Origin of the sequence: Pseudacidobacterium ailaaui (assembly GCF_000688455.1) — a bacterium.
Lineage (GTDB): Bacteria > Acidobacteriota > Terriglobia > Terriglobales > Acidobacteriaceae > Pseudacidobacterium > Pseudacidobacterium ailaaui.
In genome coordinates, this window is sequence record NZ_JIAL01000001.1 from 2,907,227 (window position 1) to 2,963,619 (window position 56,393).

At 56.6% G+C, this 56,393-nt stretch carries 53 protein-coding genes and 2 tRNA genes (2 of these 55 running past the window's edge); 33 read left to right on the plus strand and 22 right to left on the minus strand.

Annotation, left to right across the window (positions count from 1 at the left end; genetic code table 11):
- On the plus strand, positions 1-270 hold the end of the coding sequence (locus tag N655_RS0113015) for a uracil-DNA glycosylase (RefSeq protein ID WP_026443335.1). It extends 567 nt beyond the left edge of the window; the window shows 270 of its 837 coding nt (coding positions 568-837); its start codon lies beyond the left edge, outside the window; its stop codon occupies positions 268-270.
- 252 nt (positions 271-522) lie between these two features.
- Here the strand turns inward: N655_RS0113015 and N655_RS0113025 are convergent, their stop codons facing one another.
- Positions 523-1,071 carry a DUF2911 domain-containing protein gene (locus N655_RS0113025; protein WP_026443336.1) on the minus strand — a complete coding sequence of 183 codons (549 nt, stop codon included), beginning with the start codon at positions 1,069-1,071 and terminating at the stop codon, positions 523-525.
- Positions 1,072-1,152: 81 nt separating this feature from the next.
- Between N655_RS0113025 and N655_RS0113030 the strand changes: the two genes are divergently transcribed.
- A tRNA-Arg gene (locus tag N655_RS0113030) sits at positions 1,153-1,229 on the plus strand.
- 252 nt (positions 1,230-1,481) lie between these two features.
- Entirely contained in the window at positions 1,482-3,176 is a 1,695-nt protein-coding gene (locus N655_RS0113035; RefSeq protein ID WP_026443337.1) for a diguanylate cyclase domain-containing protein, read from the plus strand.
- A gap of 10 nt (positions 3,177-3,186) precedes the next feature.
- Here N655_RS0113035 and N655_RS0113040 read toward each other — a convergent pair whose 3' ends face one another.
- Positions 3,187-4,401, minus strand: a complete 1,215-nt coding sequence (locus tag N655_RS0113040) for a M20/M25/M40 family metallo-hydrolase (RefSeq protein WP_026443338.1) — start codon at positions 4,399-4,401, stop codon at positions 3,187-3,189.
- Between the two features lie 19 nt (positions 4,402-4,420).
- The gene (gene truA, locus N655_RS0113045) at positions 4,421-5,254 is read right to left on the minus strand and encodes a tRNA pseudouridine(38-40) synthase TruA (RefSeq protein WP_349509491.1); all 834 of its coding nucleotides are present in this window, start codon (positions 5,252-5,254) and stop codon (positions 4,421-4,423) included.
- A gap of 337 nt (positions 5,255-5,591) precedes the next feature.
- On the opposite strand from truA, the gene N655_RS18945 reads away from it, so the two are divergent.
- On the plus strand, positions 5,592-7,766 hold the full coding sequence (locus N655_RS18945; protein ID WP_081823824.1) for a TolC family protein: 2,175 nt from the start codon (positions 5,592-5,594) through the stop codon (positions 7,764-7,766).
- Positions 7,767-7,867: 101 nt separating this feature from the next.
- On the opposite strand, the gene N655_RS0113055 is transcribed toward N655_RS18945, so the two are convergent.
- On the minus strand, positions 7,868-8,800 hold the full coding sequence (locus N655_RS0113055) for a TraB/TrbI/VirB10 family type IV secretion system protein (protein WP_026443340.1): 933 nt from the start codon (positions 8,798-8,800) through the stop codon (positions 7,868-7,870).
- 338 nt (positions 8,801-9,138) lie between these two features.
- Here N655_RS0113055 and eno point away from each other — a divergent pair, with 338 nt between their 5' ends.
- From eno to gpmI, 3 genes are all read left to right on the plus strand, one after another.
- Positions 9,139-10,431 carry a phosphopyruvate hydratase gene (gene eno, locus N655_RS0113060; protein WP_026443341.1) on the plus strand — a complete coding sequence of 431 codons (1,293 nt, stop codon included), beginning with the start codon at positions 9,139-9,141 and terminating at the stop codon, positions 10,429-10,431.
- A gap of 67 nt (positions 10,432-10,498) precedes the next feature.
- The gene (locus N655_RS0113065; RefSeq protein ID WP_026443342.1) at positions 10,499-11,113 is read left to right on the plus strand and encodes a DUF2059 domain-containing protein; all 615 of its coding nucleotides are present in this window, start codon (positions 10,499-10,501) and stop codon (positions 11,111-11,113) included.
- A gap of 81 nt (positions 11,114-11,194) precedes the next feature.
- Positions 11,195-12,802 (plus strand): 2,3-bisphosphoglycerate-independent phosphoglycerate mutase, encoded by a 1,608-nt coding sequence (gpmI, locus tag N655_RS0113070; RefSeq protein ID WP_026443343.1) that lies wholly within the window; start codon positions 11,195-11,197, stop codon positions 12,800-12,802.
- Between the two features lie 47 nt (positions 12,803-12,849).
- Here gpmI and N655_RS18950 read toward each other — a convergent pair whose 3' ends face one another.
- The 3 genes from N655_RS18950 to argJ form a co-directional block, all read right to left on the minus strand.
- A complete protein-coding gene (locus tag N655_RS18950) occupies positions 12,850-14,631 on the minus strand; it encodes a capsule assembly Wzi family protein (RefSeq protein WP_238324733.1) in 1,782 nt (593 codons plus the stop codon).
- A 131-nt stretch (positions 14,632-14,762) separates the two neighbouring features.
- Positions 14,763-15,533, minus strand: coding sequence for a hypothetical protein (locus N655_RS0113080; RefSeq protein ID WP_026443344.1), 771 nt, complete (start codon positions 15,531-15,533; stop codon positions 14,763-14,765).
- 189 nt (positions 15,534-15,722) lie between these two features.
- On the minus strand, positions 15,723-16,943 hold the full coding sequence (argJ, locus tag N655_RS0113085) for a bifunctional glutamate N-acetyltransferase/amino-acid acetyltransferase ArgJ (RefSeq protein WP_026443345.1): 1,221 nt from the start codon (positions 16,941-16,943) through the stop codon (positions 15,723-15,725).
- A gap of 83 nt (positions 16,944-17,026) precedes the next feature.
- Here argJ and N655_RS0113090 point away from each other — a divergent pair, with 83 nt between their 5' ends.
- Positions 17,027-17,785 (plus strand): ABC transporter ATP-binding protein, encoded by a 759-nt coding sequence (locus N655_RS0113090; RefSeq protein WP_044935928.1) that lies wholly within the window; start codon positions 17,027-17,029, stop codon positions 17,783-17,785.
- 266 nt (positions 17,786-18,051) lie between these two features.
- Here N655_RS0113090 and N655_RS0113095 read toward each other — a convergent pair whose 3' ends face one another.
- Positions 18,052-18,330 carry a hypothetical protein gene (locus tag N655_RS0113095; RefSeq protein WP_026443347.1) on the minus strand — a complete coding sequence of 93 codons (279 nt, stop codon included), beginning with the start codon at positions 18,328-18,330 and terminating at the stop codon, positions 18,052-18,054.
- Positions 18,331-18,633: 303 nt separating this feature from the next.
- On the opposite strand from N655_RS0113095, the gene N655_RS0113100 reads away from it, so the two are divergent.
- The 3 genes from N655_RS0113100 to N655_RS0113110 all read left to right on the plus strand — a co-directional run bounded on the left by N655_RS0113100 (position 18,634) and on the right by N655_RS0113110 (position 20,658).
- Complete coding sequence (locus N655_RS0113100) at positions 18,634-19,404, plus strand: thiazole synthase (protein WP_026443348.1); 771 nt, start codon at positions 18,634-18,636, stop codon at positions 19,402-19,404.
- 72 nt (positions 19,405-19,476) lie between these two features.
- The gene (ruvC, locus tag N655_RS0113105) at positions 19,477-19,989 is read left to right on the plus strand and encodes a crossover junction endodeoxyribonuclease RuvC (protein WP_026443349.1); all 513 of its coding nucleotides are present in this window, start codon (positions 19,477-19,479) and stop codon (positions 19,987-19,989) included.
- Entirely contained in the window at positions 19,990-20,658 is a 669-nt protein-coding gene (locus tag N655_RS0113110; RefSeq protein WP_026443350.1) for a hypothetical protein, read from the plus strand.
- A gap of 46 nt (positions 20,659-20,704) precedes the next feature.
- Here N655_RS0113110 and N655_RS18955 read toward each other — a convergent pair whose 3' ends face one another.
- Both N655_RS18955 and N655_RS0113120 read right to left on the minus strand, forming a co-directional pair.
- Complete coding sequence (locus N655_RS18955; protein ID WP_044934681.1) at positions 20,705-22,468, minus strand: tetratricopeptide repeat protein; 1,764 nt, start codon at positions 22,466-22,468, stop codon at positions 20,705-20,707.
- Between the two features lie 79 nt (positions 22,469-22,547).
- Positions 22,548-23,765, minus strand: a complete 1,218-nt coding sequence (locus N655_RS0113120; RefSeq protein ID WP_026443351.1) for a glycosylasparaginase — start codon at positions 23,763-23,765, stop codon at positions 22,548-22,550.
- A 117-nt stretch (positions 23,766-23,882) separates the two neighbouring features.
- Here N655_RS0113120 and N655_RS0113125 point away from each other — a divergent pair, with 117 nt between their 5' ends.
- From N655_RS0113125 to N655_RS0113140, 4 genes are all read left to right on the plus strand, one after another.
- Positions 23,883-25,292, plus strand: a complete 1,410-nt coding sequence (locus tag N655_RS0113125) for a serine hydrolase domain-containing protein (RefSeq protein ID WP_026443352.1) — start codon at positions 23,883-23,885, stop codon at positions 25,290-25,292.
- 134 nt (positions 25,293-25,426) lie between these two features.
- Positions 25,427-26,614 (plus strand): DnaJ C-terminal domain-containing protein, encoded by a 1,188-nt coding sequence (locus N655_RS0113130; RefSeq protein WP_026443353.1) that lies wholly within the window; start codon positions 25,427-25,429, stop codon positions 26,612-26,614.
- A 66-nt stretch (positions 26,615-26,680) separates the two neighbouring features.
- Positions 26,681-27,142 carry a hypothetical protein gene (locus tag N655_RS0113135; protein WP_026443354.1) on the plus strand — a complete coding sequence of 154 codons (462 nt, stop codon included), beginning with the start codon at positions 26,681-26,683 and terminating at the stop codon, positions 27,140-27,142.
- Between the two features lie 7 nt (positions 27,143-27,149).
- A complete protein-coding gene (locus N655_RS0113140; protein ID WP_026443355.1) occupies positions 27,150-27,572 on the plus strand; it encodes a heat shock protein transcriptional repressor HspR in 423 nt (140 codons plus the stop codon).
- A gap of 178 nt (positions 27,573-27,750) precedes the next feature.
- Here N655_RS0113140 and N655_RS0113145 read toward each other — a convergent pair whose 3' ends face one another.
- The 4 genes from N655_RS0113145 to N655_RS18960 all read right to left on the minus strand — a co-directional run bounded on the left by N655_RS0113145 (position 27,751) and on the right by N655_RS18960 (position 33,646).
- Positions 27,751-28,035, minus strand: a complete 285-nt coding sequence (locus N655_RS0113145) for a DUF427 domain-containing protein (protein WP_026443356.1) — start codon at positions 28,033-28,035, stop codon at positions 27,751-27,753.
- A gap of 81 nt (positions 28,036-28,116) precedes the next feature.
- Complete coding sequence (locus N655_RS0113150) at positions 28,117-31,242, minus strand: efflux RND transporter permease subunit (RefSeq protein ID WP_238324735.1); 3,126 nt, start codon at positions 31,240-31,242, stop codon at positions 28,117-28,119.
- Positions 31,242-32,405 (minus strand): efflux RND transporter periplasmic adaptor subunit, encoded by a 1,164-nt coding sequence (locus tag N655_RS0113155; protein WP_026443358.1) that lies wholly within the window; start codon positions 32,403-32,405, stop codon positions 31,242-31,244. The genes N655_RS0113150 and N655_RS0113155 overlap by 1 nt, the downstream gene beginning before the upstream one ends.
- A gap of 14 nt (positions 32,406-32,419) precedes the next feature.
- Positions 32,420-33,646, minus strand: a complete 1,227-nt coding sequence (locus N655_RS18960; protein WP_162173555.1) for a TolC family protein — start codon at positions 33,644-33,646, stop codon at positions 32,420-32,422.
- Positions 33,647-33,871: 225 nt separating this feature from the next.
- On the opposite strand from N655_RS18960, the gene N655_RS0113165 reads away from it, so the two are divergent.
- The 8 genes from N655_RS0113165 to N655_RS0113200 all read left to right on the plus strand — a co-directional run bounded on the left by N655_RS0113165 (position 33,872) and on the right by N655_RS0113200 (position 40,740).
- A complete protein-coding gene (locus N655_RS0113165; RefSeq protein ID WP_238324737.1) occupies positions 33,872-35,035 on the plus strand; it encodes a sensor histidine kinase in 1,164 nt (387 codons plus the stop codon).
- Entirely contained in the window at positions 35,025-36,416 is a 1,392-nt protein-coding gene (locus tag N655_RS0113170) for a sigma-54-dependent transcriptional regulator (protein ID WP_026443360.1), read from the plus strand. Before N655_RS0113165 ends, N655_RS0113170 begins: the two co-directional genes overlap by 11 nt.
- An 85-nt stretch (positions 36,417-36,501) precedes the next feature.
- Entirely contained in the window at positions 36,502-37,599 is a 1,098-nt protein-coding gene (locus N655_RS0113175) for a PfkB family carbohydrate kinase (protein WP_026443361.1), read from the plus strand.
- 118 nt (positions 37,600-37,717) lie between these two features.
- Positions 37,718-38,365, plus strand: coding sequence for a bifunctional 4-hydroxy-2-oxoglutarate aldolase/2-dehydro-3-deoxy-phosphogluconate aldolase (locus N655_RS0113180; protein ID WP_026443362.1), 648 nt, complete (start codon positions 37,718-37,720; stop codon positions 38,363-38,365).
- A 119-nt stretch (positions 38,366-38,484) separates the two neighbouring features.
- A complete protein-coding gene (locus N655_RS0113185) occupies positions 38,485-39,249 on the plus strand; it encodes an SDR family oxidoreductase (RefSeq protein WP_026443363.1) in 765 nt (254 codons plus the stop codon).
- A complete protein-coding gene (locus N655_RS0113190) occupies positions 39,246-39,497 on the plus strand; it encodes a hypothetical protein (protein ID WP_155987595.1) in 252 nt (83 codons plus the stop codon). The genes N655_RS0113185 and N655_RS0113190 overlap by 4 nt, the downstream gene beginning before the upstream one ends.
- Positions 39,494-40,351, plus strand: coding sequence for an IclR family transcriptional regulator (locus N655_RS18965; protein ID WP_049961428.1), 858 nt, complete (start codon positions 39,494-39,496; stop codon positions 40,349-40,351). The genes N655_RS0113190 and N655_RS18965 overlap by 4 nt, the downstream gene beginning before the upstream one ends.
- Entirely contained in the window at positions 40,351-40,740 is a 390-nt protein-coding gene (locus N655_RS0113200) for a hypothetical protein (protein WP_026443365.1), read from the plus strand. The genes N655_RS18965 and N655_RS0113200 overlap by 1 nt, the downstream gene beginning before the upstream one ends.
- 49 nt (positions 40,741-40,789) lie before the next feature.
- On the opposite strand, the gene N655_RS19975 is transcribed toward N655_RS0113200, so the two are convergent.
- From N655_RS19975 to N655_RS0113220, 4 genes are all read right to left on the minus strand, one after another.
- Positions 40,790-41,257, minus strand: a complete 468-nt coding sequence (locus N655_RS19975; RefSeq protein WP_155987596.1) for a cupin domain-containing protein — start codon at positions 41,255-41,257, stop codon at positions 40,790-40,792.
- A gap of 81 nt (positions 41,258-41,338) precedes the next feature.
- Positions 41,339-42,169, minus strand: coding sequence for a 5-dehydro-4-deoxy-D-glucuronate isomerase (kduI, locus tag N655_RS0113210; protein ID WP_044934686.1), 831 nt, complete (start codon positions 42,167-42,169; stop codon positions 41,339-41,341).
- 26 nt (positions 42,170-42,195) lie between these two features.
- Positions 42,196-44,121 (minus strand): glycoside hydrolase family 88 protein, encoded by a 1,926-nt coding sequence (locus N655_RS0113215; protein WP_026443368.1) that lies wholly within the window; start codon positions 44,119-44,121, stop codon positions 42,196-42,198.
- Between the two features lie 218 nt (positions 44,122-44,339).
- Positions 44,340-45,770, minus strand: a complete 1,431-nt coding sequence (locus N655_RS0113220; RefSeq protein ID WP_026443369.1) for a glutamine synthetase family protein — start codon at positions 45,768-45,770, stop codon at positions 44,340-44,342.
- 250 nt (positions 45,771-46,020) lie between these two features.
- Here N655_RS0113220 and N655_RS0113225 point away from each other — a divergent pair, with 250 nt between their 5' ends.
- The 6 genes from N655_RS0113225 to N655_RS0113250 all read left to right on the plus strand — a co-directional run bounded on the left by N655_RS0113225 (position 46,021) and on the right by N655_RS0113250 (position 49,253).
- Entirely contained in the window at positions 46,021-46,449 is a 429-nt protein-coding gene (locus N655_RS0113225; protein WP_026443370.1) for a heavy metal-responsive transcriptional regulator, read from the plus strand.
- Positions 46,449-46,808, plus strand: a complete 360-nt coding sequence (locus N655_RS19980) for a hypothetical protein (RefSeq protein WP_049961429.1) — start codon at positions 46,449-46,451, stop codon at positions 46,806-46,808. Before N655_RS0113225 ends, N655_RS19980 begins: the two co-directional genes overlap by 1 nt.
- A gap of 28 nt (positions 46,809-46,836) precedes the next feature.
- Positions 46,837-47,148: a DF family (seleno)protein gene (locus tag N655_RS0113235; protein WP_026443371.1), complete on the plus strand. Its 312-nt coding sequence runs from the start codon at positions 46,837-46,839 to the stop codon at positions 47,146-47,148.
- 2 nt (positions 47,149-47,150) lie between these two features.
- Positions 47,151-47,492, plus strand: coding sequence for a mercuric transporter MerT family protein (locus tag N655_RS18980; protein ID WP_044934688.1), 342 nt, complete (start codon positions 47,151-47,153; stop codon positions 47,490-47,492).
- A gap of 172 nt (positions 47,493-47,664) precedes the next feature.
- Positions 47,665-48,561, plus strand: a complete 897-nt coding sequence (locus N655_RS18985; protein ID WP_044934690.1) for an ABC transporter ATP-binding protein — start codon at positions 47,665-47,667, stop codon at positions 48,559-48,561.
- Positions 48,543-49,253 (plus strand): hypothetical protein, encoded by a 711-nt coding sequence (locus N655_RS0113250; RefSeq protein ID WP_026443372.1) that lies wholly within the window; start codon positions 48,543-48,545, stop codon positions 49,251-49,253. The genes N655_RS18985 and N655_RS0113250 overlap by 19 nt, the downstream gene beginning before the upstream one ends.
- On the opposite strand, the gene xylB is transcribed toward N655_RS0113250, so the two are convergent.
- Positions 49,250-50,734, minus strand: coding sequence for a xylulokinase (gene xylB, locus N655_RS0113255; RefSeq protein ID WP_026443373.1), 1,485 nt, complete (start codon positions 50,732-50,734; stop codon positions 49,250-49,252). The two genes, N655_RS0113250 and xylB, sit on opposite strands and share 4 nt — an antisense overlap.
- A gap of 111 nt (positions 50,735-50,845) precedes the next feature.
- Between xylB and N655_RS0113260 the strand changes: the two genes are divergently transcribed.
- Positions 50,846-52,081, plus strand: coding sequence for a vWA domain-containing protein (locus tag N655_RS0113260; protein ID WP_026443374.1), 1,236 nt, complete (start codon positions 50,846-50,848; stop codon positions 52,079-52,081).
- On the opposite strand, the gene N655_RS0113265 is transcribed toward N655_RS0113260, so the two are convergent.
- Together N655_RS0113265 and N655_RS0113270 are read right to left on the minus strand one after the other, a co-directional pair.
- The gene (locus tag N655_RS0113265) at positions 52,075-52,584 is read right to left on the minus strand and encodes a hypothetical protein (protein ID WP_026443375.1); all 510 of its coding nucleotides are present in this window, start codon (positions 52,582-52,584) and stop codon (positions 52,075-52,077) included. The genes N655_RS0113260 and N655_RS0113265 overlap by 7 nt on opposite strands.
- Positions 52,585-52,599: 15 nt before the next feature.
- A complete protein-coding gene (locus tag N655_RS0113270) occupies positions 52,600-53,985 on the minus strand; it encodes a sigma-54-dependent transcriptional regulator (RefSeq protein WP_238324739.1) in 1,386 nt (461 codons plus the stop codon).
- 446 nt (positions 53,986-54,431) lie between these two features.
- On the opposite strand from N655_RS0113270, the gene rph reads away from it, so the two are divergent.
- Together rph and N655_RS0113280 are read left to right on the plus strand one after the other, a co-directional pair.
- Positions 54,432-55,169 carry a ribonuclease PH gene (rph, locus tag N655_RS0113275; protein ID WP_026443377.1) on the plus strand — a complete coding sequence of 246 codons (738 nt, stop codon included), beginning with the start codon at positions 54,432-54,434 and terminating at the stop codon, positions 55,167-55,169.
- 160 nt (positions 55,170-55,329) lie between these two features.
- Positions 55,330-55,406 (plus strand) — tRNA-Asp (locus tag N655_RS0113280).
- A 287-nt stretch (positions 55,407-55,693) separates the two neighbouring features.
- Here N655_RS0113280 and N655_RS0113290 read toward each other — a convergent pair.
- Positions 55,694-56,020 carry a hypothetical protein gene (locus tag N655_RS0113290; protein WP_155987597.1) on the minus strand — a complete coding sequence of 109 codons (327 nt, stop codon included), beginning with the start codon at positions 56,018-56,020 and terminating at the stop codon, positions 55,694-55,696.
- A 192-nt stretch (positions 56,021-56,212) separates the two neighbouring features.
- On the opposite strand from N655_RS0113290, the gene N655_RS0113295 reads away from it, so the two are divergent.
- Positions 56,213-56,393, plus strand: partial view of a hypothetical protein gene (locus N655_RS0113295; RefSeq protein WP_155987598.1) — the 5' portion only. 353 nt of this gene lie beyond the right edge of the window; 181 of the gene's 534 nt are visible here — the first part of the coding sequence; its start codon is at positions 56,213-56,215; its stop codon lies beyond the right edge, outside the window.

Here is a 56,393-nt window from a genome sequence, read left to right on the forward strand (position 1 = left end):
CGTCCGGAGGTGATTGTTGCACTCGGCGCAACGGCGGCCACCTATCTTTTGAACAGCAAGTCTGCCTTAGGCGGACTGCGGGGAAGACTGCATGAAGTGCGCGGGGCCAAGGTGGTCGTGACCTATCATCCGGCGTATCTGCTGCGCGACCCGCGCCAGAAAAAGGAAGCCTGGAAAGATCTCCAACTGGCAATGGCGGAGCTTGGACTCTCGGTTCCAAAGCGTTCGAACGAGTCGAATTCGTCTCCTGGCGCTCTTCCTGAGGCGTGATTTGAATTTGCTTAAATTCTTGAAAAGAAGAGACTTATTTTCAAAATATTGAAAAGAAACAACTTGATTGCAAATGATTGAAAATAATATATTTCGGCTGCAAAAATCAGAAAGGTCCCCTCGGTAAACGAAGGGACCTCCATAACGGATCATGAAACGGTCGGTCGGTTTTGTGCCCTTATTTTCAGGATAGCAATTTTCGGGGAAATTCCCTGCACATCACTCCAGTAAAAATGTCTGGTCTCGGGGCCTTCACGGTACGGCGGTAACGCTGACGTAGACGTTGGTCGTTTCCCAGCGCAGGTGCAGTTCCGAGGTATTGCCTTTCGTGTTTTCAAAGCGGATCTGGAAGGTTTCGACCGGATTGCTGGGGACCACGCCTTCGCTCATCTTTACCCGGCCAAGGTCTTTGCTCTGGTCATACTGAGTGCCCCACTGGCCGGTTTGCCGGTTCACGATGAGTGTCCACCCATGCTCTTCGGGAATGGTGTAGAGGGTGTAAGTGCCGGCGGGGACGCCCAGGTCACCAATCCTGAGATTGACGTCCGTTTTGAGGGTGGTGGCGGCGTTGGCACCGGTACGCCATACCTTGTCATAGGGGACCAGCCCGCCAAAAATTTTGCGGCCACGCATCGAGGGCGCTGAATAGTCAATCGTGATGGTATGCCCGGCAAGAGAAACGCTGGCCTGTGCAGGAGGGCTGAGAGGTGGTTTGCTGCTCTGGGCCAAGGCCATGGCACAGGACATGAAGGCGGCCAGGGCGATCGAAGACAACAATTTTGCTGAGGGTTTCAGGCGCATAGGGGTAACTCTCCTTGACTGCTTTTCTATCAGAACGCGGAGCAGCGCAACTGTCAAAGGTGTGTAGTATGCTAAGAATGTGCGCCCGTAGCTCAGCTGGATAGAGCGAATGCCTCCGGAGCATTAGGTCGGGAGTTCGAATCTCTCCGGGCGCGCCATCCCTCCTGCCGGGGAAGCCAGGGTCTGACGTCCTTCGTGATCTTTGCCGAAAGATTGTCGATCGGTTCCGTGAGATTCGCAGGAAAGCGTATACTTTCAATCATCTGTAAAATATTAAGGAACAATCAGGCCCAGGTGCTGTTTCCATGCCGCGCAGTGGTGCGGTGAGCCTATTGTTGGGTTTGTGCTTTTTTGCGACTTTCTTCGCACCCTGTTCCCAAGTTCGCCGATGAGATATTAGAGAGTTCGCGATGCAAAACACCTGGCAAGACATTCTGGTCCTGGGCCTGCTGGTGCTGTTGTTCGGGATGATCCACCGCAGGCGGACCTCTGTACGTCTGGTGTATTGGATCGCGGGCTGGTTTTTTGTTCTGGCCCACTTTGCTGCACTGCAGCTGCGGCCGGCCTCATACTTCGGACAGAACCTGCAGTGGGCCGTAAGCGCATCGGGGCTGGCGCTGGCTGGGACCTGTTTTCTTCTGGCGGCCATGGCCACGCGCCTGTCGCTACGTTATCAATTCCTTCTGGGATCCATCGCCAGTATTCCCGCGCTGACGTTTATCTTTCTGGTGGCATTCGACTATGACCGTGTTGCCCCGCTGATTTTTCTGGTCAATCTGGGCGAATGCGGCGCAATCTGGGCGGGGGTACGGTTTGCCGCGCGTCGGAAGAAGATTCTGTGGGCGAACAATCTGATTGCACTGGCCTGTGGTACGTGGCTGCTGGAACTGATTGCGCACCATCAGGCAGGAATGGGGCTGAATGCCATTCTTACCCAGGTTTTTCTTCTCAACGCGGTGCTGTACTGGGAAGATTTCCGCCGGGCCTCAGTCGGGGTGGTTACGGCTTCAGTAGGGTTGGTGGCCTGGGCCATGGTCTTTCCCGCCAGCGCCATCCTTTTTCATTTCTATCCGCATCTGCTGGTCACCTCGCCGCTGTGGAATGTGCCCAAGTACTTTGTGGAATTTGGCATGATCCTGACGCTGATGGAGGAGCAGATTGTGGATGCGGAGACACAGCGGAAGCAATATCAGCTGCTGTTTGACAGCAATCCGCATCCGATGTTCCTTTATGATCCGCAAGGATTGAAGGTGCTGCGGGTGAACGATGCGGCGCTCGTGCAATATGGCTACAGTCGGGAAGAGTTTCTTGCCCTGCGCGTGATGGAGCTGGTGGATGTATCGGACCGGGTGGAGGCGCAAAAGGTGATTCTGCGGGAAGGAGAGGACGTAAGGACCACTGGCCCCTGGAAGCACCGCAGGAAAGACGGCAGTCGGTTCCATGCCGAGATTTCTTCACACTCCATTGAGTTTGAGGGGCGCAGAGTCCGGTTCTGCATGGTGATTGACGTCTCCGATAAGCAGAGGCTTTATGAGCAACTGGAGCATCGGGCCAATCACGATCCGCTGACAAATCTGCCCAACCGCTTTCATCTGGAGCAAAGGCTGCGGCATACGCTGGAGACAGCGGCGCGGCACAAGCAGAAGGCGGCGATCCTCTGCATTGATCTGGACCGCTTCAAGCAGATCAATGATACGTATGGCCACGCGGTGGGCGACATTTGCCTGCAGGAAATTGCGGGCCGCCTGAAAAAACGTCTTCGCGAATCCGATACAGTGGCTAGGACAGGTGGCGAGGAATTCACCATTGTTCTTGGCGATCTGCATGCGGATGCGGATGCGGAGAAGGTGGCCGCAGACCTGCTGGGCGCATTCCGCCGACAGTTTACCGTCTCCGGGGTGACGCTGGACCTTTCCGCGAGCCTTGGGATCGCGATTTATCCGGACCACGGAGTGGATGCTCATCAGCTCTGGAGGGCCGCCGATCTGGCCATGTACCGGGCCAAGAGGGCCGGAGGAGGCCGTTATATGAAGGCCGATGGAATGGAACAGTCCATCATTACGCTGTTCCGGCCCAAGGCCGAAACGCACCCGCCGGACGCATAAAGATCGGGCTTCAGAATGCGGAACAGGCCAGCAGCAGGATCCGCCGCAGACCTAGGTTGCGACCGCGTGCGTCGTACCATTCCGAGCGGGTATGGATGCCCCCTCCCTCGCCGCCAGCACCCATCGAGAGGGCCGGGACGCCCAGCGAAAGAGGGATATTGGCGTCGGTCGAGGCGATGCGCGTTTCTGTACGAATGCTGAGGTGACGGTCCACCGCGCGGAGCGTGTGCAGGAGAGGAGAATTTTCAGGGAGCGCTCCGGCAGGGCGGTCGCCGATGGTTTGAATGGAAAAGCGCAGGCAGAGTCCTTCGGACAGGCCCTGATTGCCATTCAGAACAGTGTCTTCGACAGCGCGGTGCAGGTCCACCTCCAGCCGTACCAACTGGTCGGCATCGGTGGAACGGGTGTCGAAGCGGGCCGTGACCCTTTCCGGGATCGCATTGACGGCAGTGCCTCCTTCGATGGTACCGACGTTCAGGGTGGTGCGCGGCATCTCGTGCAACTGCCGGTCTCCGAGCTGGGCAATGGCGCGGCTCAGCACGACAATCGGGTTGGGCCGGGCGGCATCTGTCCAGGAGTGGCCGCCAGGCCCGGCGATGGTGACAAGATAACGGCGGCTGCCTAAGGCGCGGGTCACAGCGACTTCATGCCCGGCCCCATCGAGGACGAGATGCGCTGCAACCTGGCTGATCGAAGGTATCTGCTGATAAAAGTACCGCATCCCGCGCAGGTCGCCCTCGCCCTCTTCGCCGACATTGGCGAGGAACAGAATGTCGCCCGGGAGGTGGACCTGCGCCCGGCGCAAGGCGGATGCGATGGCCAGAAGTGCTGCGGCCCCGGCGCCGTTGTCGCATGCGCCAGGGGCGAAGAGCCGGGTGCCTATCAGGCGGGGCTGGATGGGGGTCCCGTCTGGGAAGACCGTGTCGATGTGGGCGGAAACCACAACACAGGGATGGCTGCGGTCCTGTCCGGGCAGTTTCGCGATGACATTGCCGATGGCATCCAGGTGGACCTCTTCGAGGCCGATTTCATGCAAACGGGATGCGAGCCAAAGGGCGCGCGGACCTTCGCCGAAGGGGGGTGCGGCGATGGAGACAAGTTCCTGCTGCCAGCGCATGATCTGCTGTTCATGCAAATGGAGCCAGCGGAAGGCCTCATGCACCGATCGCTGAGAAGCAATTTGGCTGATTCGGGCAAACGCCGTGGCCGGAGCAGTTACAGGCATTAGTGTCAGCGTAGCACTTTTACGCTTCGTAATTGACCGAGACCAGCCACAGGCCCCGTGCAGGCGCTGTGGGTCCGGCAGCCCTGCGGGAGCGGACGGCAAGAATTTCCGGGATACGTTCGGGGTGGATCCGGCCGCGGCCGACTTCGAGGAAAGTCCCAACCAAATTACGCACCATGTGGTGCAGAAAGCCAGTGCCCTGGACACGATAGACCAGCAGCTCCGGTCCACGCTCTTCCCAGAGGGAGGAGAAAATGGTGCGGACGGTGGTGCGTGGGGGGGACCCTTGCAGGAGACGCTCCGAGAGGTCGGGGTCAGAAGCGGCGAAGGAAGCAAAATCGTGTTCGCCGATGATCAGGTCCGCGGCCCGGCGCATCGCCGACAGGTCGAGCGCCCCGTGGAGTGCGTATACATAACGCGCCTGCCAGGGAGGGCAGATTTCTCCTCGGTAGATGCGGTACTCGTAGGTTTTGCTAAGGGCGTGGTGCCGGGCATGAAAGTCTGGCGAGACCACTTCCGCGCTGAGCACGCGGACGGACGAGGGAAGAGCGCGGTTCAGCGCGCGCAGGAGATTGGGCGGAGGTATCGGAGCCGATAATATAAAAGTTGCAACCTGACCGAGCGCGTGGACGCCAGCGTCCGTCCGTCCGCTGCCCTGAGGGAGTACGCGCTCACCGGTGATGTGCTCAATGGCATCGGACAGAAGGCCCTGAACGGTCGGGCGGCCGGGCTGGACCTGCCAGCCGTGGAAGTCTGTGCCGTCGTAAGCAAGCACCAGCTTCCAGCCGGAAGCGGTCTGCGAGCGCGAGGGAAGGGGACCGGGTTGTGGATCTGTTTGCTTTTTCTTCATCATTTCGCGCGTCCAAAGGCGAGGATAAAACATCCAACACGTGCGATATACTCAGCTTTTCCTGGAAAGGTAGACTTTTTATACCTCCTGTGGGAACGAAGGCAGGGGTGGTCGCGTATCAGAGGACAAGTAACTCTTTATACAAACAGATATGTTCGGTGATCGGACATATGCTGGGACCAGGCGCTCCATGCGCCCCAGGGAGAGATTTTGCTGCATGATGCCGATGGAGAGGCGAATGGAATTTTCTTGCGAAAGCCGGGAACACCTGAAATCAGAACACGTTTTGTTCCAGAAGTTACGAGCAACAGCCGCGATCTCATGCTTGCTGATGGGGACGATGCCTTCGTGGGCGGTTTCTCCGCAGCAGACCACGGGCACATCGGCCCAGACGACGCCGCACCGGGCTGCGTTGCACAAACGTGCGAAGATCCATGCGCAGCCGGCCGCAGCAACCGGGCAGGCACAAGCGACAAACGAGACAGCGAGACAGTCTGTCCAGGGGCTGCCGTCAGAGCCGGCGCCGAACTATACACAGCCGCTTTATCTGCGTCCGACCGGGCGAGACTACACGAAACCCCGGGGTTACTGGCCGAATCCGATTGCACCATATGCGCCGCAGCATGAGGACGTGGGGCGGTTTTCCAATTCTCCACGTCTGGATGATCTGGTCAAGGACGGCAAGATTTATCTGAGCCTCAGCGATGCCATCATTCTTGGACTGGAAAACAACTTCGACATCGCCATACAGCGCTACAATCTCGACATTGCCGATACAGACATTCTGCGTGCCAAGACCGGATCATCGCTGCTGGGCGTAAGCAGCGGGCTGCTCACAGGGACGATTGGAGGGACGACTTCCACGGTACAGGCAAGTACAGGCGGCGGTCCGGGCGGCACAACAGCGGCTTCCGGAGGTGCTGGAGCCGGTGCTTCGGGCCTGGTGCTGACGACCAACGGCCAAGGCCCTCAGCCGGAGCAGATGGACCCCAGCATTACCGGTAACATCCAGTTTGAACGCTCGAAGCTGCCCCAAACATCGCCGTTTCAAACCGGATCTTTGACGCTGAACCAGAACACGAACACCTATAACTTTACCTATAATCAGGGTTTTGTTACTGGTACTGCTTTACAGGTGGGCTTCGATAATTCCCGCACAACAAGCAACAGCCGGTTCAATACCTACAGCCCGGTGTTGCAGACGAGCTTTCAAGCCAAACTGACGCAGCATCTTCTAAACGGATGCTGTGTTGGTATCAATGACCGCTTTGTGATTCAGGCGAAGAATGACCGGCGCATTGCAGATTCGGCCTTCCGGCAGCAGCTGCTTTACACCATCAACCAGATTGAGAACATCTACTGGGGGCTGGTAAGCGCCTATGAAGATGTGCAGGCCAAGCAGCGTGCCCTGGAGCAGTCGACACAACTGGCCTCGGACAACCGCAAGCAGCTCCAGATTGGCACCCTCGCCCCGCTGGATGTGGTGAACGCTGACAGTCAGGTGGCCAGCGACAAACAGGCGCTGATCTCTTCGCAAAGTACTCTGGAATACCAGCAACTTGTGATGAAGCAGGCGATCGCACGGAACCTGGATGATCCAAGGCTGGCCAACGCTCCTATCATTCCTACCGACCGCGTCAGTCTGCTGGAAACTCCGGAAGAACATACGCCGGTGGACGATCTGGTACGGCAGGCGGACGCAAACAGTCCGGCCATTGAGCAGGCCATGCTGACCCTGAAGAATGATGAAATTACCTTGAAGGGGGTCAAGAATGGTCTGCTGCCGACTGTGGATGTCTATGGGTTTTATGGCGCAGCCGCGGTGGGCGGAGCCGGAAACCCTTTGTGTAATCCGCTGTTCGGTTCCTGCTCTGTAACCCCGGTAGGCTACAGCAGTGCTTTTGAGAACCTCTTTAACAGCTCCAACCCGGACAAGGGAGTGGGTTTCAACGTCACGATTCCTCTTCGGAACCGTACGGCACAGGCCTTGCAGACACGGTCTCTGCTGGAATACCGTCAGGCGCAGATGCGTCTCGCGCAGCTCTATGTGCAGACACGCATGAACGTGATCAACGGGCAGTATGCGTTGACAAACGACCGCGCAGCGGTGCAGGCAGCACTGGCAGCACGTGAGTATGCACGCCAGAGCCTGGATGCGGAGCAGAAGAAATACAGGCTGGGCGCTTCGACTACGGCCAATGTCCTGCAGATGGAGCGCAATCTGGCCACCGCAGAAAATAACGTCATTTCCGCAACGGCAAAGTATGCGACAGACCGGGCCGCACTGGCGATGACGCTGGCCAGCACTCTGGACCGCTACGGCATCAACATTGTGGATGCCGCGGGTGGAAACATCTCCCAGCAAAAGCTGAACATTCCCGGACTGGAGCCGGCCAAGCAGTTACCAGAGGTGATGATTCCAGGGCAGCAGGAAAACCTGCAAAAGCAGGAGCAGCAGCCTGTCCCTGAGCCGCAGAGCCAGCAGAACATGCCCTTGCCGCAGCAGCCGCACTGAGGAACCGCTGCGGCTGTGAGGCCCCTGAGGGAGGCACCGAATCCATAACATAAAAGGAAAAGCCCGGCTACCTGAGCCGGGCTTGTTTCGTATCATGAAGGTCAATTCTTTGTGGGCAGCAGGTCCATTGGCTCGGTCAGGCTGAAGGTGACGATGGAACCCTTGGGGACTTCAGCCACCTGCGGGTGCTGCATCAGCAGATGGGCGGTAATGACGCCCGCACCGATGAGCGACCCGACGAGCGCTCCGGTGGGTCCGGCCACTTTGGCTCCTACAATGGCCCCAGTGCCTGCTCCGGCGCCATACTCAATGGCGTCTTTTTTGAGGTGGGTTGCAGGCTCAATTCCGCCTTCGCCGTCGGTGCGGGTATTGGGGGCCCGGGAGTCTACGACTTGTCCGTAAAAATGATATGCACTGCCATCCGGAAGGACAATGACATCCGGACGCAGCCTCAAGGTGGCCGCTGGACCGAAGTGATGGCCTTGGGAGACATGCACAACCCGGCCGCGCAGCTCTGACCCGGCGGGGATAATGACCTTTCCGTTCTTGTACACATCGCTGATCACTTGTGCGCGAAAGCTGCTTCCGGCCGAGGTCTCATTGGTTGAGAGCGCGTCAAGCATCCGGACGCGGATGTTTGTGCCTTCGGCCAGCTCGTTGTTGGGCGACGGTACATAGCCCACAATATCTTCATCCGGATTGTAAGGGCGCGATTCGAGTTTCGGCGCGAGAGATCCGGTTACAGTCGTATTTCCGGAGGCTGTGGAGGGGACGGAAGATACAATGTCGCTGTCCGGGTTGGCTACGGCCTGCGGCGAGGGCGTGGAAGGAGTTGCCATCACTGGCTTTGCCGGAGAAGGTTTTGGCGCAGCAGGTGCTTCGTCGTTGGCGACAATCACATCATCTGCGGGCGGATTGGAGACGCCCTGATACTGGTTGGCATTCTGCTGGGCCTGTTGCGCATGGACGCAGGGTGCGGCCAGCAAGGCTGTGGCAAACGCGAGAAGAGCAAGCGAATTCCCGGCCTTGTTCATCAATCACTCCCGATTTCAAACGGCGTCAGCCGTCAAAGTTCATCCGCCTGAGATTCAGACACAAAATGCAGCGGAACAGTTGTCCTATTCAAAGCCTAGACGAAAAGAGGCGGGGGCGTAGAGGAGAGTTGCCTGTAGGAACCATGCGAGGTAACAGCGGCACGGTCTTTGTTAGACTGCTAAAGGAACTCTCTTCAGAAATTGTTCTTCAGGGAAGGCAACTTCATCGCATGTCGGACTTCGTAGAGACCATAGGCGGCCTTGCCGGTGGGCCGGTACGTGTGGACCGACGTCCGAAACTGAAAGACCGGTTAAGACACAAGATATCGAGGAGTGAAATGACAGAGATAGCCGCGATTCATGCGCGCGAAATCCTTGACTCGCGCGGAAACCCGACCGTGGAAGCCGATGTGGTGCTGAACGATGGAGCGGTGGGCCGCGCCGCGGTACCAAGCGGTGCCTCTACCGGCGAACATGAGGCAGTAGAACTGCGCGATGGCGACAAGAGTCATTATCTGGGCAAGGGTGTCCTGCAGGCGGTGGAAAACGTCGAGAGCGTGATTGCACCAGAGCTGATCGGGATGGACGCAGCCAATCAGCGCCTGCTGGATGAAACGATGATTGCGCTGGACGGCACGACGAACAAAGGAAAGCTGGGCGCGAATGCGATCCTGGCTGTTTCCATGGCGGCGGCCCGTGCAGTGGCGAATGCGTTGGGGATTCCGCTCTATCGTTATCTGGGTGGAGTAAATGCGTCGATTCTGCCCACACCGATGATGAACATTCTGAATGGCGGCGCGCACGCGGACAACAATGTGGACTTCCAGGAATTCATGGTCATGCCGGTGGGCGCGGAACGATTTTCCGACGCACTGCGCTGTGGGGCCGAGATTTTCCACACGCTGAAGGGCGTGCTGAAAAAGAAGGGCTACAACACGGCCGTGGGCGATGAGGGCGGATTTGCCCCTTCGCTGAAATCCAACACGGAAGCCATCGAAGTGATTCTGGAGGCGATTGAACTGGCCGGCTACAAAGCAGGCGAGGACGTCGTCATCGCCCTGGACCCGGCATCCAGTGAGTTTTACGACAAGGAAAAGGGCAAGTACGTTTTCAAGAAATCTGACAAGAGCGAGAAGAGCAGCGAAGAGATGGCGCGCTTCTGGCAGAGCTGGACGCAGCAATACCCGATTGTCTCCATTGAAGACGGACTGGCGGAAGATGACTGGCAGGGATGGAAGTATCTTACGGACTTGATTGGCGACCGTGTCCAGCTGGTTGGAGATGATCTGTTTGTAACCAATACAGAACGTTTGCAGCGTGGAATTGACGAGGGCGTAGCCAATTCGATTCTGATTAAGGTCAACCAGATTGGCACGGTCAGCGAAACGCTGGATGCCATCACGCTGGGACGCCGTTATGGATATACATCGATCATTTCTCATCGGAGCGGCGAGACAGAAGACACATTTATTGCGGATCTTGCGGTGGCCACCGGAGTGGGGCAGATCAAGACCGGATCGGCCTCGCGCACAGATCGCATCGCCAAATATAACCAACTGCTGCGGATCGAAGAAGAGCTGGGGCAGGCGGCAGAATTTCTTGGACTGAAAGCGGTAAACTTTGGTGAGTAAGTAAATTCGGAAAACGCGCGGAAGACCCTCCGCGCGTTTTGCTTTCTCAAGCAAACAGGAGCAGACTATGCGAATCCTTTCGACAGCGGCGTGCGTCGCCTTTTTTTCGGCAGCAGCTCTTGCGCAGCAGACGGCGGCCCCGGCCACGTCCTCTGCAGCCAGTAGCCAGACACAACCCTCCCAGCCGGCCCCGCCGCCTGTACCGCCGCCGGCCCATCCGATTACGGCTGAACAGATCGAGGAGATGCAGAAACTGACGAAGGCCGATGAAATGAAAGACCGCATCGTCACAAACCTGATGCAGTACTACAGAAGCACTATTCCTCCCTTCATTCCGCAAGATGTCATCCAGGACCTGGACAAGAGCCTGCACAGTGCAGACCTGAATGCGAAAGCGGCAGAGATTTATCCGAAGTATCTTTCTACAGAAGATGCAGCCAAGATCATTGAATTTTATAAGACCCCCGCAGGACAACACCTGGCCGGGGCACAGCCCTATTTGACGGCAGAGCTGCAACGTTCCGCCGTACAGGTGGCACAGCAGACGGTGAAGGACGTGATCACGCGGCACCAGGCCGAGATCCAGGATGCGCAAAAGAAGTATATGCAGGAACAGCAGCAGAACAAACCATCGCTCAATGCTCCTGCCCAGAAGCCGCAGTCTTCAGCCGCGCCGAAGTAGCCTGCCGTGCGCCCCATTCTGCCCGGGAGTGGGGCGGCCATGCAGTTCCAACGATTTTGAACTTCAAGACAGGAGAGAAAGTTGTCACACAAGAGGCCATTGGTCCTTACGATTCTGGATGGATGGGGCTATCGCCCGCAGGTGGAAAATAATGCCATTGCTCTGGCACGCAAGCCAACCTATGACAAGCTGCTGGCCGAGTATCCGAATACGCTGCTGCACGCTTCGGACCACTTTGTTGGTCTGCCGGATGGACAAATGGGCAACAGCGAGGTGGGGCATCTGAATATCGGTGCAGGACGCATTGTGCAGATGGACATTACCCGCATTGACCTGCTGATCGCCAAGGACGAGTTTGCCTCGCATCCGGTCATTGCGGATGCCATGAAGCGGGCCCGTGAGAATGGGCGGCAATTGCATCTGTTTGGGCTGGTCTCTGATGGCGGCGTGCATTCACATCAGGAACATCTCTATGCACTGCTGCGGGCAGCCAAAAAGCACGGCGTGGAGCGGGTGTTTGTCCATGCCTTTATGGATGGCCGTGATACGCTGCCGACCAGCGGCGCGGGTTATCTTGAGGCCCTTCAGCAAAAGATGTCCGAGTATGGGGTCGGGAAGCTCGCATCTGTCTCCGGCCGATACTATGCCATGGACCGAGACCGCCGCTGGGAGCGCGAAAAGAAGGCCTTTGATGCCATGGTGAAAGGACAGGCCGAGGGCGGGGCTTATCACGATGCCGTTGCACGTGTCCGCGAATCTTACAACAACGGCGTGACCGATGAATTTATTGTGCCATTCGTTGTTACAGATGAGCAGGGACACCCGAATGGTGTCATCCGCGATGAAGATGTATGCATCATGTTCAACTTCCGTGCGGATCGCGCCCGCCAGATTACCCGCGTACTGGCCAGAAACAGTGGTCTGACGAAAGAAGAGGGACGCGATCTGGTGAGCGCGGCCGAACTGGATGAGACGATTCCGCGCAGTGAAGTGCCTCAGAAGCTCCACTACGTCTGTATGACGCAGTATGACAAGCTTTTTACGCTGCCGATGGTCATCCTGCCGGAGTCCATGGAAAACCTTCTGGCCAACATGCTGGCGCAGGCTAACCTGCGCAATCTACGTGTGGCTGAGACCGAGAAGTATGCGCATGTGACGTACTTTTTCAACGGCGGGATTGAGACACCGTTTCCGGGGGAAGACCGCGTGCTGGTGCCCTCACAGAAGGTAGCGACCTACGATCTTGCACCGGAGATGAGCGCTTCCGGCATTGCGGATGCCGTCATCAAGGCCGTGGAGGACACGGCATTTGATCTGGTTGTCGTGAACTTTGCCAATGCAGACATGGTTGGGCATTCAGGCAAGCTGGAACCGACGATCCGAGGGGTAGAGACAGTGGACGCATGCCTGGGACGTATTTATCAAGCCATCCGGCAGAGAGGCGGCGCACTGCTGATTACCGCCGACCATGGCAATGCTGAGATGATGGTGGACCCTGTAACCGGAGGCCCGCACACCGCGCACACTACGAATCCCGTGCCGTTTCTTCTGGTGAGTGAAGATGCGAATCAATATTCGCTGAAGCCCGGCGGCTCGTTGCGTGATATCTCGCCGACTGTGCTCGGGCTTCTGGGCCTGGAGCAGCCAAAGCAGATGACCGGCGGGGATTTGCGTCAGCGTCGAGGATAATGTGGAAACGGAAAGGCCCTTCCGTCAGGCAAGGGCCTGTTCTGTGCTCAGAAGATTTTGTTTTCCCTCGGATACCACGTCACCTGGAAGGTAGCTGTGGTGTCGCTCTGAGAGCCGGATTTGTAGAGCGGTGCATTCCACTGCTCATACTGCACCCAGCCGTTCAGCTCAATCTGCTTCATGATGCGTTTGACGACGCTGAATTGATAATCGTTCTGGGTAGTGCCTCCGGGCAGAAACCCGGCAGGATGCCCTGCGCTGTCCACGTTGAGCGCGGAAGCCTTGGCGTTCCGGTAGCTGAACTGTACCTGTTCCTTGGGAGAAAGGTGCCAGGTGAGCCATGCCTGGCCGCCTTTGGCCTGACGGCCAATCCAATCACCCATGATCATTCCTTTGTTGGTGTAGCCCTGCCGCTGGACCGTCTCGTAGTAGAGGAAGTTGCCCTGCGCGGTGGAATTACTGACCGGGTCGGTGGATACGGCCTCTACACGTAAATCGAGATGATCGATTCCTGGAAAGTGCGAAAGGTACAGGCCAGGGCGGATTGCGGAACGGCGCGGTGCACTGATGGGGCTTACGTCGTCATGCACAAGAGAATCGGTGTAGAGTGTGAGCCACTTGCGCAAATAGGGTAGACGATAGGAAAAATCGAAGGTGCCGAAGCGCGCTCCGGGATCGTTGCGGGAGAATTTCTCCTGTGGAGAAACGTTCTGTACACTGAAGAAACTCTTAAGGAAGCTGTGCAAGGTAATGGGTACGTGGTCTTTGCCGCCCCAGATGACGGTGCGTTCAAAACCAAATTCGAGGTTCTCTGTTGGTTTGAAGCTGACTTTCTCTCCATGTAGCCAGGGTGAATTCGGGTCCGTGTGCCCTTTCAGGCTTCCTACAAAAAATTGATAGCGAAACGGTCCGGTGAGCCTGGAGAGCAGCGGAATCCGTAGGGGTTCCGTGCGGTCAATCTGGAAGGAATAGATGTTCTCAGCATTGTTGCTGAAGGCAAAGGCACCCCCTTGTCCCGGGCCCCACCAGTGGTCATTCTTTCCGAAAGAGATGGAGTGATTGAGGATGTTGTAGGACAAGGCGGCTTCCTGCACCCGAAACGTGTTGACTGAGGCAATGGGACCGAGCGGAATCGTCGCCTGGTTGGGGTTGGTGGCTACGGGAATGCCATCAATATCTTCGGAAAGGTACTGAAAAAGTGCGGGTGAATATCCGGAAGCACTGGGAGCATGCTGGTATTCGCCGCGAAAATAGAGTGCAAACCGTCCCGCCTCGCTCTGCGCGCTGAAGCCGGAATAATTATTGAAGCCTTCTTCATAAGGGCGGCCATAGTCATTGATGATGGTCTGGCCCAAATGGTAGCTGTCGCGCAGCGGAGTGCCGCTGATTCCGCGCATCTGGGTGTAGACGCTTTCCACTTGGGCATGAACGGCATGCTCTCCGTAATCATTCTCAAATTCCGGAGAGACTTCGTGCAGCAGGGCGAGATAAATTTCCCGGGCTTCATCGTTGTTCGTGTCCCCTTCGATCTTGTCCGCCGTCTGCTGGAGCATATGCAGGATGCTGAGACGTGTCCAGGGACGCAGTCCCAGAAATGCAGTATCAAGATACCCAAGGGCCTGCAGGCGATCGAGCGCAGGATACATCCAGCTGTCCATCGGTACATAGGAAGACCCAAGCGTGCTGACGTGCACGATAGGAGATGCGGGAACGTAATTGGGCGGGACGGATGGCTGCTGAGAACTGCCTGTGCTCTGTTGCGCCGCGGTGGCGCTCTGCAGGGAAAATGCCGATTGCAGCGGAAGAGAAAGCGCAACAAAAAAACACATCGAAGAGATGAATCTCACTCGCACCTCAGAAAGAGCGAATTTACCCACACGAAGATTGTCGAAGCCGATGACCCAGCCATTCTGTCTCAAGGCTAGATGAAGCAGAAAAGGCTGACAAGTATGGGACTGCACTAACAATCATACAGGCAGGCAAATTGGGCCAAGGAGGGCCGTGTTTTTCGCGGAGCGCGCAGCGGTTTCCATTTTTTCCCCATCTCACGTTGGAGCTGTTGCTTCCATCCGTCATCCAGAATTCCTTTCGCCGCCAGGTAGTGCTCCATGTTCCGGAGCGGATCTGACTTCCTGATCCAGGAACTGCCCACAATCATGCTTGGACCTTGTCCCTGACGCGCCCTGAGGATGCACTCATACGCAACCCGATAGATGGCGACCACGTCTTTGTTGTCCACAGGAATGAGGGGGAAATCACATTTCAGTGAGGTAGCATCTTCTGCGATATCACTACAAACATAAAGCAAAGGAAGCTTGTTTGCGGCAGCAAAACGCAGGACAGTCTGTGCTTCCTTAAGGGTCCCCTTGCTTTTGGCGAGCAGGGCCACGGTCACAGCACCTGGCTTTCGTCGGGCCACGGTCACAGATGCTCCAGTGGCCAGAGCAATTTGCTCCGGCAAAGAAAGGTCCTTCTGCGGCTTTCTGCCGGGGATGGGATGCAATCCGTCATCCGGTGCAGCACCAGAGAGAAATCTGGCGAGACGCTCCTGCGTACAAAACAGTGCGTCAGCGGGACGAAGTTCCGCAGTGGCGCCGGCATAGACTGCTTCCAGCCCTCTGGTGCTTTGGCCCAGAATGCGGCACTCCAGCATTCGGGCATACAGATTACGCAGTGTGGCGTCGCTGATCAGCGAGAAGGTCTTTTGCATGCCGGGTCTGCTGGTGGTCATCTTTTTCTCAAAATTCTAGCAGCGCATTTTTTCCCAAGAGTTCAGGGCGTTGTCTGAGGTTTTCAACAGAATTGTGAAAAAGCCTGTGCAAGACTGGGAGCAAATATCAAAAAATCCAGAAATAACGAGGGGTCTAGCGCTCTGCACAGTTTTTGTTGCAGTGTACGACTGCTGCCACAAAAAACTTTTCTAGGTTGAGTAGTCGGCGTTAATATGCACATAGTCCGCAGTCAGGTCTGTGGTCCAGAAACGGCAGAAGCCCCGTCCCAGACCCAAATCTATCCGCACGGTGAAATTCCGCTGCTTCAGATACTGGTGCGCGGCCGCTTCGTCGAATTCCGGCGCACGACCACCGTTCCGGCAAATGGGAAGGTCTCCAAACCAGATGCTGATGCGTTCCGGATCTACTGCGACGCCGGAATAACCAGCGGCGGCCATCAAACGTCCCCAGTTCGGATCGCATCCGGCCCATGCCGTCTTGACCAGTGGAGAATGCGCAATGGCCTTCGCCACGGAGAGCGCGTCCCGGTCTGTAGGTGCGCCCTCGATCTGCAATTCCACAACATGCGTCACGCCTTCTCCGTCGTCGACAATCTGCTTGGCCAAAGAGGTACATACTTCTGTGAGGGCATTGCTGAAGGCCGCGCTGGAGGCATCCATGGGGACACCGCTGGCGCCGGAGGCCAGCAGAAGGACCGTGTCATTGGTCGATGTGTCTCCGTCGATGGAAATGCGATTGAAACTGACTTCCACGCTCTTCTGGAGAAGCGCGTCCAGGTCTTCCGGGCTGATCGCCGCATCTGTGAAGAGATACACAAGCATGGTTGCGTGAGGAACGAGCTGTGGATGAATCATCCCGGCACCCTTACAGACGCCGGCAATTTTCACAGTCTTTTCGTTGACAGATATCCGGGCCGTTGCCACCTTTGGTTTCGTGTCGGTGGTCAGAATGGCACGGGCAAAAAGGGAAAACTGCTCCGGCGTGGCGGCGAGAGTGGCTGCAAGCTGCGGCAGGGCATGGATCGGTTTTTCTGACGGCAGCGGGACCCCGATGATTCCGGTGGAGGAGGGAAAGACTTCGTCTTCCTGGCAGTCAAACGCCGCGGCTGCGGCGCGGCATACCTTTTCGCAGGCCTCGATGCCGGCGGGCCCGGTGGCACAATTTGCATTGCCGGCATTGACGATCACCGTCCGCACGCGGCCTTTGCTGCGCTTCATGTGTCTGCGGCCCACGAGAACAGGCGCGGCCACGACCCGGTTGCTGGTAAACATGGCAGCAGCGCTTGCCGTTAAGTCCGCTACGGCAAGGGCCAGATCCAGGTTGCCACTGGGTTTGATTCCGGCCTTGACGGCAGCGAAACGGAAGCCGGAAGGCAATGCGTCCTGAGTAAGAAGCGATGAGTCGTTCATTGTCGGCGGTTACTCTAAACAAGATAACAATTTTCACAGAGGGAATTGGTTTGCTGAAAGAACAGGAGAAAGAATTTCTGTGCATGGAACATGTCCACGTGGCCCGTGGTGAGGCCATTGTGCTGCATGATGTGAGTTTACGGATCAAAACAGGGGAACATGTTGCCATCCTGGGGCCAAACGGCTGCGGAAAATCCACGCTGATTAAGACCATCACCTGCGAGTGCTATCCGATTTTCACTCCGGAGATGCGATGCAGTTTGCTGGGGCGCGAGCGGTGGGACGTTTCCCAATTGCGTCGGCATTTGGGTGTTGTTTCGGCCGACATGCCGGGCGAGCGTACTCCTGTTTCCAAAGGGCGCGATGTCGTGGTGGCCGGCTTCTTCTCGGCGTCCACCATCTGGCCCAATCTGCACATTAGTGAAGAGATGTGGCAGCGCGCCCATGAAGCCATGGTCCTGATGGAAGCCACACACCTGGCCGACAAACTGGTGGGTGAGATGTCGGCCGGAGAGCAGCGCCGCATCATGATTGCCCGTGCGCTCGTCCATCAACCGGAGATGCTTCTGCTCGATGAGCCATCGAACGCACTGGACATTGCCGCCCAGCGCGAATTGCGGGAAACATTACGTATCGTGGCCCGACAGGGCACGGGCATCATGATGGTCACACACCACCTGGCCGATATTCTTCCCGAGATTGACCGCGTCATCATGATGCGCAGCGGGCGCATTGTTGCCGATGGCCCAAAGACAGAACTGATTACCGCTGATCGGCTGCGCAGTCTTTTTGGCGTGGAAGTAACATTGACGCAGCGAGATGGCTACTGGCATTCCTGGTGAGGCTTGGTGAGGCTTGATTTTTTCTGTGGCAAGGCATAAGGTCGCAGGTACACGGGAAAGGAGGTGGTCCAGCAAAATGAAGAATTGTGACGGCAGTTGTTCGATGACCGATCGTGAGGTGGCTGAGGCTTAGGGGCGCTTCTGCTCCAGTCCTGGCATTCCGCCAAGGCCCATCGAAGAGAAGGCGCCTCAGGTCAATCCCAACAGTCCACCGGTAAAAGGCCCGCAGCGAAGCGGGCCTTTTGCTCAGGAAGGCCCCGTCAAAGCTAGACTTGGCCGCCTGAACCCGTGGACTCAGCAGATGCATCGGAGCCGTGCTGTTTCACGGTTTTGTTGTAGAGGCCGAGAATCAACAAGGGTGCCACCCATTGGCCCACAAAAATGGCGAGGTTGTCTTTTCGTTGTGATTTCAATACGAGGGAACTTACGATGGAGCCGAAGGCAGCAGCCAGAAACAGGCTGGTGGGCCAACGTGCTGAATAACCTTCCAACATAGCAGTGAGCTGGTCTTCCTGGATCTCACCCCGATGAATGCGGTAGTCCATAAATTCATATCTCCTTGGTCGTGGGTATGTAGAAGAGGGAAGCCAGGCTGCTTGTCCGAGTGCTTTCCTCCCGGTGAGTAGGATGCCTACGAAAGGCAACTCCTGCGTGGGAGCAGACGTGGCGGCAGCGAGAAATCGGGATGTTTTTCGTACCGCCATAAAGTTTGTCGGATTCTATAAGCTCATGAAAAGCGCAAGCCTGTGCTTGTACGAGACCACATCGCAGGGTGGGCCAACAAAATTGTGATCCACTTCGAACATGATGAGGCAGTCTGGTAGCTGGTTCGGCTCTACAATGAACACATGGAACCACTGGTGATTGCAGGGCGTGCCTTTCAGTCGAGGCTGATTGTGGGCACAGGGAAATACAAGGATGGTCCGGAGACGCAGGCGGCCATCGAAGCCTCAGGTGCCGAGATGGTCACGGTTGCCGTCCGGCGCGTGAATCTGGACCGCTCAAAGGAATCGCTTCTGGACTACATTGATCCGCAGCGCTATTTTCTGCTGCCGAACACGGCAGGCTGCTACACGGCGGAAGAGGCGGTGCGCGCGGCCAGACTGGCACGCGAAGTTGGAATTTCTGATTGGGTGAAGATCGAGGTCATCGGGGACCAAGCGACCCTCTACCCGGATGTCCAGGCAACACTGGAGGCCACCCGCATTTTAGTAAAGGAAGGCTTTACGGTTTTGCCGTATACCTCTGATGACATTGTGTTTGCGAAGCGTTTGATTGATGCAGGCGCAGCCGCTGTGATGCCGCTGGCGGCCCCCATCGGGAGTGGACTTGGGATCCAGAACCGGGCCACCCTTCAGATTCTGCGAGAGATGATTACAGAGGTGCCACTGATTGTGGATGCCGGTGTGGGTACGGCATCCGATGCGGTGGTGGCCATGGAGTTGGGGGCCGATGGGGTGTTAATGAATACCGCGATTGCCTCTGCGGCGCATCCGGTCCTGATGGCGGAGGCCATGCAGCATGCCGTGCTCGCTGGACGGCAGGCCTACCTGGCCGGAAGAATGCCCCGCAAGCTGTATGCAACGGCCAGCTCGCCGCTGGAGGGAATTTCACGCTGAACCGCCAGTAGTCCGTTCGGAGTGGAAAGGCCTCTGTCTGGCTTTGTTCGCAATGGGCTACACTCATTCTGAATGCGGGTTTTTGGCATTGACTGCGGCACAGAGTGCACCGGCTATGGTGTGGTGGAGTGGGAGAGCGCGCATCGCGATCCCGTGTTGAAGGCGTTGGCAGCAGGCGGAATCCGGCTGCCCAAGAAGCTTTCCCTCGCCCAACGTCTGGCATTGCTATATGCAGAACTCAGCACTCTGCTGGCCGCGCACCAGCCGGACGTGGTTGCAGTCGAGGAGGTCTTTTACTCCGTAAATGCCAAGTCTGCGCTGAAACTGGGACAGGTGCGAGGAGTGGCCCTGCTGGCGGCAGCAAATGCGAATCTTTTTGTAGCAGAATATGCTCCTCTCACAATCAAATCTACCGTGGTGGGATATGGATTAGCGCAGAAGGAGCAGGTGCAATTCATGGTGACGCGGCTGCTGCATCTGGACAAAACACCAGAGCCGGCCGATGCCGCCGACGCGCTGGCCATTGCTATTTGCCACATCCACACTACGCAAACTCTGACTTTACAAAGCGGAGCCGTCCGTTAAATGAAGAGACGATTGCTGGCCATGCTGGCCTTTGGTTTCGCAGCCGGAGCATTTGCGCAGGACAGTCCAAGCAAAGCGCATATCCGGTTTATCTTCGAGAACCCCAAACTGCAACCTTCCACCTATGTGATTGACATCAACGAGGACGGAACCGGACACTTCCAGTCCCAGACGGGTACCGCTCCGACTGCAGATACCGAGGGGATTACGGCAGAGCCTCTCGATGTCGACATCCGGATTGTGGATCCCCTGCTAGGTTTTCTGTTCAAGACGGCCCGATCGCATAATTTTTTCGATGTGGCATGTGAAAGCACCCGGGCGAAGATGGCATTTACGGGCAAGAAGGCCCTGATGTACACGGGCCCGGATGGGGACGGGTCGTGCACCTTCAATTGGTCACGGGACCAGCAGATTATGAAGATCGCTGACAGCCTGATTGCTACTGCCTATACATTGCAGGTGGGCCAGAGGCTCACATTGGAACATGAACATAACCGGCTGGGGCTGGATACAGAACTGGAATCGCTACAGGAAGCCGTAAAACAGGGGCAGGCGCAGCAATTGCAGAACATTGCCCCGCAGCTGCAATCCATTGCCAATGATGAAAATGTCATGGAACGGGCGCGCAACCGGGCCCGCCAGCTGCTGAACGGCGAAAAGGCTGGATAGGCATCTCAACGGGAGCAGCCCCCGCCCGAGCACAGACCCAGAGCATTCAGCGGGGGGGCTGGGCCTTTTCTGCGCTTCCGGAAGGCGTGGAAGAAGGTGCGTCATTTCCATCATTGTCATCCTGCTGGGCGCGTTTTGGCAGCGCAAAGGGCTGCTTCAGCCCTTTTTCTGCGGCTGCTTTGGTATCAGGCTGGCCGTCGCGCACCGTCAGGGCCGTCTGGTATTCCACCAGGGCCTGGTCGCGTTCATCGCGGACATCGTGGATACGACCCAGATAAATATGGGACCACGCGAGAAGACGGGGGTCCTTTGAGAGGCGGATGGTTTCGTTGAAGCTCTTCTCGGCTGCGTCCATGTGGCCCTGCATGAGACTGGTAAGGGCGAGGATGTAGTTGGCGCGTCCTGGATCCGGGGTATGGTCTTTGAGGGCCTGCTCTGCCAACTGCTCAGCTCCGGCTGCATCTCCCTGATGTAACTTGATTTCCGCCAGATCCAGGCCGTGGGGCCTGCGCGAGGCGTGGCTGATGACGTCCGAAGAGCCTTCCTCTGCGAAATCAATATCGCGGGCACGGTGCACCTGCTGGTCCACATCCATTCCGTAGACCATGGGACCGATGGCTTCGCTGAGACTCTCAGGGGTGTGCTCGAAGGCGATGAGCTGGTCATAGAAATACTGCGTAAGCACAAAGCCCGCAGTCATGTCGCGATTGACGGCCTGCTGACGGATGGCGGCAATTTTCTGCAAAGAGGCATTGCGCTTCTGTGTCTCCCGCTCCAGGTCGGAGCGGCGGACATCTGCGGGAATCTTATATTCCTGCACTCCCGTGTCCATGGTGCGGGCCTCGACGGCGCGGATGAGGCATTCGATCACGAGAGAAACAATATCAGCGCGGTACTGAAAATCCAGGGGAGCGTCCCGGACTGTTTTCAGGATGGGCAGCAGGCGGTCCAAGGACGAGGCGCGCGAATAAAGCAGCGGCTCAATCATGTAATGGAGATAGGTATGGCGCACCTCCTGCATATGGATGGTGCCATTCACAGGGGAGGTCACCACGACGTAATCCGGGCCGTAAACACGAGCATTCGTCTGTGCCGGGGAAAGCAGCGGTTCCAGTACAACAAGAAAGCGGATGCCGCTGTACGTGCTGGCCGGCATCTTGAGGTAAGTGTTTGTGCTGACAATCATCTGGGTCAGAGGATTGTGCAAACGAGCAACTTCCTCGTCGTACTCTGCACGATTGGCAAGCCAGATGAGGTGGAGCTGGATGGCGTCGGCAAATGAATGCAGCAGAGGAAGGATTTCAACGATACCATTGGCATCGGGCGGGAGGTCTTCCTCGTCAACGCTGAGCGCGAGGGCCGGAGGAGGGGTGAGATAAAGTGCGAGTGAAACGTACTGTGCCAGGTCCCGGCTGGCATCGGCCAGGCGGTGCTGGTTGATAAAAAGACAGAGCTTGTCGCGTGCTTCCCGGGCTTTTTCTGACTGCTGTGCGGCCTGGTTGACCTGATCACGCACATGCATCCGGACCGGGTCAGATTCACTCAGGCCATTGTCATAGCCGCAGGCGTTGAGCGCCACGGCAACATCAAAGAGCGCCTCGCTGGTCTGAAGACTGACGGTAGGGCCCGCGGGATCGACCAGTGCCGGCGGCTTTTCCGGGGGTGGAGGCGGCATTTCCGGCTGCTGTTTCTGGTTTTTTGCCGGGGGGTGCGCAGACGGAAGATTTGCAGACTGCTGGGCCCCGACGATGGAGACACAGGTAAGACAGAAAAAGGCGAGGAAAAGACGCAGGTTCAGGCGAAGGGGCATTGACTGGGAACTCTTCTATAGAAGTCTAGTGAAACCGGGCTGAGAGGGTCAACGTCACCCCGGCGGATGGCATTCGGCCTCAGTTCGTGGTTGTGCCGTCGAGCAGCCACGCGCAGGTTTCGGTGCGCTTCACGCCATCGTGAACGACAAAAGTCTTTGGAGCACCGCTCGCCGTGGTGCTCCAGAGGGAGCATCCGGCATAAGCGCCATCTTTGCGCACAATGTAATAAATCATGTCCAGGTAGCGGAGCTTCTGCATATCACCGTTATAGTTGCGGACAATGCGGCGCAGGGCCTCCAGTCCGGCCTCTCTGGGTGTCATGCCCTGCCGCATCAGTTCGACAATCGTATGTGCACCGGCCACCTTGATATTCTCTTCACCGGACCCGGTGGCCCCGGCGGAGCCCACGTCCTGGTCCGTATAGCAACCGGCTCCGATGATGGGGGAGTCTCCCAGCCGTCCGGCGATTTTGAAGGCCTGGCCTGAGGTGGAAGTGGCCCCGGACATCTCTCCTTTTGTATTGACGACCGAGACATGGACGGTCCCGGTGGTCGGCCAGAGGATTTGTGCAGCGGCGAGGGCGCGTTTTTGCGGAGGAATGCCGAGGTCAGCGGCCATGGCCATCAGTTGCTGTGAGCGCAGACGCACCACTTCAGCCCATTCCGGACCGGGATGGCGGGGAATGGCGCTGTGGTTCAGCACTGGAGCTGGATTTGCATCTTTGCCCCCCGGAGCCGACATGGGAGGCCCCCAGAAGTTCTGGCTGGTACGGCTTTCCTTCCATAACAGCCACATTTTGCGGGCGTCGTCGGTGAGCAGATCTTCCCGTTTCAGGCCATGCATGACCGCAAAGTGTTCTGCTCCCTGACCGGTGAGCATTACGTGCCCGGACCTTTCCATGATGAGGCGGGCCACCAGGCAGGCGTGGCGGATGTTCTGTATTGCGCCGACTGAGCCGGCCATCCGCGAAGGGCCGTGCATGCAGCAGGCATCCAGCTCCACGACACCATCTTCATTGGGCAGGCCGCCATAGCCCACACTATGGTCGTTAGGATCATCTTCGCGGCCCATGCAGATGTGATTGCAGGCGTCCAGAGTATCGGCCCCGTCCTGTAGCATTTTCCAGGCCTCGTCTACGGTATGGTCGCCGGTTTCGCGAGTCACAATGACGGACTTGCCGGGCGGAGTCAGACGCTTTACGCTCTCGGCCATTTGTGCGTCAACCGGCGAGGGTATCGTTACCAATCCGGCCGCCGTAACGGCAGCACGGGACAGAAAATCGCGGCGGGTGGTCATTTGAGCTTCAGCATACCATCGGGTTGCACTGCGCGATACCAAATGTAGTCGGGGAAAGCGGGTGTTGTACTCGTCTGCTTCTGCTAGGCTGTTCTTTTATCAGAAAGAAGGGCCCAAATGCGACGTTTGCTCTGCATTTTTCTGCTCTGTGTCGGCGCCGCCGCTCAAAGTCTTCCCGTGCAGCCTGTCCATCATCTTTCAGATGCTTTACAGTCCAAGGTGGATGAAGCGGCTGCGCAGGTCCTGGAACAGACCGGAGTGCCTTCAGCTTCTATCGCTATAGTGCAAAAGGGAGAGATTGTCTACACCCATGCTTATGGCAAGGCAAGACTCGATCCGCCGCTTCCCGCCAGTCCAGGGATGCGCTACTCCATTGGTTCCATTTCCAAGCAGTTTACAGCCGCAGCGGTGCTGCTGCTGGAGCAGCAGGGCAGGCTTTCCGTGGATGATCCGGTATCGAAGTACATCCCGGGGCTGACGCGTGGTGACGAGGTGACTATCCGGATGTTGCTCTCCCACACATCCGGTTATCAGGACTACTGGCCGGAAGACTATCTCATGCCGCCCATGCGAAAACCAACCACCGCCCAGCACATTCTGGACACATGGGCCAAAAAGCCGCTGGACTTTGAGCCGGGGACGAAATGGCAGTACTCCAACACAAATTATGTGATTGCTGGTCTGATTGTCGAGAAGGTCAGCGGTGAGCCTCTGATGAAGTTTCTGCAGGAGCACATCTTCGCTCCGCTGAAGATGCAATCGGTGTACGATACAGACCTTGCGCGGCTGGGAGACACCGACGCAGAAGGGTATATCCGGTATGCTCTGGGGCCGCTGCGTCCCGCGCCAAAAGAGGGGGCAGGATGGATGTTTGCCGCCGGCGAGCTGGCGATGCCGGCCTATGACCTGGCACTTTGGGACATCAGTATGATGGACCGCTCGCTGCTGGCGCCCGGGTCTTACCAGCAGATGTTCACCTCAGTGAAATTAAAGGACGGCACAGATACTGGTTATGGACTCGGTGTCTTTACGACGCCGAGAATGGGGCATGCGGCCCTGGAGCACACCGGGGAAGTCTCCGGATTCGTTGCCGAGAACATCGTCTTTCCGGACGACAAGGCAGCAATTGTGGTACTGACCAACCAGGACGCCTCTTCGGCGGCCTCGGCGATCGCACGGCAACTGACCCCCCTGGTGCTGGGCATTGAAGCGAAATCGGCGCAGGGAGCCGAGGCCCAGACGCTGAGGATTTTCAAGGGGTTACAGCAAGGTCAGATTGACCGCACGCTTTTTACCGAAAATTGCAATGCATATTTCAGCCAACAGGCCCTTGAAGATTTTGCATCAAGTCTGAAGCCGCTGGGTGATCCGGTAAGTTTCCGGCAGGTGGCCGAAGAATTGCGCGGAGGGATGACCTTCCGGGAGTTCGCGGTGGAGTTTGCCCATACTCTGCAGCGTCTGCGGGTGACCACCTATACGATGCCGGATGGAAAACTGGAGCAATATCTAGTGATCCCTGTGCAGTGAGGCGTGCATCTAAAATCTGAGTGTGTTTTGCTGGAGTTTCTTCAGCATAATACGATAAAGGACAGTGAGGCATTCTCCAGATCGGATGGGGTTTCCACAGCGCGGAGAATGCTTCGATTTTTTGAATTGCGACAATGCCTGCAACACAAAATAAAGACTATTACGCCATTCTCGGCATTAAAAAGACGGCCACTCAGGACGAGGTGCGCAAGGCCTTCCGGAAACTCGCGCGGAAATATCATCCGGACGTAAACCCTGGCGACAAGAAGGCCGAGGAGAAGTTCAAGGAAATTTCAGAAGCACATGACATTCTGAGTGACGAGAAGAAGCGGAAAATTTACGACCAGTTCGGCTTTTACTCAGACCAGATTGATCCTGCTGCGGCGGAAGCTGCGGCACGCGGATACCAGGCCCATGGAGCGGGCGCGCAGCAGGAAGTGCCATTCGACTTTGGCGGCTTTGATTTCTCCGACTTTGCTGGTGGAACAGGTGGTGGAGGCACGCAGTCCAGCGGATGGGGAAGCTTCCGCGATATTTTTTCCGGCATTTTTAACCGCGAGGAACGGCAACGGGGTCCGGTACCTGGTACGGACCTGGAATATCAGGTCACAGTAGACTTCTGGACGGCCATCCGCGGCGGGTCAGCTCGGGTGCAGGTGCAGAGGCAAGAGGTTTGTCCGACGTGTAAGGGACGGTCGACCACGGGCGGGTCCTATACCTGCCCCGAATGCCACGGGACTGGACAGGTGACCCAGATGGGAGGGCGGATGAAGTTCAACATACCGTGCCCCAGCTGTGGCGGAAGTGGTAAGCGGCAGAGCTCCTGCGCGACCTGTCACGGCGAGGGAGTCGTGATGCGCTCCGAACCGATCGAGTTCCGTATCAAGCCCGGGACGCGAGACGGGCAGCGCATCCGCCTGGCCGGAAAGGGCAATGCCGGACGAAATGGCGGTGCTCCCGGAGATTTATACCTGATTGTTCGCACGGGGGCTCATCCTGTTTTTACGCGGCAGGGGGATGACATCCACATGACCGTACCGGTGACAGTGACCGAAGCGGCCCTGGGCGCGAAAGTCGAGGTCCCCACCATCGACGGGCGGGCGCAGTTGCGGATTCCGCCTGGGACCCAATCGGGCCAGAAGCTGAGGATGAGGGAGCGGGGGGTACCTTCTGCGACCCGGGAGGGTATGCGTGGCGACCAGATTGTTACGGTAGAGATTGTCGTTCCGCAGGTGCAGGATGAGAAATCGAAGGAGATCCTGCGCGAACTGGCCAGACTCAACCCGGCAGATCCCAGGGCGGGCATCTGGGCCAAGATTTAGCCACGACTGTTTCTGCATCTCTGCCGGGCTGATTTTGCGGCACGTGACGGGATTCGAGGGAGGAAGGTGGACGACACAAAACAGGTCCGAAGCGATGCTAATGAGCTACTGAATGCCGTTGTGAACTATGCGCGGCGGATGCTCATCAAATACGGCGAATTTGCGCCGATAGGCTTTTCCTTGTCCCCCGAGCGACGGATCCATAACGAAACCGTCGCACATCCGGACCTGCCGGCCGATCCGCCGATGCTCCTGGAGCTTCTGGAGCAGCAATTCCGGGAGCGGGCCAGCAGGGGTGAGATTATTGCGGCCGCGGCGGGAGCGAATGTTGTCCTGGAAAAACCAACCAACGAGGGGCACAAGGACGCAGTCATGATTGAGATTGAGCACCGGAATGGTTACTGCGTGAAAGCGTTTGTTCCATACAGAATGAGTGGAGGTTTTCTTCACAATCTGCTTCCCCGTATTGTGCGCTTCGGAGGGCTCCGGGTGCAGGATGCGGCAGGCCGCTGGTTTGTGGAGCGATAGAAGCCTTATGCCGACAAAACGTAAATCCAAAGGAGCATACATGATCTCGGCGGTGGCCGAGATGTACGGCATCCATCCGCAGACACTGCGGCTGTATGAGCGCGAAGGGCTGCTGAAGCCTTCGCGCACGGAAGGCAATACCCGTCTCTATACGGATGAGGACCTGGAACGGCTGGAGTTCATTCTGAATCTGGCGCGCGATCTGGGCGTGAACATTGCCGGCATCGCAATTATTCTGCAAATGCGCGAGCGCATGGAAGAAATGAATCGGCAGATGCAGAGCTTTGTGGATTATGTGAGGACGGAAATGCTCAGCCGGATGCAGCAGGGCTTTCCACAACAGGAAGCAGCGATTGTGCCACTGCGCAGACCCATCGCCGTGCCTCAGGTGAAAGGCAGTGTTAAGAAAAACGAACCATCCACGAGGTAAGAACGGGCATGATGCAGGTGAGCCAGATCCGCAAATTGTGATGGAGTGTTTTCACCTCGGTTTTCTCCACACTTAGTAGTGCGGGAGATAGAGGATCCGTTTCCACCCTTGGTTTTACGGGAGGCAGTTCCAGCAGGCCCGTATCCAAAGACGTTTGATGCGGATCCAGGCCCTGCCCTTATTTTTCAATTTCTACGCCGCGCCAGAAGGCGATATGGTTTTTGATCTTGCGGGCTGCGGGCTTAGGGTCGGGATAATACCACGCTGCATCCTGGTTCTCCTGTCCGTCCACGACGACGCTGTAGTAGCGGGCCAGGCCTTTCCACGGACAGGTGGACGTCGTCGAGCTGGGGCGTAAAAACTCCCGTTTTACGGTATTTTCCGGGAAGTAAATGTTGCCTTCCACCGTCTCGTATGTATCACTTTCTGCAATCACTTTTCCGTTCCAGACTGCTTTGGCCATCGGTGTCATTCTGTCCTTGTTAAGTTGCAATCCCCGTATACATTAGCAGATGCTGCCAGGAGAATAAAGGACGCAAGGGCTTCAACTCAGGAGATGGTGCTCCATTTCCACGTCGGCAACATCCTGCGGTTTGCCCTCAAAGAAAGCATAAAGACAGGGGACAATGACCAGAGTCAGAAGGGTCGAGGTCACCAGGCCACCGATGACAACAATGGCCAATGGACGCTGAATTTCTGACCCCGGTCCTGTGGCGAAGAGAAAGGGAACCAGTCCAAGGGCGGCAACCGTTGCGGTCATCATGACGGGGCGGAAACGCAGATGGGTGCCCTCAAGGATGGCCTCTTGCTGTGACATTCCTCCTTCCCGCAATTTACGAATATAGGAGACCAGAACAACACCGTTCAGTACAGCAATGCCCCAGAGCGCAATAAAGCCCACCGATGCCGGAACGGAAAGGTATTCCCGAGAGAGAAACAGCCCGAAGACGCCGCCGATGGAAGCAAAGGGCAGGACCGTGATGATGAGCGCGGCGAAGCGCAGGGAATGAAAGAGCAGGAAAAGCAGGAAATAGATGGCGCCGATGGTGATGGGCACAATGATCATGAGATGATGCATGGCGCGCTGCATGTTCTGGAACTGACCGCCCCACTGCAGAAAATAGCCGGGAGGCAAGGGTACTTGAGCGTTGACCTTCTGCTGGAGTTCGGCCACATATCCTCCCAGGTCGCGGCCCTGCACGTTGATGGCGACGACAATCCTGCGTTTGCCCATGTCTCGGTTGATTTGTGCAGGGCCTTCGAGCACGCGGATGTCGGCAAGATCTTCCAGCGGCACACGAGTACCGTTGGGTGCAGAGATCATGATTTGCCGGATGTCATTCACGCTTTTGCGGTACTGCTCCGGCAGGCGCACTACGGCCTGGAACCGCCGTTCACCTTCGTAGATTTCTGTTGCGCTCTTTCCTGCGACGGCCATCTCAATGGTGTCGTTGATGTCCGAGGCGTTGATTCCGTAACGCGCGATGGCAGATCGGTTGATGCCAATGACAAGGTATTGCTGGCCCCCGACGCGGTCGATGCGGGTGTCCTGCGTACCGCGGATGGAAGTGGCGACCCTGGCCACCTGCTGGGCCTTCTCAATCAGCGTGTCGAGATCATCGCCAAAGATTTTGACGGCAATATCAGCGCGCACGCCGGTGACCATCTCATCGACACGGTCTGAGATGGGCTGCGACATCACCAGATTGATGCCGGGAATGGCAGACAGTGCCTTGCGCATCCTGTCAGCAATGACTTCCTGTGTCAGCCAGCGGGGACGCTGGTCTACGGGAGTCAGGGATGCGATGACATCAGCTTCGTTTGGTCCAGCTGGATCGGCGGGAGATTCGCCGCGTCCGAGTCGGGAAACGACGCTTTCCACTCCGGGAATATCGCGCATGAGGCGCTGCATCTGGAGCTCCATTTTGATGGATTCATCCAGAGAGATGTTCGGGACCCGGTCAGCATTTGGGCCGAGCGTGCCTTCCTGCATCTCTGGAATAAAGGAGGTCCCAAGAAACGGGAATAGACACAGAGAGGCCGCAAACAAGAGGACCACTGCTGCGACGCTCTTCCTTTGATTCGCCATGGCCCAGCCGAGAATGCGGCGATAGGGGCGCCGCAAAAGAGAGACGAGCCGCGTGTCTTTTTCCGATCCGCCCTTGAGAAAGAAGGCAGAAAGCACGGGGGAGAGTGACAGCGAAAGGACCAGCGAAAGCAGCAGTGCAATCGCAATGGTGTAGGCGAGCGGCGCAAACATTTTGCCTTCTGTGCCTTCGAGCGTCATCAGTGGCAGAAAGACGAGCACAATGATGGTGACGCCAAAGATGACAGGGGTGGCCACCTCGGTCACGGCATCCAGGACGACATGCAGGCGGCTGTCCTGGCTTCCATGGCTCAACTTTGCGAAGACGTTCTCCACCACAACGACGGAGCCGTCTACCATCAGCCCGATTGCGATGGCAAGGCCGCCCAGCGACATCAGGTTTGCTGAGAGACCAATCTGATTCATCACCAGGAATGTGAGCAACGGCGTGAGAAGAAGGTTTGAGCAAACAATAAGGCTGGAGCGCAGGTCTCCCAGATACAAAAAGAGCACTACAACAACCAGGACGATGCCCTCTTCCAGGACCTCTGTGACCGTATGAATTGCGGCATCCACAAGCCGTGAGCGGTCATAGTATGGAACAATCTTCAGGCTGCCTGGGACCATGTTTTTGCTGTTGATTTCAGCGACCCGCTCTTTGATTTTGCTGACGATTTCCTTGGCATTGCCTCCGGCAATCATCATGACCACGCCGCCAACGGCCTCTGTGTATCCGCCTTTGACCATCGCGCCATAGCGGACCTCTTCACCCATGCGCACTTCGGCAACATCACGGACATAGACTGGCGTGCCTGCATTTTCCTTAAGTACGATGTTGCGGATGTCATCGAGGTTCCGAATCAGGCCGACGCTGCGAATCAGATATTGCTCGGCGTGCTGGGGCAAGATGCCCCCGCCGGCATTCTCATTGTTGCGCTTGAGTGCTGCGTAGACGTCTTCGATGGTCAGGCCGTAGTAGCGTAGCTTTTGCGGATCTACCAGGGTTTCATATTGCTTGACGAAGCCGCCGGTGGAATTGATCTCAGCCACTCCGGGAATGGAACGTAAAAGCGGGCGCACAATCCAGTCCTGAATGGTACGGCGCTCGACAAGCTCGTCATGAGTCAGAGCACGTTTGCCGTCATCGGGACGCTCCAGCGTGTACTGGTAGACCTCACCGAGCGCATTAGACACCGGTCCAAGTACCGGATTCACGCCTTCCGGCATACGATCGCGCACTTCGCCCAATCTCTCGTTTACAAGCTGGCGCTCAAAATAGACGCCCTTGCCATCTTCAAAGACAAGCGTGATGAGTGAAAGGCCCGGTTTGTTGAGTGAACGCATGTCGGTGAGGCCGGGCAGCCCAGTCATGGCGATCTCAATGGGGATGGTGATGAAACGCTCGACCTCTTCAGGGGACTTTCCCGGGGCTTCCGTGGCAATCTGTACCTGCACATTGGTCACGTCAGGAAATGCGTCCACAGAAAGATGCTGCGCCGCGTTGATGCCAAAACCAAGCAGAATGAGCGCAACGACTGCAACAACAAGACGCTGCTTCAGAACAGCAGAGATGAGCGCACGCATTATTCACCTCCCTGAATCAGGTCCTGCCTGCGCTTATTGTTCAGATGGAAGGCGCCATCGAGCACGATCGTTTCCTGTGGAGAAAGTCCGTGAAGCACGACCCACCTGTCTGCTATCTCCGGGCCAAGCTCAACTTCGCGCAGCTGAAATTCATTTTGTGCTGTCTGCACAAAAATATGGTCCTTGTTTTCTTCGCGGACAACGGCTGTGGCAGGAATCGTCAGCCTTTTCTCGGGCTGGCTTTCAAAGGTCATGGTGGCCAGCATTTCAGGCTTGAAAACGCCATCGGGATTGAGAAGGTTCATGCGTGCCTGCACGGTGCGCGTCGCCGGATCTACGACCGGGCTTACAAAAGAGAGTTTTCCATTGACGGTAAGGTTCGGCAGCGATGGGACTTCGGCAATCACTGTTTTGCCCACGTGAAGCGATGCAGCGTGTTCTTCCGGCACATCGGCAACGAGCCACAGACTGGAGAGATCAGCAATCTGAAAGGCGAGATCTGCCGGCTGCACGACCTGGCCGACGGTCACTTTTCTTTCAATCACTGTACCGGAGATGGAGGCGATAACAGGGTAGTCGGAATTCAGCTTGCGCGTTGTTTCCAGCTGACGAATGGCGCTGTCGGACATGCCCAGTCCGCGCAACTGTGCGCGCAGAGCGGCGACCTCGGCGCTGGTTTGCAGCACTTCCGCTTCGCGTCTCTGCAACTCTGCTGTTCCGATGACGTCAGACTGGACAAGCAGCTTTGCCCGCTGTGCGGATTGCTCTGCCAGTTTTTCCTGTGAATACGCTTTGATGAAGGCAAATTGCGTGTCTGAGAGCGCATTGCTGTGCAGGGTGGCAAGGAGCTGTCCGCGAGAGACATGCTGACCTTCGAGCACCAGAACCTTTGTAATGCGGCCTTCAACCGGTGAGCCGATGCGGGCCACACGAGAGGCATCCGTTTCAACACGGGCGGCGACCTTTTCCTGCGTCGTGACCTGCTGCCAGGCAGGAAGTCCGGTGTGAATGTCTTTTTGGAGTTCAGGAGTCAGCCGGACTTTCAAAGGGTCTTTGACAGCAGGGCCGGCCGTCTTGCTGGCTTCCGCAGCATGTTTACAGCCCGAGGTCCCCAGCAGCGTTCCCGTTAAAATCAATGCGGCTATACCAATTCTGTTCAGCATTCCAATGTCCTCTGTTATGGAGTGGCCCCGAGTTCCTGCAGATCAATCAATGCAGATTGACGAGCAAATTCAGCATCGAGCAGGTCTGTACGCACGCCCTGCAGGACGCGCTGCGCATCGAGCACCTCAAGAATTCCACGCTCTCCGAATTTGTAGGCATTCTGTGCGGCCTCGACAGCAGCTTCCGCTTCGCGCAGAGATCCGGCCTGAAGGCCTTGTACCTGCTGGTCAGAAATCTGGTATTGGTCATAGGCGCGCTCCAGCGCAGCGAGAATTTCCAGCTCGCGCTGGCGGGTGATTGCCTGCGCCCGCTTGACTTCTGCCTGTGCCTCGGCAATGGGGCCCTTGCGTCGGTCCCACAGCGGAAGAGGAAGGTTTACGCCGAAGCGGTAAAAAGAGATGTCTGGCTGATGTTCGTATTCTCCGTAAAAAGTTGGCTGCGGCACCCGTTTGGCGCGTTCATGGCTGACCAGAGTTTCAGCCCGCGCGGTTTCCGTTTTTGCCTGAGACAGGGCGGGATGGACGGCGAAGACCTGCTGCCGGAGTTCGTCCAGAGGAGCCAGCTGCACGCGGTTGTCGAGTGAACCTTGGGGATCAAATTCGCTGTTTGCGGAAGCGCCGATCGTGGCCTTAAGGACCGCCTGCGCATTGGCAAGTTCCACCTCAGCGCTGTTTACCGCGGCCCGGGCCCGGGCCAGTTCGGCTTCTGCACGGGTCAGTTCCAACTTTCCTTTTTCCCCAACCTGCACTTCGACGCTGACACGGCGGCGAAGCTCCTCGACCAGACCCAGATTGTCTCTGGCATAGGCTACTTGCTGTTTCCGGCGCAGCACATCATAAAATGCCCGTTTTACTTGAGCATCCACAGAAAGATGGATGGCTGCTGATTCGTATTCACTACTGAGAAATTCCAGCCGCGAGGCATGAATGCGGCTTCTGCGCTCGGCGGGGATTTCAAGCGTCTGCCCGGCGCTGTAATGCTGGAGAAGCCCAGGAACACCGGGAGTGGCGATGGGCAAAGCGCTCTGGTTTCCGGCAAGAAACTCAAACGTCGGGTTGGTATATGCCCGTGCGGTCTCAATGCCTGCCTTTGCGCGCTCGATCATGGCTTCAGCGGCGCGGAGCCGAGGGTTATTTTTTTTCGCAAGCGCAAGGGCCTGGTCCAGCGTGAGTGGTGTTGCAGCCTGCGCATACAAACACGGAACCGTAAAAAGGGCCACGAGCAGGAAATCAGTCAGCAATCGCACATCATGCGTAAAGCAAACACAGTGCCAATTCAAAAATCACGGATTTTTGAGGAGTCTCAAGGATTTTCGCCTGATTTGGTACAGGCTCCAGGCAGCGTTTGTCCCATTTGGTACACATGAACGTAGAACATTCACGAAACCTGGTGAGAGGGCCTTGACTCTGCATCAGGATGACAAGCCAGGAATCATTGTGGAACGCTGGTTGCAGCTCTGATGGCCATGACGACTGTCCGAGGCATGGACCAGGTTGTTTGCCGATATTCTTTTTCTATGGGATGGAGTCCGCGGTTGTGGCTGGAAAGGTCTGTGCCCGGAGTGGCATTGATTGTGCTGCTGCTTCTTTGTCTGGCCATGCTCACGATGATCGTGCCGGGGAATAATCTGTGGGCGCACAATATTCTGCATCACCTGAATTTTTTGCCGCTCATGATGGCAGGAATTCTGTTTGGTTTGCGTGGTGCTTTGTGGTCGGCGCTGCTGGCCGGCGCGGTCAATGCGCCTTTGATCGCGCACCACTGGCATCGCTGGCCGGTTGATGCAAAAGATCAGATCGTAGAACTTTCTATCTTCAGTGCAGCGGGATTGATTGCAGGCTATCTCTCGGACAGAGAGCGCGCACAACGGAGAAATCTAGAACAGACCAAACAAGAGCTTGAAAAGGTCTATCTAGAGTTGCAAGAAAATATCGCCCATATGAAGAAAGCGGAACGATTGTCTGCGGCAGGCCAGCTTGCGGCCAGCCTGGCGCATGAGATCCGTAATCCTTTGGCAAGCATTTCAGGCGCAGCAGGAATTCTGAGGCGTGGCTCTGCATCGCCTGAATATATTCGGGACAGCCTCGACATTATTGATAAGGAATCACAGCGGCTGAACAAACTACTTACCGGCTTTCTGAATTTTGCCAAGCCGCGTTCGCCACGTTTGCACAAAACCGATCCGAATGCCGTACTTGCTTCGGTCACCACACTGGCTGCTCACGTGGCGGAAGCCAGTCAGGTCGCCTTGGTCCATCAACCGCTTGAGGGTTGTCCGGAAATTGAATGCGACCCGGAACAGCTGAAACAGGTATTGCTCAATCTTGTCATCAACGCTGTGGAGGCATCGCCTGCTGGCGGAACAGTGATGCTGCGAACGGCGTACAGCGGAGGTGCCGTCATCATGGAAGTAGAAGACCGCGGGGTTGGTATTCCGGACGGGGTAGCCGACCAGATTTTTGACCCCTTCTTTACGACCAAACCAAAGGGAACAGGGCTGGGACTCGCAGTCTCCTCCATGATTCTTTCCCAGCATGGCGGAAAGATTTCATTCAGCAGAAACAAAGAAGGAGGCACAACGTTCCGCATCGAGCTGCCTCGGAATGGAGAAGCGCCGCGTGTCCGCTAATCTCATCCTGATTGTGGACGATGACAGCAGCGTGCGCCGGGTGATGCAGATGCAGCTTGCTGAGGCCGGCTACGAAGTGCTGCCGGCGGCCACAGGCAATGAGGCATACCGTCTCCTGATGGACCGGCGCCCAAAGCTGGTCATTACCGACTTACGTATGCCTGATCTGGACGGTATTGAACTCTTGCGTCGAATTGCTGCATCGGAGATCCAGACAACTGTCATTATGATTACGGCCTTTGGCAGTATTGAGACTGCAGTACAGGCCATGCGGCTGGGCGCATATGACTACATTACCAAGCCCATAGACTACGAAGCACTGATGCTGGCTGTGCATCGGGCGATGGAGCGCCAGAGCCTGATTGACGAAGTGCGCAATCTGCGGTCGGCGCTCGATCAGCGTTATGGGTTTGAAAATATCGTGGGACACTCCAAGAGCCTGCTGCGTGTTCTTGAAATGGCCTCGCGTGTGGCCCAGCATGATACTACGGTGCTGATTCAAGGAGAGACCGGGACAGGAAAAGAACTGCTCGCACGCGCCATCCACCACAATAGCCGCAGAGTCAATCGGCCTTTTGTAACCATCAACTGCGGGGCGATCCCAAAGGACCTGATTGAAGCCGAACTGTTTGGTTACGCCAAGGGAGCCTTTACTGGGGCCAGCAACAGCAAGCCAGGTAGAGTCGAGATGGCCGATGGGGGCACCCTGTTTCTGGATGAAATTGGCGAGCTGCCGCTTGAATCGCAGGTAAAACTGCTGCGGCTCATCCAACATGGAGAAGTGGAGCGTGTTGGAGCAACCGCAACGCAGACCATCCATGTTCGGATCATTGCTGCCACACATCGCAATCTGCAGGCCATGGTAGACGACGGTACTTTCCGGGAAGACCTGTATTACAGGCTTGCGGTTGTTCCGCTCTCTCTTCCTCCGCTGCGGGAGAGGAAAGAAGACATTCCAGAGCTTGTGGAGCATTTGTTCCACAAAGCGAAAGAGCGGCATGGGATGCAGAACGTTCGGGTCTCACCCTCTGTTGGAGCACATTTTACCGGGTATCGCTGGCCGGGAAACATTCGCGAGATGGAAAACGTGATTGAGCGGATGCTGGTCCTCTCCAATGGCGAAGAGATTACGGAGCACGATCTGCCGGAAGAACTGCGCAGCGCTCCTGCGAGTCTATCGAAATCGCTGCTGCTGGAGCTGCCCGATGAGGGCATTAGCCTTGAGAACATCGAGCGGGAGCTTCTGCTGCGAGCGCTGGAAAAATTCAAGGGAAATCAGACGCAGGCAGCGCGCTATCTGGATATCAGCCGGCGTACGCTGATCTACCGAATGGAAAAGCACGGACTGCGGCAGAGCGAGGAAGACGACGAACAGAGTTGACAGCCGTTGCTCTGGACAATTACCAATCCTTCCAAAATCAATTGTGGGACAGCGTACCGGATAGCGGTACAAGAGGAAGGAGCGAATGGAACCAATTGTCCTGAAAACAAATGCCTGCCGGTGGGACAGCGTCAGCCTGGGTGAGGTCATGCTGAGACTGGATCCGGGTGAGGGAAGGGTCCACACTACGAGGCAGTTCACCGTCTGGGAAGGTGGCGGCGAGTATAACGTCGCCCGCGGGCTGCGGCGCTGTTTTGGCCTGAAAACGGCGGTTGTAACAACATTTGCCGATAATCCGGTGGGCCGCCTGGTTGAGGACTTAATCCTGCAGGGCGGGGTGGACACATCGCTGATCCGCTGGGTGAAATATGACGGAGTGGGACGCACTGTTCGCAACGGACTGAACTTTACCGAGCGCGGCTACGGAGTGCGTGCTGCGGTTGGCTGCTCGGACCGCGGCCACACGGCGATTTCTCAGGTGAAGAGGGGTGACTTTGATTGGGAGGCCATCTTTGGGCCGCAGAATGGCTCGCGATGGTTCCACACGGGCGGAATCTTTGCTGCTCTTTCTGAAACGACCCCGGACGTTGCTGCCGAAGCGATGGATACGGCGCGGAAATATGGAACAATCATTTCCTTCGACCTGAACTATCGCGAGTCCCTATGGAAAGCCATTGGCGGCAAAGCCAAGGCGCAGCAGGTAAACCGCGATCTGGTGCGCAAGGTGGACCTGCTGCTGGGAAATGAAGAAGATTTTTCAGCAATGCTTGGCGTCCAGCTTGAGGGAGTGACGGAAGACTTTGACGAGCTTCCGATTGCCAGCTATGAAAAGATGCTGCGGAATGTGGCTGCGGCATATCCCAATCTGAAGATGGTGGCGACTACTCTGCGCACCGCGCACACGGCCAGCCGCAATGCCTGGGGCGCGATGGCGCTCTATCAGGATGAAATTGTGCATGTCCCGCAGCGCGAAGTAGACATTCTGGACCGCGTAGGTGGAGGCGATTCCTTCGCCTCAGGGCTGATTTATGGCTTTCTCGCAGGCAAAACTGTGGAATGGGCCGTGCAGTGCGGAGTTGCGCATGGCGCACTGGCCATGACGACGCCAGGAGACACTAGTATGACTACCCTGGCAGAAGTAGAACGCGTGATGAAGGGGGGATCGGCCCGGATTGCACGATAAAGGGCAGATCATCCTGCACGCAGAGAGGTGTGGGCGCGCGAGGAACAATGCAGGTCTTTCCCTTGCCTCGCTTTGCGAACCGCTCGGGGTGACTAAGGTTTTGTGAGTGAGGAGAAGTATGTCGGCTGAGGTAAAAGCAGAGATTGAACGTGTGGGACTGGTCCCCGTACTGCGGGCAAAGTCCGCTGCCGAGGGGCATGCCATGGTGGAGGCGATGCTTGCCGGTGGAGTGACTGTGGTGGAAGTTACGATGACCGTTCCCGGAGCGGTGGAACTGCTGCGTGAGCTAAAACAAGCGCATGGGGGCAAATTGCTGCTCGGTTCCGGAACCGTGACTACGGCGGAACAGGCGGCGGCCACAATTGAGGCAGGAGCAGAGTTTGTAGTCAGTCCCAGTCTGCATCCGGAAGTCATTGCAAAGACAAAAGCACTGGGAAAGATTTCCATTCCCGGGGCGCTGACTCCGACGGAAGTGATTACAGCATGGAATGCCGGAGCCGATTATGTGAAGGTCTTTCCGTGCTCGGCGGTGGGTGGCGCTGGTTATCTCAGGGCCTTGCTGGCGCCGTTTCCGCACTTGCAGCTCATCCCTACAGGCGGAGTAACGCAGCAGACCGCAGCAGATTTTCTGAAGGCCGGGGCGCGCGCGCTAGGAGTAGGCGCGGACCTGGTGAACGCAAAGGCCATTGCGGAAGGAAAGCCGGAGGTGGTAACAGATGCGGCCCGCGCGTATCTGGAAATTGTCCGTCAGGTCCGGAGCGCATGAAGAAAAAAGCAAGTACCGGAAGGCGGTACAAATGGTGCAAAAATAGAACGCTGATATTTTGAAAGAATTGACAATCGTTTTCCTAATAAAAAAGAATGCACACGTCAAACAGACAAGCCATGGGAATTCTGGATCGGTTTCGTTTAGATGGCAAGACTGCCTTAGTCACAGGCTCGGCAAGTGGATTAGGTGCTGCGATTGCGATTGCGCTGGCGGAAGCGGGCGCATCGGTGGCCTGTCATGGAAATCGGCGCCCGGCGGACGCCACGGTCCAACACATTCAGGGATTGGGCAAGGAAGCAAAGAGTTTTTCTGCGGATTTGGGCCAGCCGGAGGGGCCGGAAAAACTCTTTGCACAGGTTGCTTCGGCGATGGGCGCGCCGGAGATCCTGGTGAACAACGCTGGAATGATTTATCGCAATGCGGCGGAAGACTACGAGCTGGCGGCATGGAATACTGTGCTGCAGGTAAATCTGACGAGTGTCTTTCGGCTTTCTCAGCTTGCGGGAAATGAGATGCTGAAGCGTGGCAGCGGCAAGATCATCAATATAGCTTCCTTGCTCTCCTTTCAGGGCGGAATTCGTGTACCTGCCTATGCGGCTTCCAAAGGGGGGGTGGCGCAGCTGACCAAGGCGCTGGCCAATGAGTGGGCCGGACGCGGCGTGCAGGTCAATGCAATTGCCCCCGGTTATTTTCGAACAGAAAATACGACCGCCCTACAGCAGGATGAAACAAGAAACCGGCAGATCCTGGAACGTATTCCGGCACAGCGCTGGGGCGAGCCGGAAGATCTTGCCGGAGCAGCAGTTTTTTTGGCCTCTTCAGCAAGTAACTATGTGAACGGTGAAGTGCTGGTAGTTGATGGCGGATGGATGGCGCGATGAGTGAAATCAAGGGCGTCGGCCAGCAACAGACTTTGACGAGCGCTCCGGACGCGCAGGGCCTGGAAGACCATGCCTTCTTTGTCAAGGCGACAGGCGTTGCGCAGGACACGCTGAATGGTCCGCCTGCTGCGGAGCAAATCAGCTGGGCAAAGCTGCTGGCTCAGGCCAAATCATTCAGCGATCCGTATCTGGGCGGACTGCCGCCCCAGCGGACCGCCAAGTCCGGCAGGAAAAGGAGGAGCATATGAACACGGTAGCATTCACGCCGTCTGCAACCGGAATCCATAAACACGCCGATCCGTATCAATTACAAAGCATTGATCGCGTGGTGGCCATGCTGGAGATGCTGAGCGAAAGCGATGTTCCGCTCAGCCTTGCGGAAATCTGTACGCGCATGCGACTGCACAAAAGCACGGCCCACCGTTCGCTGATTGTGCTGGAGCGCACTGCGCTGGTTGAACGCACGCCGGAGGGCCGCTTTCGACTGGGTCTGAAGTTGTATGAACTGGGCAACAGGGCAGTGGAGCAGATGGACCTGCGCGAACGGGTACAGCCATTTTTTCGCAGGCTCTCGATGGAAGTGGGAGAGACAGTGCATCTGGGCGTTTTGCAGAAAACGCGCGTGGTCTATCTGGACAAAGTAGAGCCAAATCGCAGAGTATGCATGACGTCGCGAACGGGCACTTCAAACCCGGTGTATTGCACGTCACTCGGAAAAGCGATGCTGGCATTTTTGCCAGAGGAGCTGCGCGAGGAAATCATCAACAAGATCAAATTCACTCGCTTTACGCCAAAGACGCTTTGTTCGCGGGAAGCATTGATGAAGTCACTGGAACGGGTGAAAAAGCGCGGCTTCGCCATTGATGATGAAGAGATTGAGACCGGAGTTCGCTGTGTGGGTGTGCCGATTTTTGATGTGAACCGCTATCCCATTGCAGCAGTCAGTGTTTCCGGTCCGGCCTCGCGCATTACCGTGCAGAGCGTGCCGGGGATTGCGGAAAAACTGATGCGCTGCAGCTCAGACATCTCAAAAACCCTTGGCATTCATGACAGAAAGAGGTCCAGATACACGTCACCGCTGTTCCATCATTACAGCAACTGATGGATAGACCGGAAGGGAGAGGATATGGGCCACTTGATTTCCTGGCGCCACAGACGAACGGCGATACGATCGATCAATCAGGCCTGTATCAGGTGCGGCGCTCAAATTCCGCCAGCTTTCCGCAGACCGGGAACACGCTTTCCATGCATATTGATTTCTGGCCGGGAGAAGCTGCGGCCAGCGCTCTCAATCCGAGGGTGAAGTCGGTGCATTTGCTGAAGACCCGAACAGATATGAAGTCTCCACAGAATGAATTTAAGGCGAGGTTTTTCGGATTACCGAAGAAGGCCCCGGATTTTCCTGTCACGACGATTGTGATTGAATGCGATTCTGAGCCAATGCAAGACATGGATTTTGTTCGTATCCATCAGCCAAGGGATGGAGTGTAGGAAGAAGGCCGGCCGCAAGGCGATTGTGGAATCATCCGGGCGGCCGAAATCATTCCTTGACTTTAATGACGATGGAGCTGAATAGCACTCCTTCGGGTATCTTCAACTGATGCGGAGTGCCGGCGGGAATATTCACAATGTCGCCCGCGGAAATTTCCTGTGTTTTTCCGCCGGTAATTTCGGGACCTTTGGTTTCACCATCGGGGCCTGTTTGGGGGTCTGGAATGGTTCCTCCGGTGATCAGCGTAGCATGTCCCTGTTTCACTAAAAAGACATCGTCATAATGGGCGTGGATCTCTGCGCCTCCGCTTTTGGTGCGTAAAGAAAGCTGGATTTTATAGCTTCCGTAATCACCGAGAGTTGTGCCGCTGCTCCCGGCGGATTCTGCCTTTGCGGTAAGTCCAAGAAGCTGTTTCTGTATTTCCTGGGTAGAAAAGAAATCAGCTTTGCCAGATTGCTGTGCGTAGCTGGCAACCGTGAGGAGGAAAAATACGGTAAGAAGGAAGATTCGCTTCATGGTCATTTCCTTAATAGAGATGATGGTTTCCTGCCTGTAGCGCAAGCCGCGGCTTGGAAGCAGGAAACCGCAAACCATGCTTTATAACAAGCTCTCGACGGGTACTGGATCCATATCTGCGTAGTCTTGATTTTCGCCTCCCATGCCCCAACAGAAGCTGTAGGCGCTGGTGCCAGCACCGGCATGAATCGACCATCCGGGCGAGACGACGATTTCCCGGTCCTTCATTACCAGATGCCGGGTTTCCTCCCCTGGCCCCATGAAGTGAAAGACGCGCGCACCTTCTGCCAGATGGAAATACATGTAAACTTCCGAGCGGCGCATATGTGTATGCGGAGGCATCGTGTTCCAGATGCTTCCTGCTGCCAGATGCGTTACACCCATCACCAACTGGCAACTTCGCGCGCCTTGCAGATGGATGTATTTATAAATGGTCCGTTTATTGCTGGTTTCCGTTGCACCAAGCTCGGTGGGATTCGCCTCTGCTTCTTTCACGAGTGTGGTCGGAAAAGCTGTATGCGCGGGATAGCTCAACAGATAGAAGGCCGCTGGCCTGGATTTGTCTTCGGAGACAAATTGTACCTCACGGTTTCCTTTACCGATGTAGAGGCAATCAAGATGGGCAAGATCATATCGCTGTCCATCGACAAGGATGCTTCCGGCACCGCCAATGTTCAGAGCGCCAAGCTCGCGGCGTTCGGTGAAGTAGGCAGCTTTCAGTGCATCATCGGTGGGCAAGTGCAGAGGAGAGGCTTCCGGCACAGCAAAACCGACGACGGCGCGGTCCAGGTCAACATACGCAAGCTGGATGCTTCCCGGCTGGTAAAGGTTTTCGAGCAGAAAACTGTTCCGTAGCTCAGCCGTGGTCATGCGTGGATATCTTACGGGGTCGGCAAGCAGAAGTGTCTTCATGTGTGTCCTATGCAGTAAAAATCCAATCAATGTTTTGGAAGCTGTTTCAGCAACCAGAGAATGTACTCTTTGCCGCCCGCAAAGTTATCGTAAGGGGGTGGAAGTTTTCTTCCATCTGTGTATTCGTTGTAAAGCCATGGGTCTACCAACCCAACCACGATGCCCTTTCCATACCGGGCTTTTGCCATCAGCACGTTGTTCTTCCATGTCCATACCGGAACAGACGGGGCCGTGGGTGAGATGGTGCAGATCTCTTTCATGAACAGGACATGCGGAAGACGGAAGACGGGGCCGTTTCCCGGTACGTCAATCCGCGCCATTTCAAAATGGTTTCCTACTTCAGCGTTCAGCTGCACGTTGTTGAAGTGCATTCCAAATTTGTCCGCGAGGACATTCATGTGCTCGATGTCAGCATGGGTCGGGTCGTTCTGCATGATCACGAGCATTCCTCCACCTCTGACCCAGTCTGCAATCACCGCGGCATCGTCCTCATTCATGTAGTGAGGACTTTTGTTCCACTGTGGGTTGTCCGGGGAGGCGATGAGATAGATTTGCGCCTTGTTGAGGTCCGCAAGTGAAGGGGCTTTCGTCAGGGTATCGGTTTTCAGCCCATACTCGCGCAACATATGACCAAAAATAGAGTAGCCACTGTTGGCGTAGTCGTCCCACTTGTAGTGGTAAAGGACCATCTGGCCCGCCGCATTCTTTCGGGTCTGGCTGTTATACCAAGCGTCAAGCAGGACCGTTTTGCCGCGCCCCAGCTTTGCGGTTTGCGCAGACTCAATCTCGGTAGCAGCCATCAGAAATGCCCCCACACCTTTCGGGTCGTTGCTGACGACTTCCTGCGTTGTGTAGTAATTGAAGCTTCCATCGTTGCCTATACCCGCTCCCAGGCCGATGGCATGGACAGTCCCGGTAAGCGTTACTTCTCCGTTCGGCTCTGTTTTTACAAATTGTTTTCGTATGCCTTGCCAGGCATGTTCCGCATTTTGTAGGTATGACGGTTGCAAATAGCCCAGGCGGACACCTTTTGCCATAGCATAGGTAAACATACATGCGGCGGAGGATTCGAGGTAATTGCCTTTCTCATGTGGCTTGTCAACCACTTGGTACCAAAGGCCGGTATTTTTGTCCTGATACTTAGTGATCGCCGCAGCAAGCCTTTGCAGGATCGCAAGCAGCTTCGCGCGGCCTGGGTCATTTTCCTGATAGTAGGGAAGCGTATCGACCAGCGCCATCATGTACCAGCCCATACCGCGCGCCCAAAAGCTGGGAGAGGCCCCGGTGTCCTTGTTGGCCCAGCGCTGCTGTCGGGTTTCATTCCATCCGTGATATAGGAGGCCGGTCTTTGGATCGCGCGCGTGCTCTTCCATCAGAACAAACTGCTTCGTAATGTCTTCAAAGTCCTGAGGCTGATGAAACGTTACGGCGTAGTCGGCGTAAAAAGGTTCCGCCATATAGAGACCGTCGAGCCACATCTGGTTGGGGTATCGCTGCTTATGCCAGAAGCCGCCGTCAGAGGTACGCGGATGGGTCCTGAGCTGATCGCGCAGGAGTGTTGCCGCTTTGTAATACTTAGCGTCCTGCGTAACTCCGTAGAGCACCAGAAGCGTGCGTCCCAGGGCCAGGTCGTCCAGCTCATTGTCTTCGGGCCTGTAGGTAGGGATGGAGCCATCGCTGCCGACCAGAGTATCTACTGAGTTTTTCATGTATCTGTAGTAGGTTGCATCTCCGGTGTGATACCAGACATCGTCCATGCCCTGCAGCAAAACCCCGAGTTCATAGTTCCATTTCCAGGGTTGATTGCCGGAAACAAACTTGCCATTGGGCCAGCGTTTGATGGCGGTGTTTGCCATGCGCTGCGACCAGGGCAGTTCCTGGGCGTGGCTGAAGGAAAGCGGATTGCCAGCAAGAACGAAGAGAAGCAGAAGGCAAAGCGGTCGAATACGCATGGCTGGAATGCACGGACATACGCTTGTCCTGACGGCGTTTTCCGGTCTTAAAGATGGTGTATCAAAGAAGAGCACCTTGTGTCTTCATAGAGAACAGCGCTTTGTCCCGCCCTCGGAGACAAGGTTTTTGTTTTTTTCCGGAGCTTGGTGGGCGAAAAAAGAAATTGCCCTGGTCAAAGACCAGGGCGAAAGCAACAACGCAGTCTGGCTGTTTATTTTTAGAACTGGTTCCAGAGGAACTGATTATAGACCTCATGGTGGAACTGGACCTCGGGCGCTTTCACAAAGGTCCCCAGCAGGCGTGGGCAGCGGTCGGCTGATGCTTGTTTCAGGTCAGCGTAGCGCGCCTTCACGTCTTCGCCGAGCAGCTTGGTGGTCCAGGTGGCGTTGCGGAAGTTTTCAATTGCCGTGTAGATGTTGTCCGGCAGGTACCGCTCTGCCTGGCGAAGATTGGCTATGGTCGCTGTTTCGCCTTCAAGACCGGACTTGAAGATGGAGTAGAGCACCAGGTAGGGGTTTGCGTCCGGGGCCACCGAGCGTACTTCCACGCGCATGCTCTTTTCATTGCCGATGGGGATGCGCACCATCGAGCCACGGTCCGTAGCAGAAGCCTTGATCTGGTTCGGGGCCTCAAAATGAGGATCGAGACGGCGGTAGGCATTCACACTGGAATTCAGCAGCAGGCAGATATCATTGCCGTGCGTCAGAATGCGGTCGACAAAGTCCCAACCGAATCGAGAGAGCTTTTCCTCTCCCTGAGCGTCCCAGAAGAGATTTTTGCCATCTTTACTGATGGAGACATTGGTGTGCATACCGCTGCCGTTGACGCCAACGACCGGCTTGGGCAGGAATGAGGCCGTCATTCCCAGTTTTGTGGCCACCTGACGACAGACCAGCTTGTAGATCTGGATCTGGTCGGCAGCACCGAGCACCTCACCGTAGCCGTAGTTAATTTCAAACTGCGAGGGGGCGACTTCAGGGTGGTCTTTCTCGTTTTCAAAGCCCATGGCGCGCAGCACTTCGGCAGTTGTATCAATAAAGGTGCGCAGCGGATCGCCGGGCAGCGAGTGATAATAGCCGCCAGTGTTTACGTATTCAAACTTTCCGGTTTCTGGAAAGCGGCGCTCGGCGTCAGTGCCAGCGAAGATGAACCCCTCAATTTCATTGGCGGCATTCAGCGTATAGCCATGCTTCGTGTGCAGGCTGTCGGCAAATCCTTTCAACAGGCCGCGGACGTCGGCCGCATAAGGTGTTCCGCCCTTATCAATCACGTCACCAAAGACGAGCACCTTGCCAGGACCGAAGACGTCCGCTGGCGCCCAGTAGAAGGAGGCCCAGTCAATGCCCAGGCGCAGGTCGCTCTCGCGCTGTGCGGTGAAGCCGCGAATGGAAGAGCCGTCAAAGGTAAGGTTGTCGAAGCTCTTAATCAGAAATTTCTTGTCATAATCCAGCATGTGCAGACGGCCTTCGAGGTCGCTGAACAGCACAGTGACGGCCTTGATTTCCTTGGTGTCGGTGAGGTACTTGAGGCGTTCTTCCTGGATTTTTCCCGGATCCACGCGCTTTTTGCGCTGTTCTTTGGCTTGCAGGTTCTTTTCTTCCAGCTCCGCGTAGGAGAGTGAAAGGAAATTACGAAGTTCGTTGGACATGCTTCTCCTCTGGATGGGGTTCAACCGAAGCCCACCGTGGCTCTGCCCGCAGGGAGCAGGCAAGCTCGACCTGGCTCGATGGTTTTCTCTGCCAACAGGGTAACGCGAGCGGTATAAGAAATCTTTAGTATCAGTAAAAGTAATACTGCTGATAGAACTTATTTATTTACACCCTGCCTTTTTCCTGCTCGCGCACAGGAAAACTTTCTCCCTTGACCCTGTAGTTCACTCCAGGGTCTAAGCTGAAATTATGAACGGGCTTACTCGGGGCCAGCTTGCACAACGTGCTCAGGTACACATGGAGACCGTGCGCTTTTATGAACAGGCAGGGTTGTTACCTAAAGCGCCGCGGACTGCGGCCGGGTATCGCAAGTTTCCGGAAGAGGCCGTGGACCGGCTGATGTTTGTAAAGAGGGCCCAGGGGCTGGGTTTCTCCTTGCGGGAGATACGCGAGCTGCTTCTGGTTCAGGACGGACACACGGACACATGTGCAGAGGTCAGAGACCTGCTGAGAAAGAAATTGTCCCTGATACGCGACAAAAAAGCCGAGCTGGAAAAGCTGGAGGTCCATCTGCAATCAGCGTTGCGCAAGTGTAACCGGGTACTAAAACAGCAGGGAGAACATGCAGAAGGGTGCCCTGTCCTTGAACAGATGACAGCGGAAGAAGGAGATGCCTGATGGCGGAAAAGAGCTGCCGGAGCGATGACCTGGTCTGTGGACGGTCTGCCATTGTGCTGTGGTACTTGCCAGTAATTGCTCTGGTTGTCGGCGCCTATCAGCAGGAGTTTTTACCTTATTTCTGGGTCCCGGCTTTTCTGCTGATGGGGGGTGCATGTGTGGTCAATGCTGCGCGGTGCCGAAGGGTGCACTGCTACATGACCGGACCTGTGTTTCTGCTTTCTGCGCTGTATGTTGTGCTGGCGGGCCTTCACAAGGTACCCATGCAGCCAGGAAAATTTCTGATTTTTGTTTTCGCGACCACAGTTCTGGCCCACCTGCTGGAAATTCCGCTGGGCAGGTACTCAAACAAAAAATGAAAGATCGAAGACAGACGAAAGGCCACAAATGAAAATCGATGTTCTCTATGTTGAAGGCTGTCCAAATCACCTGCCTGCCGTGCGGCGGATTCAGCAGGTGCTTCAGGACGAAGATTGTCAAGCCGTCATCACCGAAGTGCTGGTGCCCGATGCGGAGACGGCGCAGCAGTTGCGGTTTCCTGGGTCCCCGACGGTCCGGATCAACGGACTGGATGTGGAACCGGATGTCCAGAATGCTCATGCATTCGGATTCATGTGCCGCCGCTATGCAGATGGTGCGCCGTCCTATGACCAGATCCGCGCGGCCGTGCGAGCTGCCTTGAAGCATGGAGGGAAGTAACAATGCGGCGCATTTCTGTCGTGATTGGTTCCTCGCTGGGCGCAATTGGTTCGAGCCTTGCCGCCACAGTAACTGCATTCTGTTGTGTTGGGCCTGCGGTTGTCGCAGTCCTGGGAACAGGAGGTATGCTTGCCGCTGCCAGACTTGCTCCATACCGCCCCTACTTTTTGCTGGGGTCCGTGGTGATGCTGGCGCTGGCATTCTGGATGGCCTATCGTCCACAAGGCGGCTGCCTGGGCAAAACATGCGCAACACGCAGCGCCAAGGCCACGCGTGCCCTTCTATGGTTGGCTTTGGCCGTGACCGTGGCGGCCGCTTTGGTTCCTGAGTTTATACAAGGGTGAGCCGTATTTTCCATGCGGAGAGGAGAAAGGTCAGGGCAGTGAAGCTGGTTTTAGCAACGTGCGGAGAGGGTCTGCGAGGAGCGCAAGAGGGATCCGGGATCGTGGCGAGCCTTCATGCGGCGAAGAGAAAACAGTTCCTGAGAGGGTGAATTTGTCGTGAGACAATGCCGCTGTGACTGCAGCTCTTGAGTTCCAGGCAACAACGAAGAAATTTGGTGCGTTTGTGGCACTCGACCATCTTACGCTGGCCTTGCAACCGGGGGAAATTCTCGGCTTTCTTGGCCCTAACGGGGCCGGAAAGACTACGGCCATCCATTTGGCACTTGGATTTTTAAAGCCGAACGCCGGTGGTGGATGGATTTTGGGCAGGCCCTTTGGTGACAAGGACACACGCTCGCGCATTGGATATCTGCCAGACCTTCCTGCCTTCTTTGCCGAAAATGCGCGCAGCGCCATGTCCTTTGCCGGAAGGCTGAACGGGATGCGAAATCCGCGGCTGCGTGAGCGGACACTGGAACTGTTGGGCCGCATGGACCTTCTTTCTGCCGGAAAAGATGCGCGCAAATTTTCTCGCGGAATGCAGCAGAGACTTGGACTGGCGCAGGCCCTGGTACATGATCCTGAGGTGCTGATTCTGGATGAACCGACCTCGGCCCTCGATCCTGCGGGAGTACTGGAAGTCCGCGAACTTCTGCGTGCCGCTCGCCAGGAGGGAAAGAGCATCTTTTTCAGCTCTCACCAATTGTCTGAGGTCGAACAGGTTTGTGATCGGATTGCCTTTCTTCATCAGGGAAGGCTCCTGCGGCATGGTCCTCTGGATTCTTTTCTTCATGACAGCAGACGTTCGGAGATCATCCTGCGCAACCAGCCTGGGGACGCGGAATTGCTGCGCCGTTACGAGCACTGTCTGCAAGGCAGGGAAGATGGAAATCTACGGTTCGTGGTCCCCGCGGCTGCACAGCGCGAAGTCATCGAGCAGGCATGGTCTGCGGGAGCAGAACTGGTCAGCGTGGCGCCGCTCCGGCGGACCCTGGAAGAGCTTTTTATGGAATGGAGCGAGAAGTCGTGAAAAAGTGCTGGTGGATCGCGAGACGGCTTCTTTGGCAGAACCGTTGGCTTTTTCTGCTGCTGACGCTTTGGCCCAGTGTGATGGCCGCTCTTCTGCTGGCTGGAGGCAGTCCGGACCCAGACGATGTGCTCTGGATGCTCCATCAGGAATGCTTTGCCGGGCTGGCGCTGGTTGCAGTGACGGGAAGCACTCTGCTGGGCAATGAGCAGCGCTCGCGGCGGATACTGACCGTGTTGTCGCGTGCCGTGAGTCGGCCCATGTATCTGCTGGCCATGTTACTGGCAGCCTGGCTTCCACTGGTACTCTATGCCGGTGTGTTCCTGTTGAGTGGGACCGTACTGGCTGACTCTGTGCACTCCGGAGGTCGTGGTGTTGTATGGATGGCCGGGATGCAGGTCCTTCTTGGATTATGGGTGGGAGCAATCAGCATCTTCTGGTCTGTGCTGCTGCCGCAGCTGATTGCCTCGCTGGCTTCGGTAGCAACAGTGGCGGCCGCCACCTATGCAATCCGGCTCGGTCTACCCGGGCCGGAGATGCTTCTGGTGGGCCTCTTCCAGATCACCATCCCCGGAGGGCATCTACCGCATTCTATCGGGCTGGCCACAGGGACAACCTTGGCCGCTGCTGCGGTTTGGTTCGCAGCGGCATCCTGGATTTTCCGTCGCCGGGACCTGAGGACCGTGACAGATTAATTTTCTCCCCGGATGCTCCGGATGGCTGGATAGAGCCGCCGGTAGACCTCATAGCCGTCGGCGTAGATTTTTGCCGCCTCAGGATCCGGCGCAATCTGCTCGGCCACACGGATCGCAGCAGCGCAGGCGGCGTCGGTGTCCTGCCATGCACCGGCCCCGGTTCCGGCAAGCAGGGCCGCGCCGAAGGCTGCGCCTTCTTCCGCTTCCAGAACATCGCAGGGAAGTCCATACGTACTGGCCTGGATGCTGCGCCAGAGCTGCCCGCGTGCACCGCCCCCGCCCAGCCTTATGCCTTTGACCGGTATGCCGAGTTCCGCGAAGAGGGTCAGGGTGTCCTTAAGAGAATAAGCGACGCCTTCCAAAACAGCGCGGACGAGATGCCCGCGGGTATGGGTTGCGGTAATGCCATAGAACAGGGCTGTTGCATGAGAGTCAAGATGTGGAGTGCGTTCTCCCAAAAGGTAGGGGGCCCACAGAAGCCCATCGCTGCCGGGCTGCGTTTTTTCGGCTTCAGCGGTAAGAGCATCATAGCTGGCGCCGGGCGCGATGATGTCGCGGAGCCAGCGCAAAGAAAGCCCGGCCGCCTGGGTCACGCCCATTACATGCCAGCGACCGGGAACAGCGTGGCAGAAGGTGTGCAGACGCCCCTCGGGGTCTTTCGTCGGGGCCGCCGTAGCAGCAAAGACCACGCCGGAGGTCCCAATGGTGGCTGAAACCGATCCGGGCTGCAGAATGCCCATTCCGACTGCTCCTGCCCCTTGGTCGCCGGCCCCGGCAACAACAGGGGTCCCGGCCAACAGGCCAGTGCGTGTCGCCGCTTCTTCCGAGATGTGTGCGCAGACCTCGGGAGACTCAAAGAGCTGTGGCAGCCAGGATGTTTCGACACCGGAGGCGCGCGCCACTTCTTCCGACCAGCGCCGATGGGTCACGTCCAAAAGCAGGGTCCCGGATGCCTCCTGGACATCGATGGCATAGGTTCCGGTCAGGCGGTAGCGGACGTAATCCTTGGGGCAGAGAACATGGGCAATCTTGCGATAGACCTCCGGCTCATGGTCACGGACCCAGAGCAGCTTGGTCAGGGTGAAATTGGGCAGCGCGGGATTGCATGTCAGCTCGATGAGGCGTTGGCGTCCAATCTGTTGATGCAGCCAATCACATTGCGGTCCAGTGCGCTGGTCGCACCAGATGAGTGAAGGGCGCAGCACACGGCCTTCCTGGTCCAACAAGACAGCGCCGTGCATCTGCCCGGTGAGGCCCACGGCCGCGACGGCATGGCCGGCCAAGCCGCTGGTCGACAGGGCGGTGCGGACAGCTTCTTGAGCAGCACGCCACCAGTCTTCCGGGTCCTGTTCGGCCCACCCCGGATGCGGGCTGCGGAAAGGAGCGTGCTCGCTTACGCCTGAGGCGATGACCTTGCCTTGCTCATCCACCAGCACCGCGCGGGTGCCTCCTGTTCCTACATCAATCCCAAGAAAAGCCACAGACTTCGTCCTTTAGTAAAGCGAATTAGTACCGGAAAATACTTTACCATCCTGGAAACCAGCTGGGGCAGAGAATTTGCGTCCGTTATGGTTCCAGCGCACACTAGAGGCATGAAGCGCGTCCGGTATACCAAATACGATGGCAGCCTGGCCGATGAGATCAGCATGGAGGACCTGCTGCATGCACTCTCGGATTTTTTGTTGGATTCCGGCTTTCAGAACCCTTGGACGCAGTTTCAGGACCTTGAGCAGACCATAGAGGCCTTAAAAGAGGCGATCCGGCAGGCGCTGGAATCAGGAGAATGGTTGGACGAGAGGATGCAGGAGAAGATCGAAGAGCTTGCCGCGCAGAACAAGCTCGACGAACTGATTGACCAGATGATCCAGCGCATGGAGCAGGAAAATTACATCTCTATGGACCGCCCCCAGGACTTCACGCAGGCGTCCTCTTCTTCCGGACAGATGGGAGAAAATGAATCCCAGATCCGGTTTGAGGTTACCGACAAGAGCCTGGATTTTCTTGGCTATAAGACCCTGCGTGACCTGCTGGGCTCGTTAGGTAAGTCCAGCTTTGGACGCCACGACACCCGCGACTGGGCCACCGGGATCGAAGCCAGCGGAGCGTCGCGGCCTTATGTGTTTGGAGACACGCTGAACCTAGATGTCGTCACTACCCTGAATTCTGCCATTGCACGCGAGGGGCTGACCTTGCCGCTCAATCTGGAGTATGGCGATTTATATGTGCATCAGTGCGAGTATCAGAGCTCCTGCGCCACGGTTGTCATGCTGGACTGCTCGCATTCGATGATTCTCTATGGAGAAGACCGCTTTACCCCGGCGAAGCGCGTCGCAATGGCGTTGTCGCATCTCATCCGCACGCAGTATCCCGGCGATTCACTTTCGCTGGTGCTCTTTCACGATTCGGCGGAAGAAGTGCCGGTCTCCCAACTGGCGCGGGTGAAGGTTGGCCCTTACTACACAAATACCAGGGAAGGGCTGCGCCTGGCGCACCGCATCCTCGACCGCCAGCGGAAGGACATGAAGCAGATCGTGATGATTACCGACGGCAAGCCCTCGGCGCTTACGCTTCCCGATGGCCGTATCTACAAAAACGCATTTGGGCTTGATCCTCTGGTGGTAAACGAGACGCTGGAAGAGGTTTCCCGCTGCAAGCGGTCCGGCATCATGATCAATACCTTCATGCTGGCCTCCGACTTCGGCCTGGTACAGTTCGTGCAGCGCGTGACGGCGATGTGCCGAGGAAAGGCATACTTCACCACGCCACATACCCTGGGGCAGTATCTGCTCATGGACTATATGCAGCGCAAGATGAAGACGGTTCACTGAATTGCAGAGGGCGAATGGTCGCCCAGTTTTTGCCGCAGCACGCCGGCAAGCTCTGCCACGGTCCTGAGGCGCTCAGAAAGCCTGGGTGCCGTTGTGGCCTCGGCCAGGGCCAGTTGTGAATGCAGGATCAGGCCCGTCACGGTGTCCCGCAGTTCATTTTCCACAGTCTGGGTCGCAGCGCGCATGGCCAGCGCCTGTTCTTGTTCCCTTCGCTGAAGCGCGGAGCGCACCTCGCGCGCCAGTCGTGCCGTGCCAGAGATGGCAAAGTTGAACTGCATGGGGATGGCCAGTCCGGAGTGCTTCCAGATAAGCTCGGCTGCCGCTGGTTCAGATTCAGCCAGACCATCATCGAGCACAACAATGGTATATTCCCTGCGGCGCAACAATGACAGGGCCTCGCGGCGGTTCGAGGCGGTTTCGACTGTAATGCCCAATTGCTTGGCCAGAACCGAGGCGCAGTTTTCCGCGCCGGAAATCGAAGTAATCATCAACATGGTTTGCATAGGGATTGCCCTTTCTCATGCATTGCCGAGGCCATATTCCTTGATTTTGCGGTAGAGGGTGGTTTTGCCAATACCGAGCAGCCTGGCCGCGGCCAGCTTATCGCCCTGCAATGCCTGCAAAGCACTCAGGATGGCCTGTTTTTCCAGTTCCACCAGAGGGGTTACCGAGGGAGAGAGCAGCGAAGTATCCGATGGAGCGGCATCTGTAGTCAGGGGACGCGGACGTGTGTTTGCATAGAATTCAATGAGCGCCGTCGGGGCATCGCCCAGCTGAAGCAGGTTGCCGGAGCAATACGCGCAGGAACGGTCAATCAGATGTTCCAGTTCACGGACATTTCCCGGCCAATCGTATTCCATCAACACGCGCATCATCTCATCACTCACACGGAAGGTCTTGCCGTACTCACGGTTTTTGCGCTCCAGAAAGTGGGCAATGAGCAGGGGAATGTCCTCGCGCCGCTGCCGCAGAGGCGGCAGCCGCAGATTGACCACATTCAGGCGATAAAAAAGGTCTTTGCGAAAGCGTCCCTGTTCCACCATTTCCGGAAGGTTTCGGTTGGTAGCAGCCAGAATGCGGACGTGAATGGGGACGCGGTGCGTGGCCCCTACCGGTCGCACCTCTTTTTCCTGCAGGGCGCGCAGAAGTTTTGCCTGAAGGTCCAGTGGCATTTCACCAATCTCATCGAGAAAGACCGTGCCCCCGGCAGCAGAAACCAGCAGACCGTCCCGCGAGCGGTTTGCCCCGGTAAATGCTCCCTTTACATGCCCAAAAAGCTCATTTTCGATCAGCGTGGGTACAATCGAGCTGCAGTCCACCGGGACGAATGGTTTTCCGGCATTCGGGCCGTGATTGTGAATGGCCCGCGCCACCAGCTCCTTGCCCGTGCCGCTCTCTCCCATAATGAGGACCGGGTGCGTCGTCAGCGCCACTTTGGAGAGGATGCGGTAGATCCTGTCCATTTCCGCACTGCGGCCTATGATGTTGCTCAGACCCTGCTGCGTGCGTAGCTTTTCTCGCAGACGCCGACTGGCAATGTCCAGCGCACGTTTCTCTGCAGCACGGTCCAGGACCGCCAGCAGCTCATCCATGGTAAAGGGCTTGGTAAGGTAATCAGAAGCACCCAGACGCATGGCTTCTACCGCAGAGGGGACCGTGGCATAAGCGGTCATGACGACGATGGCCGTTTCCGGGTGCAGGTCCCGCACCTGCTTCAGGAGTTCCAGTCCAGGAATGTCCGTGCCCTTCAGACCAAGAAGCACCACATCCATACTGTTTCCTCTGAGAAGAGCAAGCGCAGAGGCTGTGTCCTGGGCGCTGTAGGTGGCCCATCCTTTGGATGAAACAATTTCACAGCAGGCTGAACGCACCGCTGCATCTTCATCCACAATCAGAACAGACATCAAGATACAGATTTCTTCAGACATAGTGGAAAAGGGGGTTGTGGTTAGCATTCTAGGGAACCTCCTGCCGAACGTCGGATGGAAAAGCCATCCCCGAGGTCACTTGGGCAAAACATTCGTAACTCTTCACGTCTTGCAGAGTTGGCAAAAATGTGCATGACGGTCACTCAGTAGGAAAATTGGACATCCTCTGCTGCAAAGATGTGCAGGTGTGCTGCCAAAAGGGGAGACGCTGGTAAGTTCATAAAAATAAAGGAGATGTTTGGAATCTGGAGGACAGGAAGGCAACGCAAGAATTCCCAAAATGGGAAGCCTCAAGAGGGCGGCTGATTCGAAGCGCTTGATTTATCTAGCTTTCTCTCTGGTTCCAAATTGGGACACCAGGAAGCACCTGTCCTGTTTTGGGACCAGTAATCGGTCTTGCTGTCGTTGCATACAATGAAGGAATGCAAACATCTGCTGCTTCTTTTTTCCGGCAGGGGGGCCGTGCGGTCGATTCCCTGCGTCCTGTACGTCTGGTTCGTGACTATGTTGCCGTAGCGGAAGGATCCATATTGATGGAGCTTGGCAACACACGGGTATTGTGCAACGCATCGGTGGAGCAGACGGTGCCTGCGTGGCTCCGAAACAGCGGACGTGGCTGGGTCACTGCAGAATACGGTATGCTGCCACGGGCCACCCTCACGCGCACACCGCGCGAGGCGGAGCGCGGAAAGGTGAGCGGCAGGACGCAGGAAATTCAGCGTCTGATTGGCCGCTCCTTGCGTGCTGTGGTTGATATGGAAGCCCTGGGTGAGCGGACCGTGGTGCTGGATTGCGATGTATTACAGGCCGACGGGGGTACCCGCACGGCAGCCATCACCGGGGCCTGTGCAGCCCTGGCGATTGCTTTCGAGCGCATGGTGGCAGCAGGAACACTGGCCCGATCTCCGTTGAAGCAGCTGGTGGCGGCAACCAGTGTGGGGGTCGTGGAGGGCGTTACTTTGCTGGATTTGGCCTATGAAGAGGATTCACAGGCGGAAGTAGACATGAATGTGGTCATGACGGAAGACGGCGGCCTGGTGGAGGTGCAGGCAACGGCAGAGCGTACTCCTTTTGCCCGGGAGCGGATGCTGGAAATGATGCAATATGCACAGCAGGGAATCGAGCAGTTGCTGGCAGAGCAGAGAAAAGTTTTGGGTTAAGGAACCATCAGATTTGTGTCGATATCGTCTCTGTTTTCCTCAACAAATTTGTTATCGATGTCGTCCGTAACTCGTGTTGTATCTGCTACAATGGATTTATTGAGTGAACAACTCAAGGGATAAACTTGCGCTGCCGTACCCGGTAATGCAGGTCATCAGTGGGGACGTAGTTCAGTTGGTTAGAATGCTGCCCTGTCACGGCAGAGGTCGCGGGTTCGAGCCCCGTCGTCCCCGCCATAAATCAAAGAAAATACAAGGTTTATGGGACAGTGACAAGTTGAGTTTTACCCCGCGAGGGTGCGGAAGGGCGCTGAGAGTTCTCAGCGCCCTTTTTGCTGCTTTCGAGCAACATCGTACCCTGCTCCGAGAGTGCTGGGGAGCTTGGCAGTGCTGAACAGAGCGAACTTCGAATTGTTCATCAGTCGTCTGATTGCCAGGCCACGTTTCGAAGCGAAGGCACTTTGGAACGCGTGAGCGATCAACATCAGGGTTGCGCAATTCGTGCAAGAGCGAATCAGGAGTGATTACGCTTCTAAGACCTGACGCTGACGTATGGGTTTGCTAAGCCGTTCCGCATCTGCTTCACAGAGCGTCGCGGCGAGGTGCCCAGGCAAGATGCGAAACGTTCCTAGTCCTCCACAGACCTGGCAAGTCCGCGCTGATTCAACACGGGCCTCTTCGATCCATGAGAGAACTTGGTCATCGGCGTTGTTGCATGATATTCGAAGTTGGCCCATCTTTTCCTTAACGGCAGTGATTCGGCATCCAATCCGAAGAGTAGCGATCTTCTGAAAGAGACGATCCAGAAGATCAAACCAGCCATCCGCGCCGACGCGATAGGTAAAGCTCATGCCTGGCCTCCAAGGCCCGGCCTCAAGGTCCAAGAGATCGGGATAGCGATCAACGAGGGTTTGCTTTAGCTCAGCGTGCATGATCAAGAATTGTAAGGCCACTTTTCCAGGTTGACCTGAGCCGGTCGCACCTACGACATTTAGCTAACCAGAGCTAACCAGTCGATTTGGATTATAGATGACGGCACGCACTTGGTAGGTGCGTTTTCGTTAAAAACCCGCGGGTCGCTTCAATACGACCGGCGGCTTTTTGTACAAGGAAGTGCGGTCATCGTTGTTTGTCGGGACTACTGCAACAAGCTCTCTGCCAAGACGATGATCAATGGTTTGATCGAAGCGTTCCAGCCGGATTATGTAGTGGAAACCCGCGACG

What these genes read in the sequence shown, in the direction of transcription:
- N655_RS0113025 (WP_026443336.1), bottom strand. Translation starts at nt 1,071, where the DNA reads ATGCGCCTGAAACCCTCAGCAAAATTGTTGTCTTCGATCGCCCTGGCC.
- N655_RS0113035 (WP_026443337.1), top strand. Translation starts at nt 1,482, where the DNA reads ATGCAAAACACCTGGCAAGACATTCTGGTCCTGGGCCTGCTGGTGCTG.
- N655_RS0113040 (WP_026443338.1), bottom strand. Translation starts at nt 4,401, where the DNA reads ATGCCTGTAACTGCTCCGGCCACGGCGTTTGCCCGAATCAGCCAAATT.
- truA (WP_349509491.1), bottom strand. Translation starts at nt 5,254, where the DNA reads ATGATGAAGAAAAAGCAAACAGATCCACAACCCGGTCCCCTTCCCTCG.
- N655_RS18945 (WP_081823824.1), top strand. Translation starts at nt 5,592, where the DNA reads ATGCCTTCGTGGGCGGTTTCTCCGCAGCAGACCACGGGCACATCGGCC.
- N655_RS0113055 (WP_026443340.1), bottom strand. Translation starts at nt 8,800, where the DNA reads ATGAACAAGGCCGGGAATTCGCTTGCTCTTCTCGCGTTTGCCACAGCC.
- eno (WP_026443341.1), top strand. Translation starts at nt 9,139, where the DNA reads ATGACAGAGATAGCCGCGATTCATGCGCGCGAAATCCTTGACTCGCGC.
- N655_RS0113065 (WP_026443342.1), top strand. Translation starts at nt 10,499, where the DNA reads ATGCGAATCCTTTCGACAGCGGCGTGCGTCGCCTTTTTTTCGGCAGCA.
- N655_RS18950 (WP_238324733.1), bottom strand. Translation starts at nt 14,631, where the DNA reads ATGTGTTTTTTTGTTGCGCTTTCTCTTCCGCTGCAATCGGCATTTTCC.
- N655_RS0113080 (WP_026443344.1), bottom strand. Translation starts at nt 15,533, where the DNA reads ATGACCACCAGCAGACCCGGCATGCAAAAGACCTTCTCGCTGATCAGC.
- argJ (WP_026443345.1), bottom strand. Translation starts at nt 16,943, where the DNA reads ATGAACGACTCATCGCTTCTTACTCAGGACGCATTGCCTTCCGGCTTC.
- N655_RS0113090 (WP_044935928.1), top strand. Translation starts at nt 17,027, where the DNA reads ATGGAACATGTCCACGTGGCCCGTGGTGAGGCCATTGTGCTGCATGAT.
- N655_RS0113095 (WP_026443347.1), bottom strand. Translation starts at nt 18,330, where the DNA reads ATGGACTACCGCATTCATCGGGGTGAGATCCAGGAAGACCAGCTCACT.
- N655_RS0113100 (WP_026443348.1), top strand. Translation starts at nt 18,634, where the DNA reads ATGGAACCACTGGTGATTGCAGGGCGTGCCTTTCAGTCGAGGCTGATT.
- ruvC (WP_026443349.1), top strand. Translation starts at nt 19,477, where the DNA reads ATGCGGGTTTTTGGCATTGACTGCGGCACAGAGTGCACCGGCTATGGT.
- N655_RS0113110 (WP_026443350.1), top strand. Translation starts at nt 19,990, where the DNA reads ATGAAGAGACGATTGCTGGCCATGCTGGCCTTTGGTTTCGCAGCCGGA.
- N655_RS18955 (WP_044934681.1), bottom strand. Translation starts at nt 22,468, where the DNA reads ATGCCCCTTCGCCTGAACCTGCGTCTTTTCCTCGCCTTTTTCTGTCTT.
- N655_RS0113120 (WP_026443351.1), bottom strand. Translation starts at nt 23,765, where the DNA reads ATGACCACCCGCCGCGATTTTCTGTCCCGTGCTGCCGTTACGGCGGCC.
- N655_RS0113125 (WP_026443352.1), top strand. Translation starts at nt 23,883, where the DNA reads ATGCGACGTTTGCTCTGCATTTTTCTGCTCTGTGTCGGCGCCGCCGCT.
- N655_RS0113130 (WP_026443353.1), top strand. Translation starts at nt 25,427, where the DNA reads ATGCCTGCAACACAAAATAAAGACTATTACGCCATTCTCGGCATTAAA.
- N655_RS0113140 (WP_026443355.1), top strand. Translation starts at nt 27,150, where the DNA reads ATGCCGACAAAACGTAAATCCAAAGGAGCATACATGATCTCGGCGGTG.
- N655_RS0113145 (WP_026443356.1), bottom strand. Translation starts at nt 28,035, where the DNA reads ATGGCCAAAGCAGTCTGGAACGGAAAAGTGATTGCAGAAAGTGATACA.
- N655_RS0113150 (WP_238324735.1), bottom strand. Translation starts at nt 31,242, where the DNA reads ATGCGTGCGCTCATCTCTGCTGTTCTGAAGCAGCGTCTTGTTGTTGCA.
- N655_RS0113155 (WP_026443358.1), bottom strand. Translation starts at nt 32,405, where the DNA reads ATGCTGAACAGAATTGGTATAGCCGCATTGATTTTAACGGGAACGCTG.
- N655_RS0113165 (WP_238324737.1), top strand. Translation starts at nt 33,872, where the DNA reads ATGACGACTGTCCGAGGCATGGACCAGGTTGTTTGCCGATATTCTTTT.
- N655_RS0113175 (WP_026443361.1), top strand. Translation starts at nt 36,502, where the DNA reads ATGGAACCAATTGTCCTGAAAACAAATGCCTGCCGGTGGGACAGCGTC.
- N655_RS0113180 (WP_026443362.1), top strand. Translation starts at nt 37,718, where the DNA reads ATGTCGGCTGAGGTAAAAGCAGAGATTGAACGTGTGGGACTGGTCCCC.
- N655_RS0113185 (WP_026443363.1), top strand. Translation starts at nt 38,485, where the DNA reads ATGGGAATTCTGGATCGGTTTCGTTTAGATGGCAAGACTGCCTTAGTC.
- N655_RS0113190 (WP_155987595.1), top strand. Translation starts at nt 39,246, where the DNA reads ATGAGTGAAATCAAGGGCGTCGGCCAGCAACAGACTTTGACGAGCGCT.
- N655_RS18965 (WP_049961428.1), top strand. Translation starts at nt 39,494, where the DNA reads ATGAACACGGTAGCATTCACGCCGTCTGCAACCGGAATCCATAAACAC.
- N655_RS0113200 (WP_026443365.1), top strand. Translation starts at nt 40,351, where the DNA reads ATGGATAGACCGGAAGGGAGAGGATATGGGCCACTTGATTTCCTGGCG.
- N655_RS19975 (WP_155987596.1), bottom strand. Translation starts at nt 41,257, where the DNA reads ATGAAGCGAATCTTCCTTCTTACCGTATTTTTCCTCCTCACGGTTGCC.
- kduI (WP_044934686.1), bottom strand. Translation starts at nt 42,169, where the DNA reads ATGAAGACACTTCTGCTTGCCGACCCCGTAAGATATCCACGCATGACC.
- N655_RS0113215 (WP_026443368.1), bottom strand. Translation starts at nt 44,121, where the DNA reads ATGCGTATTCGACCGCTTTGCCTTCTGCTTCTCTTCGTTCTTGCTGGC.
- N655_RS0113220 (WP_026443369.1), bottom strand. Translation starts at nt 45,770, where the DNA reads ATGTCCAACGAACTTCGTAATTTCCTTTCACTCTCCTACGCGGAGCTG.
- N655_RS0113225 (WP_026443370.1), top strand. Translation starts at nt 46,021, where the DNA reads ATGAACGGGCTTACTCGGGGCCAGCTTGCACAACGTGCTCAGGTACAC.
- N655_RS19980 (WP_049961429.1), top strand. Translation starts at nt 46,449, where the DNA reads ATGGCGGAAAAGAGCTGCCGGAGCGATGACCTGGTCTGTGGACGGTCT.
- N655_RS0113235 (WP_026443371.1), top strand. Translation starts at nt 46,837, where the DNA reads ATGAAAATCGATGTTCTCTATGTTGAAGGCTGTCCAAATCACCTGCCT.
- N655_RS18980 (WP_044934688.1), top strand. Translation starts at nt 47,151, where the DNA reads ATGCGGCGCATTTCTGTCGTGATTGGTTCCTCGCTGGGCGCAATTGGT.
- N655_RS0113250 (WP_026443372.1), top strand. Translation starts at nt 48,543, where the DNA reads ATGGAGCGAGAAGTCGTGAAAAAGTGCTGGTGGATCGCGAGACGGCTT.
- N655_RS0113260 (WP_026443374.1), top strand. Translation starts at nt 50,846, where the DNA reads ATGAAGCGCGTCCGGTATACCAAATACGATGGCAGCCTGGCCGATGAG.
- N655_RS0113265 (WP_026443375.1), bottom strand. Translation starts at nt 52,584, where the DNA reads ATGCAAACCATGTTGATGATTACTTCGATTTCCGGCGCGGAAAACTGC.
- N655_RS0113270 (WP_238324739.1), bottom strand. Translation starts at nt 53,985, where the DNA reads ATGTCTGTTCTGATTGTGGATGAAGATGCAGCGGTGCGTTCAGCCTGC.
- rph (WP_026443377.1), top strand. Translation starts at nt 54,432, where the DNA reads ATGCAAACATCTGCTGCTTCTTTTTTCCGGCAGGGGGGCCGTGCGGTC.
- N655_RS0113290 (WP_155987597.1), bottom strand. Translation starts at nt 56,020, where the DNA reads ATGAGCTTTACCTATCGCGTCGGCGCGGATGGCTGGTTTGATCTTCTG.